Consider the following 57671-nt stretch of genomic DNA (forward strand, 5'->3'; position numbering starts at 1 on the left):
TTTCATCATGGCGCCCATATCACCAAAGTTATAAGCAATTAAGCTGAATCCAGATTGGCGATATTGAATCGCATCTTTTGCATCTTCAAAATTGTGTGCTTGAGCAGTTGAAGCCAATAAGGTACCGGCAACGAGAGTTAGGAGTAATTTTTTCATCGTATTCTCACAAATTAGCGTCGAAGTGTGACATTGCTCTGCTATTGTACACAAATTAACTCAATGTACTAGAAGCAAATTTGTCAGTTTTTGTCTAGATAAGAGGGATAAACGTAACAAGTTATTTGCCGGCAGAGTAAATCTGCTAAACTGCCGTTGTAATGCTTAAACAATACTTATGGGGCGATTATGCGAGCCAATTGGGACTTAGTATTAGAAAAAATTTTGAGCCATGGGAATTATGAAGAGCTGTCGGTATTGTTTCATTTATTGCTGACCGAGGAAGAGCGCAGCGCTATTGCCGGTCGGCTAAAAGTCTTCCAGCTATTGCTAAATGGAGAAATGAGCCAGAGACAAATTGCTGCCGAGTATCAGGTGAGTATTGCGACTATTACCCGTTGTTCTAACTATTTAAAGAATATGGCACCCAGCCATAGGGATAAAATCCAACAGCTTATCAGTTAATTATTTGGGCTCCATTGGACTAGATATTTGATTAAAACTGGGGAGTTGTCGGTATTTTATGTCGGCGGTGGATGGAGCGTCTAACGAGAATATAAAAACTATAACTGAGTAACATAATGGCCAACAAAGGATAAAGATTTTTAGGGAAAAATTTAAAAATAGCTAAGGCAGAAAAGAGATAAATAAAAGGCAATAAATCGTAAATTGTCTTAGGTAGATATCCAGATTTTCGGCGTTTTACAGGATCGGTTCGGCGATTTTGAGAACGTAAATTGTAAATTCTGGCGCCCAAAACAAACACAACAAGAGCAGCAATCAGCGCATAATCAGGTTCTAGCAGCATAAAGCTTAAACAGCCTAGTACCATATAGCCAAAGGGTAAAACTTCATATACTGGTTTTGCTAACATATGCACTCCGTTGCGTGATGTTTATATCGATTTGAAAATATTGTTTTTTTTAGCTGAAAATGCTGTTTGATTTTAAACTTCCCTATTTACCTGCTGATTATAATCATTTGGCGATAAAAAAAGCACCTCCTTATTTAAGGAAGTGCTTTTTTATCAGCTCCTCTGGGAGGGCTATTAGGCTTGTGAACCTACATTAGCCGCGGCAGCCGCAGCCACCGTTGCCATCACATCCCGCTTTAGGTGTGTCACAAGCTTCGTGATCATGGTCATGGTGGTGATGCCCATGGTCATCAGAACCCCCGCAGCAGCCACCAACATCATGACCTGAGCCACCACAGCATCCGCCGCCATGGTCATGTTCATGGCTGTGTCCATGACTGCCACATCCGCCGTGTGCATGAATATGTCCATGGGCAATTTCTTCAGCTGTCGCTTCACGTACATCGATGACTTCAATGTTAAAGCTGAGTGCTTGGCCTGCTAATGGATGGTTGCCATCAACAATCACAACATCATCTTTAACTTCGATGACTTGAACTGGACGCTGGCCCATTTCGGTTTCTGCAATAAAGCGCATACCTGGCACGATGTCTTCGATATCACCGAATGCTTCTAATGGTACTGCCTGGCGAAGGCCATCATGGTACGGACCATAGGCCTCTTCGGCACTGATCGTCACGTCCAGTTTTTCGCCCTTAATTTTACCTTCTAATGCGGCTTCTAATCCTGGGATTAGGTTTTCTGTACCATGCAGATACAACATTGGTTCGGCATCAAAAGAGTCTTCTAAAAGTCTGCCTTCTTGATCTGATAAACGGTAATGAATGGTTACCGCGCTGTGTTGGGTGATCTTCATATCGCCTCCGGTTCGGAATGTGCGCGCATAATAACGCGCTTTTAGGGTGCTGGCGATAATTTGAAGTTGCTTATGTTAGATATCGCACAGCTTTTTGTGAGTTCGATTTACTGAGATTAAGGACGATACAAAAGATGAATTGTGGTTTTTTATGAGTTGCCCTTTGTTATGTGCGGAAACAGACTGAAATGCTTTAATTTTCGAATGATGAAAAAATATCATTATAAATTATTTATTTTTTAATAGGTTAAATTGATTGTAATTGTCTGGCATTACGTTTACGTAAACAGTTTTATATTGATGAAAACGTATTTTTAGCCTATGAAAACTTGATATTTATTAATCTTGAATCACTAATTTACTCAAGTGAAAGATTTGTGCATAAATAATCCAGTTTGGGGGTTGACAAGGTTAGGTGAAAAAGGCAATTCTGTTTAACATCACATTGACATAGATAAGTCTAAACGTATGCATAGCCTTGGTTTCGTAGTAATTACCATTATTACAACCACCACTACAACCAGAGTGGGGGCGGGCTGATACACCCTAAAGAATTTTAACGACGAGCCCGCTTCCCACAAAGAAGCGGGCTTTTTTGTTTTTAGCTTATGTTTCTTAGTCGGGCGCGGTACAGGAGATCAAGATGAAAGTGATGAAATTTGGTGGTACCTCGCTTGCAAATTGGCAGCGATTTTCAATGGCGGCGGATATTGTTGCCAAGGCAGCGAAAGCTGAGCCGGTCGCGACAGTGCTCTCTGCGCCTGCAACAGTGACAAACGCTCTGCTAGAAATGGTCGATGTGGCGGTGAAAGGGGAAGATTATTCACCAGTCATTCAACACGTTGAGCGGGTGTTTACCTCGCTCTATCAGGATGCGGTTAGTTCTGGACTCTCTAGTAGCCAGAGCGAAGTGCTGTTCGCCGGACTAAGCGCGCAGCTTGCACGTTGGCAGGACAGATTACGCGGTATTACGCTGTTGCAGGAATGCCCAGACGGGGTGCGCGCCGAGATCGTGGTTGCGGGTGAGCGTTTGTCTGCTGCGTTGATGGAGCAAGTCATGCTGGCAAAAGGCATTACTTCGGCGCAGCTAGACCCACGTGAACTATTTTTAGGCCGTGGTCGTCCGCTAGAATCCGTGGTCGATATTGCCGTCAGCAAACCGCGATTCAAAAATCTTGCCCTCGATGAGAAGCGGGTTTGGGTGATGCCCGGCTTTACCGCCGCCGATGAAGACGGCAAGGTTGTGACCTTAGGCCGTAACGGTTCTGATTACTCTGCTGCCGTGCTGGCCGCTTGTTTAGATGCTTCAAGCTGCGAGATTTGGACCGACGTTGACGGCGTATACAATACCGATCCTCGGGTTGTTACCGATGCTAAGTTGTTGTCACAGCTCAGTTATCAAGAGGCGATGGAGCTGTCTTACTTTGGGGCTAAGGTGCTGCATCCTAAAACCATTGCACCTATCGCCCAGTTCCACATCCCCTGTTATATCAAAAACAGCTTTAATCCCGATGCGCCCGGCACTCTGGTATCGAATCAGGCCGATCAGAGCGGCTTGCAGGTGAAGGCCATTTCTAATTTGGATAATCAAACCATGTTTGATGTATCAGGCCCTGGTATGAAGGGCATGGTCGGTATGGCGAGCCGCACACTGGCGGCGATTTCCCGTAGCGGTGTTTCTGTGTCACTCATCACCCAGAGTTCTTGCGAATACAGCATCAGCTTTTGTGTGGCGACCAGTGAGTCCGCCAAGGTGAAATCGGCGCTAGAGCAAGAGTTTGAGTTAGAAATTAAAAGTGACTTGCTAGAACCGATTGCAATGCGCCATGACTTAGCAATCGTCTCCTTGATCGGTGATGGTATGCGTACCCATAAGGGTGTGGCGGCGCGGTTCTTCCAAGCCTTAGCGCAGGCGAGTGTGAATATCATCGCGATTGCCCAAGGCTCCTCCGAGCGCTCTATTTCAACGGTGATCGAACAACGTAAGACCAAACATGCTGTAGCCGCCTGTCATCAAGGCTTTTTCGATGTGCAGCAGTATTTAGATGTGTTTTTAGTGGGTTGCGGTAACGTTGGCGCAGGCTTACTGGAGCAGATCAAACAACAGGCGAGCGTGCTAAAAGAGCAGCACATTAGCATCCGTGTCTGCGGTATTGTCAATTCAAGCAAAATGTTACTCGATAGTGCGGGTATTGATTTAAACAATTGGCAAAACCTGCTTGCCGATAGCCAGCAGCCAAGCGATATACCTGCGCTATTGGCGTGGGTGAAAGAGCAACAGTTATTAAACCCTGTGCTGGTGGATTGTACTTCAAGCGATCAAGTATCGAACCAGTATTTAGAGGTGATGAACGCGGGCATGCACGTGGTGACGCCGAATAAAAAGGCTAACACTCGCGATTATGCCTATTACCAAGCTTTGCGTCAAACAGCATTAAAGCAACGTCGGCAGTTTCTGTATGAGACCAACGTGGGCGCAGGATTACCCGTTATCGATAACTTGAAAAAACTGTTATTCGCCGGTGATAAATTGCACAAGTTTAATGGCATTTTGTCAGGCTCCTTATCCTTTATCTTCGGTAAACTCGATGAGGGTATGTCACTTTCTGAGGCGACTAAACTGGCGCGGGAAAAATGCTTTACCGAGCCCGATCCCCGTGATGATTTAAGTGGTATGGATGTGGCGCGTAAAGTGCTGATTTTGGCCCGTGAAGTGGGTTTGAAACTTGAGCTAAGTGATATCGTTGTCGACTCAGTCTTGCCCGCAGGTTTTGATGATTCAGGCGATGTGGAAAGTTTTATGGCGCGTTTACCCGAGGCCGATGCTGCGATTGCGGCGCGAGTGGCGGAGGCGAAAGCGCAGGGTAAAGTGCTGCGTTATGTCGGGCAGATTGAAGAAGGCGCGTGCTATGTGCGTATCACCGAAGTCGATGCAACCGATCCGCTCTATAGCGTAAAAGGCGGTGAAAATGCCTTGGCATTCTACAGCCGTTATTATCAGCCGATTCCCTTTGTGTTGCGTGGATATGGTGCGGGCACAGAAGTGACTGCGGCAGGTGCCTTTGCCGATGTATTAAGAACCTTAAATTGGACTCGTGAGGTGAGTGTATGAGTTTGACCGTTTACGCTCCCGCCTCTATGGGTAATGTGGGTGTGGGTTTTGATTTATTGGGCGCAGCACTTGCGCCCATCGATGGCAGTTTACTGGGCGATAGAGTCACGATTGCGGCAGCGGATGCTGGGGTGAGCCTCACTCAAGTGGGAGCGTGGGCGCATAAGTTACCCAGCAATCCCGAGGAGAATATCGTCCATCAATGCGCGGTGTTTTTCTTAAAAGCCCTTGGGAAAGAAAACCAAGGCGTGGCATTAACCCTAGAAAAAAACTTGCCCGTCGGCAGTGGCTTAGGTTCGAGCGCCAGTTCTGTGGTTGCAGCGCTTTACGCGCTTAACGAGCATTTTGAGCGTCCATACGATAAGCAAGCGCTACTCGAACTCATGGGCGAGTTTGAGGGCAAGATCAGCGGTAGCGTGCATTACGACAACGTCGCGCCCTGTTATCTGGGCGGCATGCAGCTGATGCTCAATGTGCCCGGCGCTATCTGTGAGCCGATTCCCAGTTTTAAACAATGGTATTGGGTGGTGGCGTATCCTGGAATTTCACTCTCAACGGCCATGATGCGTAAACTCATGCCAGAACAATACGATAAGTCCGTGGCCATCGATTTTGGGCGTTATTTGAGTGCCTTTGTACACGCCTCTTATCAGCAAAACGCCAAGCTTGCGATTCAAGTCTTGAAGGATGTGCTGGCCGAACCTTACCGCGCGGCGGCGATACCGGGTTATGACAATGCTAGGGCGGCGCTCGCCGAATTAGGCATGTTAACTACTGGCATCTCGGGCAGCGGGCCAACGCTGTTTTCGGTGACAGACGTTCTTGCGACCGCTAACGCCGCCAAGGCGTGGTTGGAGGCTCATTATCTGACCGAAGCGGGGGGCTTTGCCCATGTGTGCCGTCTCGATGAGCAAGGTACGCGTCGAGTCGATTAATTTTCTTACTTTTAAAAGCATTAAGCCCAAGCCTTAAAAGCTTGGCACTGATAAGGTCGAGTGAGCATGGAACTATATAATTTAAAACACCCTTCGCAGAAAGTGAGCTTTAAGGAAGCGGTGCAATTAGGACTTGGTAAAGACAGAGGGCTGTTTTTTCCTACTCAAATCCCAGTGTTGCACGACATCGAGGCGCTGCTGGCGATGCCTTTTGTCGAGCGCAGTAAAAAAGTGCTCGGCGCTTGGCTTGCCTCAGAGCTTGGACAAGACGCGGTAGATAAACTGGTCGAGCGTGCCTTTAATTTCGATTTGCCCTTGGTGGCGGTCGATGACCAGCGCTCGTGCCTTGAGCTTTTCCATGGGCCAACTTTAGCATTCAAGGATTTTGGTGCGCGCTTTATGGCGCAATGCATCAATGCCTTTGCCCATGACTCGCGCTTAACCATTCTAACCGCGACCTCGGGTGACACTGGGGCGGCAGTGGCCGATGCTTTTTATGGTCTAGATAAAGTCAATGTTGTGGTGCTTTATCCTAAGGGCAAAATCAGTGAGCTACAGGAAAAAATGTTCACTACTTTAGGCAAGAACATCCACACAGTCGCGGTTGAGTCAGATTTCGATGCCTGCCAGCACTTAGTCAAACAGGCATTTGAAGATAGCGATGTGCGTGATGGTTTGCATTTAAACTCAGCTAACTCTATCAACATCAGTCGCTTACTGGCACAGATTTGTTATTACTTCGAAGCGGTTGCTCAGTCAAAACAGCGTCATGAGGCCGCTCCTGTGATTGCCGTGCCCAGTGGTAATTTTGGTAATCTCACCGCGGGTTTGTTTGCTAAAGCCATGGGGTTACCCGTTAAACGTTTTATTGCTGCTACTAATGCGAATGACACAGTGCCACGCTATTTAGAGAGTGGCGATTGGCAGCCTAATCCCACTCAAGCCACTATGTCCAATGCGATGGATGTGAGTGAGCCAAGCAACTGGCCGCGCGTTGAAGCTATTTGCGAGAAACTCGGTTGGCCATTGGCAGACTTAGTGGGGATTCGCCTGTCAGAGGTGCAAACCTCGGAGGCGTTAGCAGATCTTTATGCTAAAGGTTATGTATCTGAGCCGCATGCAGCGATTGCGGCTAAAGCGTTAACCATTAACTTAGTGCCTGATGAAGTAGGGATATTTTTAGGTACGGCCCATCCCGCTAAGTTTAAGGATGTGGTCGACAGGGAGCTTGCCCTTAACTTACCCCTTCCGCCTGAATTAAAAGTGGTAGAGCACAAAACAATATTATCGGCTGAATTAGCAGCTGATTTTGCCCAGCTAAAAAACCATTTATTTGCGGTATTAAACTAGGGTGTGTTGACGTTTCGTGATTAAATTTTGTTCGTTCTGGCAAGCTCATGCTCGCGAAGCGAGGAATGAAGTGTAGTTATTCTACTCAAATGACAAATGACAAATGACAAATGACAAGTGACAAGTGACAAGTGACAAGTGACAAGTGACAAAGAGCAAGTGCTTGCCAGACGAACCCTTTGGGGAGCACTTGGCTGAAGTTTCTGCTGCGTTATCGTCCGTTTATGTAGAATGCTACACAGCACTGACTTTGCCTTGCATAAACATCAGCCAAATTGCTGCAAAAATAACCCTGAAACGTCAACTCGCCCTAATCTTTTAAACGACGATAAACACTAACTAGATGAAATACAAAGGGAGTCGTTTGACTCCTTTTGTATAGATGTTTTTATTATTGTTCACGCTAGTTCGACCAATGGACTGTACTGAGCAACTTGATGGCATCAAGTTGGGATGCCGACTAAGCTTAGATCGAGTCATAAATAAGCCGTAGTAGCTTACATAGCATTAAGCCGTAAAAACTGAGTATTAAGCCGTAAAATCATCGAAGAATAACTCGCGACGGGGCAACGATAATGCCAAAGTGCATTTTTCAGTTTAGCCATATCTTGCTGTTATATATTTTTATTTTCCCCGCTTGGAGTGTTCCATCCGAAGCGAATGCTTCCGCTTGTTCGAATCCCATTAAAGTCGGTTATAACGATTGGCCTCCCTATGCCTGGCAAGATATGCAGGGGGATGCTCAAGGACTGGATGTTGAATTACTGCGTGCGTTTGCTGAGTTTTTGGGATGTGAGATTAACTTTATCAATGTCCCTGCGAAGCGTTCACATCAAATGCTGAAAAGTGGCTCACTAGATATAATGATGGGTGCTACAAAAACCGTCGAGCGTGAAGAATATTCATTTTTTTCAGATCCCTACCGTGATGAAGAAGTGCGCTTATTCGTATTAGATGAAAACAAAGACAATGTTAAGTTAGAACGATGGCAGGATATTTTTACTCAAAAGTTGCGGCTCTTAGTGCCAATCAGTGGTTGGTATGGTGCGGATTATGAGAACACACGAGAACGTTTAGCACTGGAAAACTTATTGATACTGAGTCCTGATGTCGACAAATCAGTGCAAATGCTCACTTATGACAGAGCGGATCTGATGATTGGGGATGCTATAGCGATGCCCTATATTGCAAGTCAACACCAAGGGATCAGGTTATCAGCACTTAAACCGATATTGGACCATAATCCGATACACTTAATGCTTAGTAAGCAGAGTATGTCTCCCCTACAGTTAGCGCAATTTAATCGTGCCATTAAGGCGTTAACAATCAATGGTGAAATTGCGCGAATTGTCTATAAGTGGCAGCAAATTTCGCTGGCACAGCAATCGAAAATCAGCAATCAACATGGTCCATTTTATCGCTTGTATGCTGGGTTATTAACGTTTGATATAGCAAGATAAGCGCTATTCTAATGAGTATGCAAAATGGTAAGTCTATGACACATTTGCTAAAACATCTCTTATTTTAAGTTACTGCTCTCTCTATCAATTTCTGCTAGCTTGTTGGGTTACTGGGTTAGACTTTGGGTCATTATTGGTGAATTTTGCCCACTTGAAAGTCCATTGGTAACAATAACAATAGGATAGAGATTACACATGAAACTTCGTCACTCCGTTGCCTGCTGCATGCTCGCCCTTGGCACTTTGTCTGCAGCGCAGGTATTTGCAGCACAATCGACTAGCAATCAAGGTTATTACCGCGCGCCAGCGTTGCATGACCAGACCTTAGTGTTTACCGCTGAAGGGGACCTGTGGACGCAAACCCTAGGCCAAAAGGCGGCGATGCGCTTGACTACCTTGCCAGCTGAAGAACTGGGCGCGGCAATGTCTGCCGATGGTAAATGGGTGGCCTATGTGGCCAATTACGAAGGTGCGAGTGAGGTCTATGTTATTCCTGTGACGGGCGGTGTTGCAAAACGAGTGAGTTTTGAAAATAGCCGAGTGCGAGTGCAAGGGTGGACCAGTAAAGGAGAGGTGCTTTATTCCACCGACACTGGCTTTGGCCCCGCGAATAATTGGATGCTGCGTCTTGTCAATCCCGAGAGCTTAACCACAACCGATCTGCCCTTAGCCGATGCGGTGGAAGGGGTGATCGATGCCAATAATCAGTATGTCTATTTTACCCGTTTCGGCCTGCAGGTGACGGGCGATAATGCAAAGGTATATCGCGGCGGCGCTAAGGGCGAATTATGGCGCTTTAAACTGGGTGGTAAAGACGAGGCACAATTACTTAGCAAGCAGCACCAAGGCTCGGTCCGCCAACCTATGCTATGGCAAGACAGACTCTATTTTATTAGCGATAGCGATGGTAACGACAATCTCTGGTCAATGGCGCTTGATGGCAGTGATGCTAAACAGTTGACTCAGTATAAAGATTGGCAAATGCGCGCTGCCCGCATGGATCAAGGTAAAGTGGTGTTCCAGCAGGGCGCAGATATTCATGTTTTTGATATCGCCTCCGCTAAAGACTCATTATTAGATATTGAATTAACCTCCGATTTTGCCCAACGTCGCGAACATTGGGTAAAAGATCCGATGGATTATGCTACCTCCGCTAATCTTGCCCTTGCTGGCGATAAAGTGGTGATTACCGCCCGCAGTCATGTGGCGATTGCTGGGACTGATGGCTCGCGGTTAGTGCAAGTCGCGCTTCCTGGCACTTATCGTGTACGCAATGCCATTCTGAGTCAGGACGGCAAGTCGGTTTACGCCATCAGCGATATGAGCGGCCAACAGGAAATTTGGCAATTTCCTGCCGATGGTAGCAGTGGTGCTAAACAGCTTACTAAAGATGGTCATACTTTTAGAATGTCGCTGAGTCAGTCAAGCGATGGTCGTTATCTTGCCCATGACGATAACGACGGTAATGTGTGGCTATTGGATTTAAAGAAAAATACAAACCAAAAAATCATCAGCAACGGTGAGGGACTCGGTCCATACGCTGATATTCGCTGGTCGGCTGACAGTCGTTTTATTGCGCTAACCAAAGCTGAAATCGGCAAGCAAAGACCACAAATCGTACTCTATTCGGTGGATGAGAATAAGGCCCAAGCACTCACCAGTGACAAGTATGAATCCTATTCACCGACTTTTAGTAGTGATGGCCAGTGGTTATATTTCCTCTCCAATCGCCAGTTTACTGCAACACCAAGCTCACCGTGGGGCGACCGCAATATGGGGCCAGTGTTTGATAAACGCAGCCAGATTTTTGCGATTGCCTTAGTAAAGAATGCCAAGTTCCCCTTCAGTAAACCAACGGAATTAGTGGCAAAGGCGGCAGAAAACGCTGACTCAAAAGATAAACCAACGCCTGTAAAAATTGATTGGGCGGGAATTAGCGAGCGTTTATGGCAAGTACCTGTTGATTCGGGTAATTACAGCCAGCTATCCGCCATTGATGGTCGTTTGTATGTACTCGACCAAGCGATTGGTGACGAAAGCCAACCTAATCTCATGACAGTTAAGTTCACTGAACAGCGCCCTAAAGTCGAAGTGTTTGCTGAAGATGTGGCTAACTACAGTGTCTCTGCTGATGGTCAAAAGTTGTTGCTGCGTAAACAAAGTGATGAAAAGTCGCTGATGATTGTTGATGTGGGCGAGAAACTCGGCGATACCGACAATGCCAAGGTACAGACTGACCAATGGCAATTAGCGATTTCGCCAAGCTTAGAATGGCAACAAATGTTTGAAGATGCGTGGTTAATGCATAGAGATTCCTTCTTCGATAAAAAAATGCGCGGTCTCGATTGGCAGGCAACCAAGGCTAAGTACCAACCATTACTCGCACGTTTAACGGATCGTAATGAGCTAAACGATATCTTTATGCAGATGATGGGCGAGTTAGATTCGTTGCACTCGCAGGTGCGTGGTGGTGATTTGCCGAAGGACCCTGACGCGGCGAAGGGCGCGAGTTTAGGCGCTCGATTACAGCAAACTAGCGATGGGGTGAAAATTGCCCACATTTATCGAAATGATCCTGAACTGCCGAGCCAAGCATCACCTTTGAGCCGTATCGAAGTCGATGCGAAAGAAGGCGATGTGCTACTCGCCATCAATGGCACGCCGGTGGGGAATGTGGCTGATGTGACCCGCTTATTGCGTAATCAACAGGATAAGCAAGTGTTACTGGAGCTTAAACGTGGTAGCCAAAGCCATAAAACCGTAGTGATGCCTGTGAGCACTCTGGTCGATGGCCAATTACGTTATTTAGATTGGGTCAACCATAATGCGGAGGTCGTGACCAAGGCGAGCCAGGGCAAGATGGGTTATCTGCACTTATATGCCATGGGCGGCGGCGATATTGAGAGCTTCGCCCGTGAGTTTTACACCAATTATGACAAAGACGGTCTGATTATCGACGTTCGCCGTAACCGTGGTGGCAATATTGATAGTTGGATTATCGAAAAACTGTTACGCCGCGCTTGGGCATTTTGGCAGCCAACCCATGGCACGCCTAATACCAATATGCAGCAAACTTTCCGTGGGCATTTAGTGGTGTTAACCGACGAGCTGACTTACTCAGATGGTGAAACCTTCTCGGCGGGGATCAAGGCGCTGGGGATTGCTCCGCTCATCGGTAAGCAAACGGCGGGCGCTGGCGTGTGGTTATCGGGTCGTAACTCACTCACAGATAAAGGGATGGCGCGGGTCGCCGAATATCCGCAATATGCGATGGATGGTCGCTGGGTACTCGAAGGTCATGGTGTAACACCGGATATCGAGGTGGATAACTTACCCTTTGCGACCTTTAACGGCCACGATGCACAGCTCGAAACCGCCATTAGCTATCTTAAGGATGAATTGATTAAGCAGCCTATTCCCGCATTGAAGGCGCAACCTATGCCAGCGAAAGGTATGGCGGAAGATATAAAGGCTAAGTAGTTGGCTTAACGTAAATTTTTAACCGAAATTTAAGCTAATTCAGCTAAGCTGAGTCTGTTCAATGTTAGGGCGTGGTCTTGTAGTTCCCAAGACCACGCCCATTTTTTTGCCTATAGATTTGGTGCTGGTTAACGGTTTATCGTTATTTTTGCGGCAGGTCTATCTGCATGAACTTGCCTATAACCATCAAAACTTTATTTGAATATCCGTTGCTAAGCTATTAGCGATAAAGCAGTTTACATGGGCTTTTTCGTGAATTTTCTCAAGTGTTTCCTGAGTGACTTCCACACCTTCAGCAAAAACGACCTTAGGATTTAAGATCATTTTAGTGACGGCAAGTTTACCAGCTTCATTTTTTCCTAGTTCCGCAGATGCTTCATCGACATAGGACACGACGGGGAGGCGTTTGAGGTGCGCAATGGCGAGGAAGGTCAGCATATGGCAGGAAGACAGCGCCGCGAGTAGGCTTTCCTCTGGATTGACAAAATGTGCATTGCCCTTGTATTCAGGGGCTGAGGATGCCTGAATCGTTTGACCGCTGCCAAAGGTAATACTGTGATCACGGCAAAATTCGCCTTCTTCTGCTGGCGAGGTTTGCCAATTCACTGTTAAGTTAAAGCCCATGTTTTTCTCCTTATTGCAGGACATCAGGGCACTATAGCTTAGCTAAAAAGACTTCTCCAGCATGGGGCGCACAGTTTAGTGCGCCATCTGTGAAACGGTTTAGATCCCACCACTTAACAGTAAGCTGCCAGTCAATACACTGCCAGTAACTATCCCTATGGGAAGGTGGCGTGGGCTATAGCTTAGGGTCAAAATCACTAACATGGCGGCTAGTGAGATGATCCCCATAAACAGAATACTGCCATAGGTCCAGCCTTGTCCGTGGGCGCAGGTGCTTAAGCTAATGATTAATAACAGCCAAGCAAACAGGGTTAACAGGCGGCTCTGCCATTGTGACGGTGGGCGTTTAAACACATCTTTAAAGTGGCCAAACTTAGCTAACGCAAACAGCGCAAGGGAGAGATAACTAAGCCCGAGAATGCCGAGCATAGGGATAAATTCTGGCATCATGACTTTGCTTCCTCCAAGGGCGATGAGGTAAGTTCGGTTGCATAAGTGGTCTCAACGGGTTTTCGCATAGGTTTTTTATCTGAAATAGTATTTTTTCGATTCGGTTTTTGCAGTGTTTTTGCCACCACTGAGAGTTTGGTGCTGGCAAATAGCATTACTACACCGATTAAAACCGCTAACACATCAAAACCAACCAAAGCCCACTGTTGAGACTGGATATTATCAATAAAGTGGCTTGGCGATGTGAGTGCATTGAGTATGGGCAGCGCACAATAGAGTGTGCCAATCAGCACCAGAGCTATTTGCCAATCGCGTCTGTTGCGCCCGAAAAATGCCCACACGCCCATAGCACCTAAAGCAATAAAGAAGCTATGTACTTCCCAAGCAGAACGCGTTGCAAAATCGGCGGGTAATATGCGATTGGCATAGAAAAACGCAGCTGCACCCAAGGGCAAGCCTAAGATAAACATGAAGTTTAATCCCTCAACTAAGCGCAGGCCACTGCTCGGTTTCTCGCCTTTATCGATTGCCTTTTGCTGTTTCTGGCGCAAACGAATTGCCCACATTAAGGTGCCAGTCGCTACCATGGCGCAGCCGAGTAAGCCGCAAAAGAAGAACAAAATACGCAGCAACGGCGCAGCAAAACGCGCGGTGTGCAGTGACATCATAGTGTCGTAGGTTGCCACCGTTCCTGATACTTCGTGTGGACTGGCGTATTTGAGTTCACCTGTCACGCCGTTAAACACGAGGAGTGTTGATTCATCGGTGACATCTTTGCCAGTATTTTGATAGAAGGTCACTTGGCTATTTTTATCTTGAGGATAGGAAACAATCACCTGCTTGATTGGCGCATTGCCCCATTCAGCCTTAACTTGGGGTAACAGTTGGCTTAAACGTACTTGCTCGGCATAAATGCCTGAGGCCTTCTCCGTTTGTCTTGCCGGATTGAGTTCTTTTAAAAAGGCTTGATTATCCTCAGGATAAGCTGTGCTTACCGTCCATGGGATATAGATCAGCATCAAGGTAATAAGGCCGGTATAGGTGATCATTAGATGATAAGGCAGCGCAATAACAGAACTGACATTATGGGCATCGAGCCAAGAGCGTGCGCCCTTGTTTTGACGAAAACTAAATAAATCCTTAAAGATACGCTTATGGATAACGATACCGCTGATAAGGGCAATCAGCATAAACATGGTGCAGACGCCCACAATGTAGCGCGCTGTAATGGCGGGCATATAGTGCAGGTCGAAATGTAAACGATAGAAGAAGTCACCCCCACGACTATCGCGGACGTCAGTGATGACGCCACTCCCATCAGCAAGTGCCGTATGTTGCTCGATTTTGCCACGACGTTGCCCTTTTTCAGGCGGCAGTTGCCAAGCAAAGCTAAGCATAGGGCTACGCTGGGTCGGAAAGTTTATTAACCAGCGTTGTGTTTCCGCTGGCGAATGACTCTCGATATAGTGTTGGCCCTTATCAAGCTGGCTTATCAATTGATTTGCTTGATAGTCTTGAAATGTACCGCGGTGAAGTTCTGGCTCAGCCCATAGGCTGATTTCATGGCGGAAATAACTCAGGCTGCCTGCAAAAAAGATCAGCAATAATACCCAGCAAACGAGTAAACCCGCCCAAGTGTGTAGCCAAGATAAGGTTCTAAAAAAGGTTTCTTTCATCTTACTGTCCACACACCTTAAGCAGAGTAAAACACAGGAGGCTAAATAACATCAGATCCCGCCACGCATGCCAGGTTTTACGTACGCAAAAGGCATAAATAATGGCGATAGCATAAAACAAGAATGCCAGCATATTGGCCGTTAATGTGCTCTCAAATCGAGACATTGGCAGTATTTGAGTCAGTAAACAGGCCAGCGTTGCCGCTGCAATATAGCCAGCCAATAACGCAGCACTCGCGCGAACAAATACCTGCAAACCAAATTGAGTTTGCTCTTGTTTTAGCCACCGAATGGCGGCTTGAAAATAACCCGATACAGGACGTACAGCTATCGCTGAGAGGGAGGAATTTGATGTTGGGATATGTGACATAAGTGCTACTTATTTCAGTCAATATTAAACGGTTAATCCAAATGCCAATTCAGCCATAGCTGAATACAGCGGGCATTCTAATGAGCTATCAGGCTATTGTTTTGATGATTATAACGCAGTTGATTTAAATGATAAACAATATCATTTGCATTTATTGAGGCGGTGCACAAAATATCCTTAACGCATTTTGAGTGCTAGCTCGCGTTATGCGTAACCCTGTGCAATATGTCACAAATGTTTGGTTTTATTGATGAGATTGATCTTACTTGTTTAGCATTTGGTTAAATTTTCTGCTTTCAGTGTGAACTTAATCAAAGTAGGTGTTCTGTCATTTTGGCAAAATCCCCTGCAACTTTCACTTGGAGTCATTTTGATATCCCTATGCAAACACATTCAAAAAAAGGTGAAAAACACCTATCTGAAAACGCAATCCTACTCTCTACGACCGATTTGAAAGGAAATATTAAGTACGTTAATCAAACCTTTTCGCAGATAAGTGAATATAGCGTTACTGAGTTGCAAGGGAGTCCTCACAATATCGTTCGTCACGAGGATATGCCTGCCGCTGCGTTTAAAATGCTTTGGGATAGAATTAAAAGCGGCAAACCTTGGATGGGCATAGTCAAAAACAAGACCAAAACTGGCGGTTACTATTGGGTCAATGCCTATGTTGCACCTGTATATGAAGATGGCAAAATTCATGAATATCAATCAGTACGTCGCCAGGCGACACCTGAGCAAATCAGAGCAGCTGAAGATGTTTATCAAGGCATTAATCAAGGTAAACAACCTAAAGCATTAAAAAAAGATAGATTAGGATTTCGGGGGAAAATTCTATCCTCCATGTTTTTAGCTATTGCGGCGACGGCGTTTTTGGCATGTTACTCCCCTTTATTAGCCGCACTTGTGGGGGCTTTAGTTGCTTGGGTATTGTGGTACAAGCTTATGCAACCATTACAAGCATTAGTTAGCGTTGCTACTCATATTATTGATGATCCCGTCGCGATGGGGATTTATACCGGTAGACAGGATGAAATCGGGAAAATTGATCTGGCTCTGCGGTTTTTAATTACTGAAATCGGTGGGGTTGTTGGCCGGATGGCGGATTCTGCAAGTGAAATACAAGAGCAGAGCGTCAATCTCAAACAAACCATCACTAATACCTGGGAGCATGCCGATAGTCAGAGCGTGCAAACCACTCAGGCGGCAACGGCTATGGAACAAATGAGTGCCAGTTTTGCTGAGGTAACAGATAATATCCATCGCACGGCATCTGAAATGGTCTCCAGCCATGAGGCTGCACAGCGCGGCCATTCACGGCTTGAAACTGTTATCGAAGCTATCCATCAACTGAGTGTACAGGTGAGCCATTTTTCAGATGTCGTCCAAACCATAGAGCAGGATAGCCAAGCGATTTATCAAGTGTTAGAAGTTATTCGCTCTATTGCCGACCAAACTAATCTACTGGCGCTTAATGCGGCAATTGAAGCGGCACGGGCTGGGGAGACTGGCCGGGGATTTGCTGTCGTTGCCGATGAGGTGCGGCAATTGTCTAGCCGAACCAGTCAGTCAACTTCACAAATTGAGCAAATTGTGAGTCGCTTTAAAGACAGCACGCAAAAAGCGACATCGACGATGACGGCCGGACAGGAGCAGGTTAAGCGCTCAGTCTCTTTAGCACAGGATGCCAGTGTGGCTTTTGGTGAGTTGTTATCCTCTATCGCTCGGATCAACTCTTTAAGTGATGACAATGCCGCAGCAATGACTCAACAGACATCTGTAGCGGCGGAAATTAGTCGTGCTATCCATGTGATCAGCGATTTGGCACAGCAGAGTTTAGAGCAGACTCAAGATGCGGCGGCAAGGGGCGAGCAGGTTTCGCGCTTATCGACAAAAACTCATCACCTATCGCAGCAATTCTGGCAACAAAGCGTGCAGCGTAAGTATTAGCACTTGGCATTCAACTGGTTGATTTATTTTTTTTGTCGGTTATAAATCAACCAGTTAATTTATTTTTTTTGTCGGTTATAAATCAACCAGTTAATTTATTTTAACGTTCCCGTATTGTGCTATTTCTTTGATGAGCCTCACATTTAGCTGCTGCTAATACCTGTTTCATTCGAAATATTTGTCTAGGGGGCTTGTGTTTTATTTGCCATGCCCCAAGCTCTAATAGTGAAGCGAAAAAAAAGTAAAGACACTAAAAGGGACAACCTATGAAAATTAATCTTTCTGGTCACCATGTCGATGTTACTGATTCTGTCAAAGAACACGTTAACGAAAAGTTTTCAAAAATCGCCACTCATTTCCCCACTCTCATTGGGCTCGATATCATTATTGCTAAGGAGCATGGCGAGTTTCAGGTTGAAATTCGAACAAATTACGAAGGCAGTCGCATCTCCGCCTCAGGTACGGATGAAATCATGTACCCCGCGATTGCTGCAGCAGCTAAAAAATTGGATGCTGCACTAAAACACCGTAAAGGTCAGTTAAAGGCCGATTTACATGAAAAGCCGACCTGCACAACGCCACCTATTGCCCATGAAATTATCCAAGAGATGGATTTACGCTAGTTTTTCGCGGCAGTGATTGCATTGAAAAGGGCCTTTAAGGCCCTTTTTCGTTGGTGGGCCCGTTCTAAATTAAGCCGATTTGTAAGCCTTTTAGTACTGCTTGAGTACGGTCTCGGCAATTGAGTTTAGCCAAAATGGTTGAAACGTGGTTTTTCACGGTTCCTTCGGCCAAAAATACTGCATCGGCGATTTCTTTATTGGAAAACCCTCCCGCCATATAGCGTAAAATCTCTTGCTCGCGAGCTGATAACAACGCTTGAGTTGCAATGTTGAGAGGTGCAGGAGATAGAGATGCATGAGATAGGTGCTGCATCTGTTCAAGTACTGAAGGTTCTATTAGATACTCACCTTTGGCAACCGTTTCAATGGCATGCAGTAACTTATCCAGAGACACATCCTTTAATAAGAAGCCATTTGCGCCGGCATGTAAGCTATTTAAAAACAATTCGCTGTCATCAAAGGTGGTTAACATTATTACTGGTAAGGGATTTTGTGCGGCGCGAAGCTGTTTTAGCAAACTAATACCATCGAGCACTGGCATGCGAATATCGCTTAATAGTAAATCTACGGCTTCAGTTTCCAGCAGCCTAAGTGCTTCTTGACCATTCTCGGCCTGCCAAGTCACCTTGATATGCTGAGAAATGGCAATCAGGCTCGCGATCCCCTGACGAACTAACTGTTGGTCTTCCACTAATCCCACCTTGATAGAGTGAGGTGCAGATGGGTTATCAGTTGTGATTGCCGATTGAAGTTTTTCCATAAGTAGCGACTTATTCCTTGTAACCCGTTTTGTTGGGATGTCTTTTACATTGTTGTATTTTGTGGCAGCCGGATAATAAGGCTACAACCTTGAGCATCTTCATTGGGCTGCAAACACACCTTTCCATTAAAGGCTGATAACCTTTCCTGCATGCTATTGAGCCCGATACCTGTTGAAGCGGTTTGGTTGATACCTTGACCATTATCGTTAAGTTGAATGATAAGTTCGGTTTGTTGCTGTTGCATCGACAGCGTGAACTGATTGGCCTTGCCATGGCGCACCCCATTACTGATCCCTTCCTGCAATACCAGTAATAAGGCTTGAGCCAGTTCAGTCGACTGTAGCGGCACTAATGATTTATACCGCAAGCTAACATTAGGTAAACGGCTTGCTATTGCATCAAGCGGAGGCTTTAAGTCGAGGCCAATATTAACCCGCTGCGCACGAACCACGGCGCGGATACTCTCTAATAATTCCTTGGCAAGTGATTTACTCTGATTGACTGTGGATTTGAGATCCGTAGGTGCTTGATGACTTAATAGCTCAAGTTGCAATGATAACGCAGTGAGTTGGTGGCCGAGAATATCGTGCAAATCCCGTGAGATCCTCAACCTTTCTTGCTGCTCGCTGGTTTGACTCAGCAAGGCTCTCGTGGCGATAAGTTGTTGATTAAGATGTTCCTGTATCCGGCGAGACTCGCGCTCGGACAATCTCGCTTGACTACTGCTGTATGCAAATAGCTGGAATCCCATATAAATAAGAACATTAAAGATAATACTGTTTGAGGTGTGTGAGTGCAGAATGAAGTAATAGCTAAGATTGGCTAACAGGATTTGTCCTATCGCAGCATTGCGGCTAAAGAACTCGGGTAACAGTGACGCCCACAGTACGAGCAAGATGGGTAACAAGGAATGTTCACTTAACAGCATTAAGCCGAGGGTACAGCAAACAAGTACTATGGTTAAAAACCTATTTATCTTGAGACTTTTACGAGAATGTTCGAAGATTGTCAGCAATAAAAACAATAATATAAACAATGCATAAAGTGCTATATGGCAACTTTTGTTGAGCGTGGGTAGCTTGGCTTGAATATCTTGATTAAATCCCAGCCAAGCGACAAGTGCCCAAGTGAGGGTACCCGCACCAATTAGCATCGTTTCTGCTTTGGTTAATCGATTTCCTTGCACCTATTTGCTTCCTTCAATCACAATTTATCATCCATTCTAAGGCAAGTATTCCATAAGAGACTATGTCTATCACGCAGGCAAAGTCTTAATCCGCTAAGTTATTTGAATTATTTATTTAATTCAGTTTGTAAAGTTTTATCTGATATGTGGTTTATTAACCACGCCTAATAACGCCAGCTATATAGTGATGTCATATATTTATTTTAAATCAATTTCTTAGTGAAATGGCTCCATGTGAGCAGCGTTTTTGATAAAACCAAGCTACGTTGTTTTTATTAAGCGGGAGTGGCGGTGTCGTTAGCCTATGAGGTAATGAGTTAGTGAAAGTAGGAATGTAACCTTGGCATTGCGATACCAATTGCCGGATGCGGTAACGCTTTGTTGCTCGCAGGTGTTAGTGGTCGGTGGGTATTGTATGGATATGGCGCCGCTTTCGGCAGTGGCAACTATTTTCCCTAATGATTATGGCTCATCGCGATGATGAGTCCCTCCATGAAGCGCGCTACGAGATCTCGCGCGTTTGGCCAAGTGTGCTGCGATTGAATTTCATGCATGATCGCAAATAAAAACGCAGCTCATTGGCTGCGTTTTTGTTAAGTAAGATTTTAATTAATCTTGAATTTCTGCATTGTGATAAACGTTTTGCACGTCGTCACAATCTTCTAAAGCGGCGATAAATTTATCGAATACTGCCACATCTTCACCGGACACTGGGGTCATGGTTTGAGGCACAAAAGTGATGTTCTCGACTTCAAAGTTGATGTTAGGCATTGCATCTGTCAGTGCCGTTTTAACTTTGAAAAACTCGGTGTGTGGTGCGATAACACTGATCATGCCATCTTCCACTTCAACGTCATTCACATCGACATCAGCCATCATCAGAATTTCAAGAATGGCATCTTCATCTTCACCAGGAAAAACGAATACGGCAGACTGGTCAAACATATGGCCTACTGTACCGGGTGTACCAAGTTTGGCATCGTTTTTTACGAAGGCTTGACGTACTTCAGTAAAAGTACGTTTTACGTTATCGGTTAAGCAGTCAACGATGACCATACAGTTACCTGGGCCGAAACCTTCATAACGGGCAGTATCATAATCTTCACCGCCACCACCTTTGGCTTTATCAATAGCACGTTCAATAACGTGTGCTGGTACTTGATCTTTCTTCGCGCGTTCGATTAAACGACGGAGTGATAAGTTGCCGTCCGGCTCGACACCACCTTGTTTGGCGACTACGTAAATTTCTTTACCGTAGCGTGAGTAAAGGCGGGTTTTCTGGCCAGCTGTTTTCGCCATGGATTCTTTACGGTTTTGATATGCTCTGCCCATCTTGATCTCGTTAGCTCAAAAAAATTGCGCCGATAGTAGCAGTTTTCTTGCCGTATGTGCAGTCACTCGAGTTGGAATTCTTGTCAATAAAGCGATAAGCACCACATTTTGTCAGCTAAAAATGGCCAGAGGATTTTAGGAAGGATTTATTGGGTAATTTGGCGAAATCTATACTAATGTCTAATGCCATAAGCGCGTTAGAGCGCTGAAGATAGACTATGGGTTTTAGGATGAATAGTTCAATTTAGTCAGAAGGATAGACTCACTACGCAGTGTTTGAATTTGTCTATTCTGCTTACTGCGGCCAATCAAATAGCAATGGATAGCAAGTGAATACTCACTTCTCTCACTTTGCATGTGCGTTTTCTTGGTGAGATACAAATATGGAATTACAACATAAAATCGTCATTGCACTGAGTTTAGTCTTAGTTGTGTTTGGCAGCCTTTTACTTAATGCCATCTCCTTATCCGGTTTGACACATGCCTTGGTTTTAGGCGGGATAGTTTGTGTGTGGGTATTATGGATTGTTAAGCGTTTTTTGAGTATCAAGGCGCCAAATCCTGATGAAAATGCTCTTAGGCTCAATCGGTTAAGCTCTCCTGAGCATGATATCAGCGTCCAAACCAGTAAGATTGCAATTGGTGCAGCTGAGGTCTCACATTTTATTGATTTATTGAATAAATCGATTGAGTCCAATGGTGAACATGCGAGTGCTATCGCGGTGGCTGCGGCGCAATTGAGTAACACAACTGCTTTGCTTGGTGATAATGCCAGCAGCATTTTAGTCCAAACCCAAGAGGCTGAGCGCTTGAGTGTGCAAGGCAGAACTCAAGCACAAAAGGGCGTATCTGCTATCGAATCATTAAATGCTGATATCAACACTGCCGCTCAGCAAGTGCAGGCCTTAAAGTCAAAAGCTGAACAAATTCAAAAAATCACCGAGGTCATTAATTCGGTTGCGGAACAAACAAACTTACTGGCATTAAATGCTGCTATTGAAGCGGCAAGAGCTGGAGAGCAAGGGCGAGGATTTGCTGTGGTAGCTGATGAGGTTCGAAGCCTTGCCGGAAAAACGGCTGGAGCGACCCAAGATATCGGTAAGATGCTGCTCGAAATTCGTGCTGAAACAGACAAAAGTTCAGCGTTAATGGAACGAGTGGTTTTGCAAACTGCTGATGTTGTCGGTGCGATGGGGGAGTTGGATGGTCACTTTACTGATATCTCAACCTCTGTAACTCGTTCTGCGCATGCCCTTGGAGATATGGAGGACTCCCTTAAGCAATACAATCATACCACCAATGAGATTAGCAACTCGGTAGCGCAGATCCGTGACTCGCTGACTGCAACAGGAAGACAAAGCATGACGGTTTCTGAGCAGGCGTTTACCCTGTCATTAACGACAGAGGGTATATTTAAAGCACTGTCTCATTGGGATACTCAAACCTTTGATCAACAAGTGCTATTAGTCGCTAATGAAGCGGCAAAAGCTTGCGGAGAGAAACTTGCGCAAGGATTAGCTAATGGTAGTTTTACGGAAGCAGAGTTGTTTAGTCCCAAATATCAGCCAATTGCCAATACTCAGCCGCAGAAATATACCACAGCATTTGACCGTTTCACCGATCAACATTTCCCCGCGATTCAAGAACCGATTTTAGCTAAGCATAGTGAGATCATTTATGCTGGAGCCGTTGATAAAAAAGGTTATTTCCCAACCCATAATAAACGCTTTAGCCAAGCATTAACGGGCAAAGTTGAGGTTGATATGGTGCATAATCGCACTAAACGCTTATTTAATGACCCAACGGGCAGCCGTTGTGGGACACATACGGATCCTGTTTTACTGCAAACCTATAAGCGAGATACCGGGGAGATTATGCATGACTTGTCAGTACCCATTTATGTTAATGGTAAACACTGGGGCGGTTTTCGAGTAGGGTTTAAAGCGAAGTAACAGTAGTTTAATATAGAATTAACGCTTTTATTTTGTAGATAAATATTCATCTGCCCTTGTTACTTAAGTGTGATCGATTGCGCGGATTTGATTAACAAAATAGAAATAGATTGGCATCTATTTGCCGAAGTGCTTAAATGATGTGATATTCATGGCGCGATGATGTCTTTATCTTTTGTACAAAGTTATATCGCTTTGAGTTTTTAATTTGTTGATTTTAAATGGTAAAACAAGTTTTGAGTTTTGTTTTCATAAGAGATGAATGGAGACTCTTGCCACTTTGATCGATAGCAGTAGATTCTGCTTAATGTGAGTTAAAAGTTATGCAAGCAACACAAGCGACTGTTACAGTTTTGTATTATGATGCGCCCGTTGGGTTAATTATGCACAATTCGGTGTTACAAGGTTTACCTGTTAGCGAGTCAGGTCGTGTGATGATTCCTGCAAGTTTTCGCAAAGGAAAATCCATTATTGCCGTATTAGAAGGTGAATGTAAGATTTTGAACTCACTCGGTGAGCGTGTTTTTGCACAGGCAAATATAGGTTAAGAAAAAATATACTGGCAAAACATCATATTGAAAGGACGATAAGTTGATTTATCGTCCTTTTGCTTTATGTGTTCGGTTAAATAAGCGTCAGGTTCGGCTGTTATCTGCAAACATCATCAAACAGTTTATTGGCTAATTGCTGCAATATCTCCGCCTGCGGATGGGTGTGGGCGAAGGTTCGTAAGCCATAGATTCCCATCATTAAATATTGTGCTCTCTGCTCGCTATTGAGCTGCCCTTGTAACATTCCTTGAGAAGCTGCAAGTTCAAATTGTACGGTGAGTGCGTTTTGCCATAGGTGGAGATTCTGACTGATAATATGTTGAATCTCATCGTCTTGCTCGGCGATTTCATTTAACGCTTTTGTCAGTAAACAGGCTTGCTGGCTATCGCAGCTGATACATTCGACGACGACATTATCTAAGTAAGTTTTTAAATTTTTAAGCACTGGCTGGTTGTTGGAGAAGATAAGCTTGAATTGCTCGTTTCTATCCTGTTGATATTGCTCGATAGCGGCAATGAGTAATCCACGTTTATTACTAAAAGCACAGTAAATGGATCCAGGGTGTAATCCGGTGGCTTGGGTGAGATCTTGCATGCTGGTCTTGGTATATCCCTTACGCATAAAGGCCGCCATTGCTCCCCTGAGTACTTGCGCCCTATCAAACTCTGCGTTTCGCATTACATTCTTACCTCTTACCGATACTTGCCGGAGATTCTAACTAATTTTGAACAAACATTCAAAAATGTTCTTGAATGATCATTCAAATAGTAATATCTTGAACGTACATTCAAGAATGGGGTTTAACCAATGACGATTGAAAATGCAGTGAACTCTGTAGGTAATCTATTCGACACCTATAAGCTTAATGACACTATAACCTTAAAAAACCGTATTTTGATGGCGCCATTAACGCGCTGCATGGCTGATGCCGACTTGGTTCCTACCGATGATATGGTGGCTTACTATGCACGCCGTGCTGAAGCCGGATTGATTATCTCCGAGGCCACGATTATTCGCCCTGATGCCCAAGGCTATCCAAACACTCCCGGTATTTTTACCCAAGGGCAAATTGCAGGCTGGCGCAAAGTGACTGATGCTGTGCATGCCAATGGCGGTAAGATTTTTGTGCAATTATGGCATACAGGCCGTGTTGCTCATCCACATTTCTTCGGTGGTGGTGATGTGCTGGCTCCTTCTGCCCAGAAAATTGAAGGCAGTGTGCCAAGAATGCGTGAATTGACCTATGTAACGCCAAAAGCTGCAACGGTTGAAGATATTCAGGGGCTGGTGCGTGATTATGCAAAAGCGGCTGAGAATGCGATTGAAGCCGGCTTTGATGGCGTTGAGATCCACGGTGCTAATGGTTACTTGATTGATGAATTCTTACACCATGATAGTAATCGTCGTACCGATGAATATGGTGGCACACCAGCCAATATGTCACGGTTTGCCTTAGAAGTGGTCGATGCAATTGCCACACGTATCGGTAAAGACAGAACGGGTTTACGTATTTCCCCTGGCGCCTATTTCAATATGGCAAGCGATAGCCGTGACCGTGCGGTTTTTGATTATTTACTTCCTGAGTTAGAAAAACGCGATCTGGCCTTTGTGCATATCGGTATTTTCGATGACAGTATGGAGTTTGATTACTTAGGCGGCTCTGCATCAAGTTATGTTCGTGCACACTATGGCAAAACGCTAGTGGGTGTGGGCAGCTATAGTGCACAGACGGCGAGCAAGGCCATTGCTGAGGATAAATTTGACTTAATTGCAATTGGTCGCCCCTTTATTGCTAACCCCGATTATGTTGCTAAAGTGCGTAAAGGCGAGGAGCTGGTGGCTTATAGTGACGAGATGTTAGCAACCTTGATTTAAGGTTTAGATTGCAACGCTGGTAAAAAAAGGGTTAGCTAAGCTAACCCTTTTTGCTTTTTGTATCTGTTGTTCAATCGAGACTATGAATTCGTTTTGCTGAGTGCTCTCAAAGCATTAAGTTTGTGTTGGGCAATGCCGAACACGCAATCCGATGCATAGTGCTCAGTGTGTTTACTCTCATCGGTTTGCACTATCGCAGCGGCTTTACCTAATAGTAAAGTCATCGCTTGAGTAACATGGTTAATCGCCCAAATATGGAATTCACCACGCTCAACCGCTTCCACAATATCTTGGCGTAGCATTAAGTTTGCAATATTCGACTCGGGAATAATCACTCCTTGACTCGAGGTTCTACCCTTGATTTGACACACATCGAAAAAGCCTTCAATTTTCTCATTAACCCCGCCGATAGGTTGGGCTTCGCCAAACTGATTCATTGAGCCAGTAATGGCAATATCTTGTCTTAAGGGTAACTCACTGATGGCGGAGATAATAGCGCAGCATTCGGCCATTGACGCACTATCACCATCGACACCGCTGTAGGATTGCTCGAAGGTGAGGTAAGTAGTGAGAGGAATTTGCGCGGTTTTACCTAACACAGAGGCTAAATAGGCGGTAAGGATTAAAACGCCCTTAGAATGTATTCGCCCACCCAGTTTGACCCTATGTTCGATGTCCAGCACTTCTCCTTTACCATACGCGGTCGTGGCGGTGATGCGATTAGGCAGACCAAATTGATGATCTGAAGTAGAAACAACAGATAACGCATTGATTTGACCAACGACTTTATCGTGAGTATTAATTAGTGTGGTGCCATTAACGAAGCTTTCCATGATGTTGTCATGCAGGCGGGAGACGCGTTTCTCTTGATTTTTAAGTGCCTGTTCAACATGTTGCTTTTCTATTTGTGCACTTGCTACGGCTTTTGCGCAAAAGTTAGATTCCCGTAATAGGTTGGCAATATTGGCAGAGTGCAGTGAGAGCTTCTGTTGATCCTGTGCCTCACGTGAGCTGTATTCAATGATGCGTGCAATGGCGCTACGGTCGCAGTGCAGCATGTTGTTATCGTGGACAATACTGGAAATAAATCGGGCATAATGGGCTTCGGAGTCGTCGGTTCTATCCATGACATCTTCAAAGTCGGCAGTTACCCTAAATAGTTCACTGAAATCAGGATCATAATGCTGTAATAGTTGGTAGGTTTCATGGTCACCGAACAGGATAATTTTAACATCTAACGGGATCGGTTCCGGTGCTAATGAAATGGTGCCTGACAATGAGACTTCCCGCTCTAATGAACTCAGATCCAACTTGCGTGAACGCAATGCTCGCTTTAACCCATCCCAAACATAGGGGCGTTCAAGCACTTTGATCGCGTCCATTAACAGCACGCCACCGTTTGCTTTATGTAAGCTTCCAGGCCGAATCAATGAGAAGTCGGTAAACACTGTGCCTCTGAAGGTGGCGTTTTCAACATAACCAAACAGGCTGTGGTAGCTTGGGCTTTCTTCGACCACGATGGGGAATTTCTGTTCGCCTTGGCATACAAGTACATTGACCTGGTAGCGGCGGGGCATTTTCTTTTCAAGTGAAGCGTAGGCAAGGGCGAGTTGTTCTTCACTTTCTTCAAGGAAAATATCTAAATTACTTAGGATATCTGCCTGCATTCCGGTTAAAAATGCTCTGACATCTGGTTGATGTTTGTACTTATCCTTCAATGGCTTAAAAAAGTGGATCAACACATCCTTGGCAACTTGTTCATCATGTTCCTGCTGAGTATCACTAAATTCTTCTTCCCATTCAGTGTTTTGGCGAATAATGCTCCTTAGTTTTACTTCTAGCCCATTGATATTACTTTCAAATTGACTACGCTCGGCTTCCGTGAGGGCGCTGAAGCTGGCTTCATCATGGGGTTCATCACCATTGAGGGCGATCATTTGATAATCTCCCTGCATGGTTAAGCTCAGACTAATATTTTTTTGTTTGGCCTCTTCGCTGAGCTCTGTGAGTGCGGCTTCTTGCTTTTGTATCAGTTGGCTTTTAAGTTTTTCAGCTCTGGCATAATACATTTCATTATCAAAGGCTAAGGGTAATGCTCTTACCAGTTTGAGCATGAGTTTCTCGATGGATTTCTTAAACTCTTGCCCCGTGCCAGCGGTGAGTTTTAGCACTTTAGGGCTGCGGGTATCGTCAAAGTTGACCACATAGCACCAGTCAAATAACGCGGGTTTTATGGGATCGTGGCGATTGAGATAGCGCAGCATCATGGTTCGTTTACCGAGACCATTTTGGCCGATCGCATAGATGTTATAGCCCTTTTCTTTTATCCCCATGGCAAATTCTACCGCCTGTTGGGCACGTTCTTGGCCAACAATATCATCGAGTGGCGTGAGTTGGGCTGTAGATTGGCACTCAGTATTAAGCTGTTTAAGTTCTGACTTTCGGTAAAGTTGCTGGCTCGTTAACGGGATGGCGGGTGTGGCTGTAGGCACGGTAGGCATAAAAATCCTTGTTTTTCTTTCTGATTATTTCCATTGTAGACAATAGGATAATGTTATTGTCAATGAAAAGACGGTAATTTCTACTTAAACAATCCTTATGCGAGGGGGCTATACCTTGGGATTCTGCCCTGTTTGTAGGCGTGAATTTTTGCTTGCAAAACGAAGATGAAGATGTTTGATTTTTATTCAAATGTTTTATTGCTAAGCTTTTACTGACGTACTCATTTTTGAGTAGCTTTGAGCCTAACCTTTATCGAGAGTGAGTCTATTGGCGATAATGGTGTTTAAATTTCGTTATCTGAAACAAACTAATCTGCTAATAACTCAAATAATTATGTATTAGTGAATGACGATGATTGAGTGTCTGCGGTAATATCTGTCAATTGAGGGTGGGATTGTACTGGTTTTGTACTTCAGCCTAGGCTCAGATCTTATTAAGACAGTGGGTGGGTATTGTTGTCGGTGTAGTGTTTTTTAGGGGGGGGCGCTTGTTGTCCTTATTTAACATGGAATTGTAGAGGCTATAGTTAGCAAGCTTATGATTGATTTTGCAATTTCACAAAAGCAGTTAACAGATTGGGCAAACGACTTACAGTTAGTCGCCAATATCACTCAGTCGCATGCGGTGATTTTAACTGCGAATGCAGCGGGTGAATATCGTCAGTTAATTCAGTCTGAACGGTGCCAACTTGTTGATATAGAAGCTCTGGTTCGGCATTTTAATCATAAAGCTCATTTAAACCTCTATCAACATGCGACACCTAAAGTTAATACCCCATCCACTCGCTCCGCTTCCCATTATCCCTTCAACGAATCAAGTACCTTTAGCCATCATCAGGTTAATATTCCGTTGGATGTACGTCATGCTGCTGCATTCAAGCAAGCCTTGATCCCTGATGTAAAATCAACGCCAAAATGGCGTGATACCGGACTTGGAAGCTTAATTTATTTGCCTATCATCTGGAATTCTGGAGCGCATTTCGGGGTATTTTGTTTATATCATCATACTCCTTTACAGTTAGATGATAAGGCACTGCAACTCGCTTCCCTAACGGTTAATAGCCTACAGCTTAATTTGAGTGAGTTGCACAGGGCCCAACGACTGCAAATGGCCGCCTTGCGCGGTGATGCGAAGTCGATGGATGTTATTGACTTGCAGACCTTTATCGATAGTTTTGAAGAGCATATTTGGGTCAAAAATACCGACGGTGTTTACACCATTTGCAACCAAAGTGTTGAAAATGCGTGGGAGCTACCCCGCAGTGACATTATTGGCAAGACGGACGAAGAGTTATTTGGCAAAGCGATTGCGGATATTTTTCTTAATGGTGACAAACTTGCTATTGATACTGGGGCGCCAATTATTGTTGCCGAATGTTTAGATGGTGAGAATCAAAATAAACACTTATGGCTAGAGACCCTTAAAATCCCCGCCTTAACGCCCGAGGGTGAACTGGCGGGCGTGATAGGCATGACCCGTAATATCTCTAAACATAAAGAAGTGGAAGAACAACTTACCCTCGCTACCAATGTCTTTAAACACTCCCTTGAAGGTGTAGTCGTGACTGATAGGCACGGTAATATTACCGATGTTAATGGTGCCTTTTACGAGATTACAGGTTACTCGCGAGAAGAGTTACTTGGGCAAAATCCACGCTTATTTAATTCCGGCCGTCACGATAAAGCTTTTTTTGAAACCATGTGGAATCATTTACTCGATGCTGGTAAGTGGAATGGTGAAATTTGGAATCGACGTAAAGATGGCACTATTTTTCCGCAAAATATCACTATTAGCGCCATCTACGATGAGGTTGGGGAGATCCGCTATTTTGTCGCAGTTTTCGCTGATATCTCCGCTCAAAAACAGAGTGAAGCGCAACTTGCTCATTTAGCTTATTTTGACCCACTGACTCATTTGCCGAATCGCATGAAGCTGATGATGCAGCTTAAGCAAGAACTCAGGCATGCGAAACGACTTAATGCCCAACTAGCGACAGTCTTTATTGATGTGGATTTGTTTAAACACATTAATGACAGTTTTGGTCATAGTATTGGCGATGAAATGCTGGTGGAACTGGCTAAACGTCTTCGCAGCCAATTACAGGAGCAAGATGTGTTGTCACGTATTGGTGGCGATGAGTTTGTGGCGCTGATTTCCGGCATTCAAGGCCATGAGGATGCTACAGCGGCAATTAACCAATTGCGCCAAGTATTTGATCTGCCTTTTGTGGTAAGCACCGGGGATCATTTACGCCTTACCGCCAGTATGGGGATTTCCCTTTACCCAAGTGATGGTAGTAATGCTGATACGCTGCTACGCAATGCCGATGCCGCCATGTATCGCGCTAAGAGTGAGGGGCGAAATAATTATGCCTTTTACACTGAATCATTGACCAAAGAATCGATCGAGCATTTAAAGTTGCAGAGTGCGCTTTATGGTGCACTTGAGCAAAATTCTCTGTATTTGATGTATCAACCCAAATTAAATTTGGTGACCCGCAAAACCGTTGGAGTTGAGGCGCTATTGCGTTGGAACGATCCGATTTTAGGACAAATTTCCCCAGGGATGTTTATTCCCGTCGCCGAGAAAATTGGCTTAATTTACGATATTGGTTTATGGGTGCTTGAAACGGCTTGCCAGCAAGGTGTGCGTTGGTTGGCTGACGGTAAACAGTTTGGCCGCATTGCGGTTAACGTCGCAGGACAGCAGTTGCAACGTGGTTCCTTTGTGGAGGACGTGAAACGTATCCTAACGCAAACAGGCTTACCTGCAACGTGCCTTGAGCTTGAAGTGACGGAAAGTGTGATGATGAATAATCCGGATGTCGCGATTCGTGATTTAAAATTGTTAGGTGATTTGGGCATTGAGCTCTCGGTCGATGATTTTGGTACGGGTTATTCATCACTGAATTATTTGAAAAAACTTCCAATTCATAAGCTTAAAATCGACCAGTCTTTCGTACGAGACATTCCCTTCGATACCAACAATACCGCGATAGCTAAAGCTGTGATTGCCCTTGGTCATGCCTTAAAATTAGATATTGTTGCGGAAGGGGTAGAAACCACCGAGCAAGCCGAGTTTTTAACTCAAAATTTTTGCGACCAAGCACAGGGATATCTCTTTAGCCGCCCACAATTACCAGCGGATGTTGAGGCCTTTTTTACTGAAGCGGAATTGTTTACCAAACCTAAGTAGTGGTGTGGCTGTGACCGATAAGCATGATATTAAAGGCGCGATCGTAAACTGGTCGCAGTCAGTCCGGTCTGCTAACATTGCGGCATGATTGTTTTTGGTGATGTTTCATGTCTTTTAGTGCGCTTTCCTTAAATACCCAATTAGTTAACACCTTAGCTGAACTTGGTTATCAACAACCCACGCCTATTCAAGTTGAAGCCATTCCCGCCATTTTAGCAAAACAGGATGTGATGGCGGGGGCTCAAACGGGGACGGGGAAAACCGCAGCCTTTGCATTACCCATTCTGCAACACTTAATCGCTGATAACGAAAACCTTAAGGCGCCAAAAGCAATCCGCGCCTTAGTTTTAGTGCCAACAAGGGAGTTGGCACTACAAGTTCAGCAAAGCTATGTAAAATATGCGAAAGGCACAGATATTCGTGTCGGCATAGCCTACGGCGGCGTCAGTATCGAGGCGCAGCAAGCGGTGTTTAACGCCGGGATCGATGTGTTGATTGCAACCCCAGGCCGCTTGCTTGATCATTTACGTCAAGGAGCACTCAATCTTAACCAATTGAACACACTGGTATTTGATGAAGCCGACCGGATGCTTGATATGGGATTTATGGATGAAATCAAAGCCGTGCTTAAGCAAGTGCCTGCTCACCGACAAACCCTGCTATTTTCCGCCACTTTGGATGATTCGATTTTTAGTTTCAGCAAAAACCTTCTGCGTAATCCCAAGCTGATTGAAGTGGCTAAACGTAATACGACCGCGGCCCAGATAGAGCAGCGAGTCTATGCCATTGATAGCGATCGTAAAACTGAGTTTGTCAGCCATGTAGTCCGTAGCAAAAATTGGCAGCAAGTGTTGATATTTAGTCGCACTAAACAGGGAGTCGATAAGCTGACCACTCAGCTCAATCAACTCGGGGTGGCAACGCAAGCTTTCCATGGCGACTTGTCCCAAGGTGCGCGGGAAAAGGTATTGCAGGAGTTTAAACAAGGACAAGTGCAAGTCTTAGTTGCCACCGATGTGGCTGCAAGAGGGCTTGATATTGCTGAACTACAGTATGTGATTAATTTCGAATTGCCGTTTATTGCTGAAGATTACATTCACCGTATCGGTCGTACTGGCCGCGCTGGCAGTGCTGGGGTGGCCATTACGCTTTTTAGCCAAGAGGATGCGCTACTGCTAGAAGAAGTTGAGACGCTGCTTGATAAACGTCTGCCACAACAATGGTATCCCGGCTTTGAACCTGATTTTAACAAAATGCTCCCCGAGCCAAGACGCAATAGCAAAGCTGCTCAAAAACAACGGGCTAAAAAACGCGCCTTAGGTGGTAAAAAGCGCTAATTAAGGCGACAAGGTTATTTAAGCTTTTATTCTGATAGCGAGCCGCCCTTTGATAGGGCGGATAATCATTTCACCAATGGCTTTGCATGATGATTAAGTTGGACTTGTTGTGCTCGCCATACCGCTCGCGTTATTAACTAAAATACACTTCAGCCTGGTTATTGCGTTGTCGCTCTTCATTTTTCTCAGTAGCTTCTTTAATTAGCTCCACTTTTTGAGCTTGGAGTAATTCAATTTTTTTTGCTTTTTCCTCTTCGGATAAGCTGTCATCACCGGCTATTTTTGCTATCTCCGCATCTAGCTGTTTAAGCTTATCCCTATCAATGCCTGTGCGTTTATCGAGAATCGCCTGCATTGCGTCTTCTAATCTATTATGCGGCTTTTCAGTCTCTGCCGTACCGGCAATATGTTGCACATTAGCGGTGTAATGTTGTTTGGCATTAGGCGCAAGCTGACTATAGGTATCACTCGTTTCAGCATCTCGAGTCACGCCGCCAGATAGGGTGACTGTATCTTGCGGGGCTGTCATTTGAGCTCTCGGATTTTCCGCAGGGCTTGATACACCTTGCGTTTGCTGAGTTGGCAACGATTTTACTTGGTTCAACGCGATGGCCGCATAGCTATTGGGATTGATGACAGTCATTTCCTTATTTTTCCTCGTTGATTTTCACTTTCAGATGCCGCGCCAATGGGGCAAATAAATTAAGCAATATCAAGGCCAAACTCTGGCGACTTTCGTTGGATTTTTAGTAGAAAAATATTTTTATAAAAAATTGTACAAAAACTTGATCCTTGTACAAGAGTGGTCCGTAATAATATCTAAATTGATACAAGGAATCTCATTATGTACAAGTTTAATCCGCAACGTATTCAAATAGGGATCAGTGCCTGCTTATTGGGGGAAAAGGTGCGTTTTGATGGTGGTCATAAAAATTCCTCCTATTGTAATCAAGAAATTGCCCCATTTTTTGATTATGTTCCTATCTGCCCAGAAATGGCGATTGGCCTAGGCGCACCTCGTAAAAGTATTCGTTTAGTACGCGATGGTGAACAAATACGGGTACAGAGCGCGGATGGAAGTTTAGATGTCACCGAAAAACTCAATGATTTCAGTGAGCGCAAAGTAGAAGAGTTAGATTTTTTAGGCGGTTATCTACTAAGTGCTAAATCCCCAACCTGCGGGATGGAACGTGTGACAGAGTACAAGATTGGCACCAATAACGGCTCTAAATCCGGTATTGGCGTATTTGCCCGCAAATTGATGGAACGTTATCCCCATTTACCGGTTGAAGAAGAAGGGCGTTTGCACGATATGGTGCTGCGGGAAAACTTTTTTACTCGGGTCTACGCCTATCACGACTGGCATACAATGCGTCACGAGGGGCTGACTAAGCATAAGTTAGTGAAGTTTCACTCCCGTTATAAGTACTTATTAATGGCCCACAGTCCTAAATGGTATCGCGAGCTTGGACCGATTGTGGCCAATATTGAGGATATTGAAGCGACCGCTGACCGTTATTTCACAGGCTTTATGACCGCCTTAAAAATCAATGCGACCCGTAGAAATCATACCAGCACCTTGCAGCATATTCAGGGCTATTTTAAAAAGCACTTAACCAAGGAGCAAAAACAAGAACTGTCTGAAATGATTATGAAATATCGTCAAGGACTCTTGCCTCTGTTAGTGCCTATCACCTTGATTAACCATTACTTAAGACAATTCCCAACGCCATATATTGAAGATCAAGTGTACTTAAATCCCCATCCGGAGGAGTTAAAGCTGCGTTATGCCTACTAGGTTTTTGCTGATATGTGCGTTTGATAAAAATGGCTTAGCAGATACAAACCACGATTGGCGAAATGGTTTAGCACAACATGCTTAGGCCAACCAATCAGATTCATGAGTTAAGAGACAAAAATGGAAGATCATAATTTAGAGCTTGCAGCTGATAATCCCAGCAGTAGCGAATTGCTGCCGATCGGTGAGGTGTCGCGGCTTACTGGCGTTAATGCGGTGACATTAAGGGCATGGCAGCGGCGTTTTGGGCTTGTTATCCCTGAGCGTACTCCCAAGGGGCACAGGCTGTATACTGCCGAAAATATTCAACAAATCCATGAGATTAATGCATGGTTAGCAAAAGGCGTTGCCATCAGTAAGGTAAAGCCATTATTGATTAGTTCGGCTAAAGCGATAGATGTCGCGAGTGTGCAATCTCAATCGTCTGATTTTTGGCATGAGCAGATATTGGCGTTAAATACTGCATTTTTTGAGTTAGATCAGCTCAAGTTTCACCAAATCTTAGATGAAGCCTTGGGCTTATATCCATTTCAATTGGTTAAACAAAAACTGCTACAAGCTTGGTTTGCACAATTAATGCCTTTATTGGAGCCGCGTTTAGATGTGGAGCTGCTACTTGCTTGGTTAGACAGTGAGTTAGCTAGCCGTATCGGTGGGCGTTTAAGCGTAGCGGGGCTAGCAAGTTCGCCCCAGATTGCGTTAGTGCGTTTGCCTTATGTTACATCGCAAAAAAATACAGAGCCTACGCTTGCGCCCAGTTCAAGCCTTACTAACCGTTTGTATTGCCTTGCACTATTACTGGAACTTGCCGATTTAAGAGTCTCAGTGGTCAACTTAGGCGTGCAACATATCAGCAGTCTTGGGCTAATCAATAACAGGCTTAAGGTTGATGCGTTAGTGTTATTGCCAGAGGCGAATCACTCACTATCAAAGCAGACAGAGCTGCAAATGTTGCTGGAAACTAAGTCACTCGCTTGCTATCTCGTTGGCCCTTTCGCGCCGACACTAACCACTTTATCGGACTATATGGCCCCTAGCGTTACTGAGATCATTCTGCAAATAACGGCCGCAAAGCAGCAACATAAAAAACAGTATCGTAGACAGAAAAACCAGGCTAACGCCGCACTGATTGAAGGAGGGAGCGCTGATGAGCATTAATCAATGCGGTTTGGAGAAACAGGCGTTAATGTGGTTTCGCCAAGATCTGCGCCTTACTGATAATCAAGCGTTTACGGCCGCCTGTGATTGGGTAAGGCAACATCATGCCACCAAGCTTAAAGCGATTTACATTGCCACCCCAAGCCAATGGCGTCGGCATGATATCGCGCCAATTCAACTCGACTTTATTCAGCGGCATGTGAACCTACTGGCCCAAGGACTGGCGAGTTTAGGGGTTGAATTTGAACTCATTCAACTTGATAGCTTTAAAGATATTCCCGCATTTTTAACGGGTTATTGTGAAGAGCATACTATTGGACGGGTTTTTGCAGGACGAGAACCTGAGATCAATGAGCAAAAGCGCGATCAAGCTTGTATTGAAGCGGGGATTCCTTTGGTGCTTAGTGATGAACATTGCTTATTACCACCGGGAACGGTGCTTAATTTAAGCGGTGACATGTATCGGGTGTTTACTCCTTTTAGCCGCAAGTGGCGAGAGGTTGCCGCAAAGCAGCCTATTGTGCCGCTGGGTGTGCCAGCACCGCTTGGTCCTATCTTATCGGAGCCTAAGCCATTATTTTTTAAAAATATCGGCTTTGCTGATTCTCCGACTAACAAGAGCACTACGCCATCAGAAACAGGTTTAAATCAAACCATATCAACCCCGCTTATCTCGAGTGAACAGTGGGCGGCAGGTGAGGGGCAAGCCAAGCGGCTGCTTAATCAGTTTATTCAGCAAAAAGTGCAAGACTATAAGCAAGATAGAGATTTCCCCGCCATTGATGGCACCAGTGTTATCTCCCCTTATCTGGCGATTGGTGTGCTCAGCCCAAGGCAATGTGTCGCGGCGCTTTTACAACGTTTCCCTGAGGTAATGGTTGATGACACTAGCCCCGGGCGTACATGGCTAAATGAGCTGATTTGGCGGGAGTTCTACCGTCATTTGCTGGTGGCTTTTCCTGATTTATCCAAGGGACACAATTTTAATCGCCAAGCCGATCATGTGCCGTGGCGCAACAATCGCGATGAGTTTTTAGCTTGGTGCGAGGGCAAAACCGGCTATCCGATAGTGGATGCGGCTATGCGGCAACTTAATCAAACGGGCTGGATGCATAATCGTTTACGCATGGTGGTGGCGAGCTTTTTAACCAAACATCTGCTCATTGATTGGCGTTGGGGCGAGCGGTATTTCCGCCAGCATCTTATCGACGGCGATCTGGCGGCTAACAACGGCGGTTGGCAGTGGTCGGCAGGATGCGGTTGTGATGCGCAGCCGTATTTTCGGATTTTTAATCCTATGAGCCAGAGCGAAAAGTTTGATCCAGATGGCCGCTTTATTCGTAAGTACTTACCAGAACTCGCATCTTGGGGCGTTAAGCGATTGCATCAACCGAATCAGCAAAAAATGCCTTCGTTGTTTGAAGCACCGTTATTTGCATCGCAAGCGGATTATCCCTATGCGATTGTTGAGCACAATGCGGCAAGAGCAAGAGCGCTGACGGTACTGGGTGTGCTGAAAAAGGCTTAGACCACAAGTTCAACCTTAATACTTATCCCTTAGGGAGTGTCTGGATGATAAACCAAGCGAAGATTGAGCATAGCGGATTAGTAGATGATTTTATCAGCCTCTATCAAGCGTTAAATAAGGATAATCTGCATCTACTTGCAGAGGTCTATGATGACAATATTTGTTTTATCGATCCTATGCATCAAGTGAATGGCCTAAACGCGTTGACACAGTATTTTGCAAAGCTTTATCAAAATATCGGCTATATTCATTTTGAAATCAAAGAAGTATTACAGGATGACACCCAAGCATCGCTGTTTTGGCAAATGCAATATCGTCATCCTAAGCTCAATAAAGGAGAGATAGTTCGGGTTGATGGGATGAGCCAGCTTAAGTTCCATCAGCGCATTTATTTTCATCGGGACTATTTCGACCTAGGGCAAATGCTGTATGAACATTTGCCTTGTATGGGCGGACTTATTCGCTTGCTTAAAGATAGGGCGGCTAAGTAATGACCTCTTTGCTCACCAAAAAAATCAATACAGTGCTGATAACTGGGGCAAGTTCAGGTATCGGTTTGCAGTTAGCAAAGGATTATCTGGCCTTGGGTTGGCATGTGATTGCCTGTGGCCGTGACGCCTCAAAACTTGATTTGTTGGCGCAGAAGGAATTGATAGGCGCCACTTGCTTGAGTTTTGATATTAGCGATCGTGTTCAAGTCCAGCAGGCTGCTACTGAGCTAGGCGATATGCTCTCGAGCAGTGAATGTCTATTGGATATTGTGATCCTCAACGCCGGTAGTTGTGAGTATATCGACGATGCAAAACATTTTGATGATCAGCTCTTTGAGCGAGTCATTCACACTAACTTGATTGCAATGGGCTACTGTTTAGGGGCATTTTTGCCTCTAATGCCAAAAGGATCGAAATTAGCCTTGATGAGTTCCAGCGCGATTTATTTACCCTTTCCCCGTGCCGAGGCTTACGGCGCATCTAAAGCGGGCGTTAAGTACTTGGCTGCGAGTCTGTCACTCGATGTTGCGCAAGATGATATTCGTGTCAGCGTGATTTGCCCTGGATTTGTAGCAACCCCCTTAACCGCCAAAAATGACTTTGCCATGCCAATGCAAATTGATGTGCATGAAGCTTCGTTGGCGATTCGTGTTGGTATCGAACGCGGCGACGCAGAGATCCATTTTCCAAAACGATTTACTTATTTGTTGAAATTGATGTCATTTTTACCAGCATTTGTATGGCAAAAAATGATCCAAAGAGATAGCCAAGCAAAAGCGCTAAAGGACACCGGAAGATGAAAAATATTGCCATTGTAGGTACTGGGATTTCAGGGCTGACCTGCGCTCATCTATTGAGCCAGTCACACAAAGTGACTGTATTTGAGGCTAATGATTATATCGGTGGCCACACTGCCACTGTGGATGTGGATTATCAAGGTAAAACCTATGCGATAGATACTGGGTTTATCGTATTTAACGATAGAACTTATCCCCGTTTTGAGCGGTTATTAGCCCGCCTTAATGTCAGTATTTTGCCGACAGAGATGAGTTTTAGCGTGCACAATGCGCTCACTGGGCTTGAATACAATGGCCATCATTTTGCGAGTTTGTTTGCCCAAAAGCGTAACCTCCTGAATCCGCGCTTTTGGGCCTTTTTAAATGAAATTGTTCAATTTAATAAAAGCTGTAAAGCCATTTATCAGCTGGACCAATATCCTGATGCTAATTTAGGGGATTTCCTCGACAGAGAGCGCTTTTCAGCTTTTTTTGCGGAGCATTATATTTTGCCAATGGGCGCGGCGATTTGGTCATCGAGCATTGAAGATATGCGGGCTTTTTCGCTGCGCTTTTTTATCCGTTTCTTCGAGCATCATGGACTGTTAAATGTAACAGACAGACCACAATGGTATGTGCTGAAGGGCGGTTCACGCAGTTATATTCCTGATTTAATTGCACCATTTAAAGATAATCTCCATTTAAACAGCCCAGTTAGTGCCATCGAGCGCCATGATGATTGCGTCAAGCTTCAGGTTAATGGCGAGTGGCATGTGTTCGATGAAGTGATTCTAGCTTGCCATAGCGATCAAGCGCTTGGGATGCTAACCGATGCAACCTCCGCTGAAAAAGCTATTTTGGGCGACTTACAGTATCAAAATAATGAAGTGGTGCTGCACACGGATACCCGCATTTTACCTAAGCGTAAAGCGGCTTGGGCAAGTTGGAATTATCGCTTAGATGGCGATAAAAAACGCCCCGCCTCTGTGACTTACAATATGAATATTCTGCAGCGCCTACCTAGCGACGCGCCAACCTTTTGCGTAACGCTTAATCAGAGTGAGCTCATTGATGAGTCGAAAATTTTGCGGCGTTTCAACTATGCTCATCCAGTCTTTAACGAACGTAGTTTACAGGCACAGGCAAGGCGGGAGGAGATTTCTGGCAAAAAACGCACCCATTTTGCAGGGGCCTATTGGCACAATGGTTTCCATGAAGATGGTGTACGTAGTGCGTTAGATGTTTGCGACCATTTTGGGATCAGCCTATGAGTGAGCTCAATAGTGGTATTTACTACGGCACTGTGACGCATAGTCGCTTTACCCCAATAAAACATCACTTTAGCTACCAAATGGCGTTGCTGGCGATTGATTTGGATGAAGTTGATTCTATCAGTCGTATGGGGCGGATATTTGCTAGTCAGCGCCGCGCCTTGCTGAGATTTAATCCTGCGGACTATCTCACTACGTTTACCTCAAAGGACAATCTTAACCGCAAACTCGATATAGAGGAGCCGAGTGCTTCAGCCCTCAAGAGCCGAGTGTTGAAGCAAGTGGCAGAATTGGGCGGTGAAGAGCGATGTAATCGAGTGCTATTTGTTGGGCAAATTCGGCATTTTGGCGTGTATTTTAGCCCGGTAAATTTCTATTTTTGTTATCAAAATCAACAGCCTTTATACATGCTTGCCGAAGTGAGTAACACCCCGTGGGATCAGCGCCACTGCTATTTAGTGGATTTATCGGCTCCTGAAACAACGGATAAAGTGTTCCATGTTTCGCCTTTTATGAATCTTGATATGCGCTACCAGTGGCATGTTGCCCCACCCAGTGAACGCTTAAATATTGGTATAGAAAATCTGCCGAATCATTCAGGCAAGCGTTTATTTAATGCAACGCTTTCGATGACTCGCCAAGACATTAATGCCACATCACTTAGGACGCTGTTGTTTCGCTTCCCTTTTATGACGTTGAAAATTTTCGGTGGGATTTACTGGCAGGCGTTAAAGCTGTTCTACAAACGAGTGCCTTTTGTGCCACATCCTGCTCAAATGGAGAAATAATATGGAAAACACTGCATCGCAATCTTCAGTTGTTACGGCAAAATTGCCTGACAGTCTTGCCCGTAAGCTACTGCTTAAGGCATTAGAAAATCTCCCTAACGGATGTTTAACCTTAGTCGAGGGTGATAAAAGCTATCGTTTTGGTGAGCACCACAGTGAGCTACATGCAACGCTAGTCGTGAAGCATCCGAGCTTTTATCGTCAAGTGATGTTTTCAGGCTCCATCGGTGCAGGTGAGGGGTATATTCAAGGCCATTGGACCAGCCCTGACTTAACCAAAGTCGTGCAACTTTTTGCTCGAAATTTGCCGTTGCTTGACCAGATTGAAGCTAAATTTAGTTGGCTTACTGGCTCGATTAATCGCTTTAAGCACTTGCTTAATCGTAATTCTCAACAGGGCTCTAAGCGTAATATTCTTGCCCATTACGATTTGGGCAATGCGTTGTATGAGCAGTTTTTAGACCGTGAAATGCTGTATTCCAGTGCCTTGTATCCCCATAGCGAGGCAAGCCTTGCTGATGCGCAGCTACACAAGCTCAAAACCATTTGCGAACGGCTCGATTTAAAGCCGGGGCAAACCCTATTAGAAATCGGTACTGGTTGGGGCGCTTTGGCGATTTACGCAGCTAAACATTATGGCGTGCACGTTACGACCACTACCATCTCCGATGCCCAATATGCCTATGCTAAAGCGCGGGTCGAACGTGAAGGGCTAAGTGACAGTGTGACTTTGCTGACCGAGGATTATCGAAATCTTAGCGGTCAATACGATAGATTGGTGTCTATCGAGATGATTGAAGCCGTAGGTCATGAATATTTGCCTGGATTCTTTAAAAAGCTGGAATCATTGCTCAAACCCGAAGGGCGGATGTTATTACAGGCAATCACTATTTCAGATCAGCGTTACGATAGTTATCGTAAAAGCGTTGATTTTATTCAGCGATATATTTTCCCTGGTGGCTGTTTGCCTTCGGTTCACCAAATGGTTGGCCATTTGGCGAAGCGCACCGATATGCAGGTCTGGTCGATTGATGACATGGGCTTAGATTACGCCAAAACCTTAAAGGATTGGCACGACAACTTTGATCGTTCCGTTGCCAAAATCCAAGCCCTTGGTTATGGAGAAGATTTTATTCGCATGTGGAAGTTTTACCTCAGTTACTGCGAAGGCGGATTTTTAGAGCGCACCACAAGCACTGTGCATTTAGTGGCTGTACGTCCCGGGTATCGTTTACCTAATACGATTAACCGTAGTTAACGTCGCGCTGAGATGCTCCCTATGGTCAGATACATTCAAAATATGTCTAAGCTTCAAGGGGTTATTATCTACAACGCCTTGAGCTTTCAGTGTGTTTGGTGGAGTAGCATCTTATGGGGTAATCGAGTGTTGTTACTCAATATCTCATTGTTATTGATTCATTTTTTACTGTTGGCTTTGGTTGAAAACCGACAAGCTGTGTTTCGGGACTTCAGTACCATGATTAAGGTGGGGTTGCTGGGTATTGCGATTGATACCTTGCTCACTTTGTTCGGGATATTTGAGTTTACCGTTTTACCTTGGTGGCTTGCTTGTCTATGGCTGCATTTTGCCTTGAGCCTGCACCATAGCCTCATTTTTATGCGTGCTTTACCTATTATTTTGCAGGTTATATTGGGTGGTGTATTTGGCAGTCTTAGCTACATTGCGGGCGCGCAATTTAATGCGGTGACGCTTCCTTTTGGCGAAAGTATTTCCATGCTTATCCTTGCTGTTGTTTGGGCTATCTTATTGCCGCTGTTTATCAAAATATCCCGTAGTTATAGGCCGGTTAGGCGTTATGGGCTTGAACATCGTCGCTTGTGCGATCGTTAATTTTCAAGTGGAGGAATCGGATGTCTATGCTATCGACTAAAACCTATCTTAGCGTCATCTTTGGGTTGTTACTCCCTTTTGCTGGATATGCAAATTCAACCTCTACGGTCGATAACTCGATGACCCAGGATCTTGTTGAGGTTGGGCGCGGCGAAATGGATTGGCTGTGGTTCAACTTATATAAAGCTCGTCTGATGACGCCAACCGGTCAGTATCAGCAGGGGGAGTATCCGCAACTGTTAGATATTGAATATTATCGTGATATTGATGCTGCAGATTTACTGGAAGCCACAGCCGACCAATGGCGACATTTAGGTTATGCCGATAGTGATATTGGTCGCTGGCTTAATTTACTAAAAGGTATTTGGCCTGATGTCACGCCAGGTGATCATTTAAGTTTTAAGATTATCGATGCAAACCAGAGTCAATTTTATTTTAATCAACAACCCCTCGGGCTTATCCAAGAACCACAATTTGCACAGGCTTTTTTAGCGATTTGGTTATCGACTAAAACCAGTCGTCCAAGTTTGCGAGCGCAATTACTAGGAGAAAAATCATGCGATTGTTAACGCTAAATTGGACTAAAAATGTCATCTTAAGTTTATTGATGCTCAGCCTGTTATCTAGTTGTTCCTCGGTTGAAGTAGCTGATTATCAAGGTACAAATCCACCATTAGTATTGGAAAAATTCTTTAATGGCCCGCTTAAGGCATCGGGCATCGTTGAGGATTTTAGTGGCAAAGTGATCCGTAAATTCAATGTCACTATGGAGGCGAGTTGGAAAGGGAACGAAGGTGTTATCGATGAATGGTTTGTCTATGATGACGGTGAAACCCAAACCCGTATCTGGCGTATAACCTCCCTAGGTGATGGACAATATACCGGCACGGCAGGCGATATTATTGGTACTGCAGTAGGTGAGGCGAGGGGAAGCGCGCTGCGCTGGCGCTACGATATGTTATTGCCTGTTGATGGTGATGAATACCAAGTGCATTTTGATGATTGGATGTTTTTAGTTAATGACAATACCATCATCAATAAAAGCGACATTATTAAGTGGGGGGTTACCGTTGCTAAGGTGACTTTAGTGATCCAAAAGCTAGATTAAGCGACTTGCTGCCATGGTTAACGGTATGGCTTGGCTAATAATCGCTCTCTGACTGCTCTAGACTGGCTCAAAGCAATCTATCGTGAATCATATAATGAAAAAGTATTGGATGTTACTGGCTGTGTTAGCAAGTATTTCATTAACAGCTTGTTCTAACATTGATTTTCGTTTCGAAGACACTTCAGAGAAACAAGCAGATCCTCATCAATCGAGTGGCGATCCTATGATGCAAGATAATGAGCGCCGTGTTCGTGATGCGCGCGAAGATGGAAAGCTAGAGCCAAAGGATCCGATTAAATTCTAAGATTGATCAATCTCAATAGAGTTTGAGTGGATTGTGCAGCCCTTACTTTGACATAAGGGCTGATGATTCGGAAAATTAACCCGCTTGACGACTATTATCCACTGTCTTCTTATCGTAATACTCAAAGGGAAATTGATTACGGATCCTTTGTTGTAGATTGTCATTTACATTGGCAGATATATGTAGTCGGACGTCGGTATTTTTCTCGGCTCTGATAGTACAAGTGAGTTTATCTGCTTTAGCAAGATGTCGACATTCCTTCTCGAAACGCTCGGGGATTTTGCCTTTGTGGTGAGTCATACGGCCGTCTTTAAAGTGCATTTCGAAAATAGTCGATCCCTTCTTACCACCAAATATCAGCTTATAAACCAGAAACAAACCAATTGCGATAAAAATAAGTTTAAAAATCGTAGCTGTCATGATGTCTCCTATCTTATGTTTATAGAATAAAGATACTCTGGAGTAGCAATGTTTAACAGTGCGCTAACACGCAATTTTAATTTGGCAACGTTAGGTTTATGACCTAGTGTTAATCAATTAAGGAAATATCATCCCCTTCGTTAAGGAAAACGCTATGTACCTATCAAATGCAGACCGTTGGTCGTTACTGTGTAAAATGCAAATTGAAGTGATCGACAAATTATCTTCGCACTTTCCTGAGCGAAAAGAGCCGCTAAGCGAGTTAACTCATGGTTGGCGACACTTGCAGCATCAAGTCCAAACGGGGGATAGGCCGATAGTGCATGAGCTGATAAAGTAAATTGCTAAAATCACAGATACAAAAAAGCCACTCAAAGAGTGGCTTTTTTGTTTTTTATGGTGCCGGCACCAAGAGTCGAACTCGGGACCTACTGATTACAAGTCAGTTGCTCTACCAACTGAGCTATGCCGGCTTAACTTTTACTGCTGAATAATGGTGCCCGAACCCGGAATCGAACCAGGGACACGAGGATTTTCAATCCTCTGCTCTACCGACTGAGCTATTCGGGCAACTAAACTAAGCGTTAGTTGTCTACTTCAAATCGTGAGTTTAACACCCCATTCGTTCGAAGTGCGCGTATCATATAGTGCACGCTTTCAGTGTGCAAGCCCTTTTAATTCGACTGGCCAAGTATTAAACAAAATGCGCAATATTTATTGCTTTACTTGAATGTGCAAAGCTTACTTAGCCTAACTATCAATGGCTTAATACAATTAAATAGTGGGAGGCGCGAATAACACCTTAGTCTCTGCCTCCGAACTTTGAAAATTGGCAAAGTTAAGTGTAAAGCCGTAAATCAATATTTGTTTGAAGGTTTCAGGAGCATCAGGAGCAAAAGTCGAGCTTGGAAACCGCTGCAATTATCGAGAGTAGGTTGGCTGTGACTTAGAGTGGAGTTATATGATTTGATTGAAATCCCAGATACAAAAAAGCCACTCAATGAGTGGCTTTTTTGTTTTTTATGGTGCCGGCACCAAGAGTCGAACTCGGGACCTACTGATTACAAGTCAGTTGCTCTACCAACTGAGCTATGCCGGCTTATACTGCTGAATAATGGTGCCCGAACCCGGAATCGAACCAGGGACACGAGGATTTTCAATCCTCTGCTCTACCGACTGAGCTATTCGGGCAACTAAACTAAGCGTTAGTTGACTACTTAAAACTGACAACTCAATGCTGTCTCGTTCGAAGTGCGGCTATATTAGCGAGGGTATTTAGCCGCTGCAAGTGCTTTTTCCTGATAAATGATGTGTTCGACTGTTTAATGTGCACTTTGGCTGTTTTTTATCTATAAACCTATCAAAATCGGTTCAGTTTAATATCACTAAGTTGTATTTCCACTCGAATATATTGCCTTTACTAACCTTGCTATCAGCTTCAAAACGTTAAAATGGCAAACATTCTAAATTTTAGAAAGATATGAGCTATTTTTACTGATTTTAGTTTTTAATTTTCGTTCTATGATAATGACTATTATTTAATTATGTGGCAGAAGTATAAAGGTTCGGAGTGGCAGTATGTTTAGAAATACTAAGTTAAGTTATGGACTTATTGCTATTGCAAGCCATTGGTTGAGCGCTGTAGCCGTGATTGGATTATTTGCCATGGGGGTTTGGATGGTTGAGTTGACCTACTACAGCCCATGGTACAAAACGGCGCCACATTGGCATAAAAGCGTCGGGATTTTGCTGCTGGCTGTAACGTTATTTCGTTTAGTTTGGCGTTTGATTAATCCAAAGCCTGCACCAGAGCAAAATCATCAGCCATGGGAAAAGGTTACTGCCCAGATTGCCCATGGCGCGATTTACCTCTTATTACTGCTGATTATGGCCGCAGGCATTTTGATTTCAACGGCAGAGGGGCGAGGAATTATGGTGTTTGACTGGTTTGAGTTACCTGGTCTGACGCCGCTGATTGAAAATCAGGCTGATATAGCGGGGGATATTCATCAATATGCCGCCTATAGCTTGATTGCTTTGGTTGTACTGCATGCCTTAGGTGCTCTAAAGCACCATTTTATCGATAAAGATTCAACATTACTCAAGATGATTAAATTTAACCGAGGATAATATAATGAAAAAACAACTATTAGCGGCTTTGATTGGCGGGTCTTTACTGGCACCTATGGCTGCATCTGCCGCCGATTATGTGATTGATCGTGAAGGTGCCCATGCCTCTATTACCTTTAAAGTGAGTCACTTAGGTTATAGCTATGTAGTTGGCCGTTTTAATGATTTCAGCGGTGATTTCAGCTACGATGCTAAAAATCCAGCGGCAGCCAAAGTGAATGTAAAAGTGAACACCTTAAGTGTGGATTCAAACCATGCTGAGCGTGATAAACACATCCGTAGCGCTGACTTTTTAAATGCTGCTAAATTTGCCGAAGCGACTTTCGTTTCGACTTCGGTTGAAGATAAAGGCAATGGCGATATGGTTATCAAGGGTAACTTCACGCTAAACGGTGTGACTAAACCACTTGCGATTCAAGCGCATGCTGTGGGTGAAGGTCAAGATCCTTGGGGCGGATATCGTGCCGGCTTTACCGGTACTACCACCTTTGCGATGAAAGATTATGGCATCAAGATGGACTTAGGTCCGGCATCTGCCAATGTTGAATTAGATTTAGTGGTAGAAGGTGTGCGTAAGTAAGCACGCCATTTCTCCTGTAACAAAAAAGCGCTCTTAGGCGCTTTTTTGCTATTTATGGATAGGCACTTAGGCTTATTCTTGATCTTTTTCAGGCACAAAGCCTTCAATTTCAACGTCTTTACCTTCGAACAGGAAGGATGTCATTTGCTCTTCTAAAAACTTACGATCATCAACATTCATCATGTTGAGTTTCTTTTCGTTAATCAGCATGGTCTGTTTTTTCTGCCATAGGCCCCAAGCTTCTTTACTGATGTTATCAAAAATGCGTTTACCTAAATCACCTGGATACAGTTGAAAGTCTAGGCCGTCGGCTTCTTTATTTAAATATACGCAATTGACTGTACGCGCCATGATTATTCCTTACTGCTTACTGACTGTAGCGGTTATGAGTGACTCCAAATTGGCTAGCACACGCTCGGTTGCGGCGGCGAGCCCCACTTTGGAAGGTTGATTTATGTTATACCAGAGAGACTGATTTTGTTCCATGACTGCGCCCACGATCTGTTTACCCGCGGTTTGCTTGTTGTAGCCATTCGCGTGACTATCTAAATTCAGTAGCATGGGCTGAATATCTAAATGGAAATGGCTAAAGGTATGCCTAAAACCAATTAATGGTTCGAGTTGAGCGGCTTTATAACCTTGGGCTTCAAGCTCTGCATTGAGTGCGGCTTGAGTATTAAACTCGGGGAAGCACCAGAGTCCGCCCCAAATGCCAGCAGGAGGGCGCTTAGCCAAGAATACTTGATTATCTTTGAGCAAAACCAACATCCAAGCAGATTTCTCTGGGATAGTTTTCTTCGGTTTTTTACCTGGGAAATCGGTTTGCCTACCCATAAGTTGGGCCTTGCAATCGATAGCCACAGGGCAAGCGGCGCAATTTGGTTTGCTGCGAGTACAAATACTGGCACCAATATCCATCATGGCTTGGTTATATTTTTGAATATCCTGCTCTGGCGTTAACTGTTCAGTTAATTGCCAGAGTTGCTCCTCCACTGGTTTTTGTCCAGGCCAGCCCGCAATCGCGCCATGTCTTGCTAGGACGCGCTTAACATTGCCATCGAGGATCGGATGCTGCTGCCCAAGTGATAGGGATAGCACAGCACCCGCTGTCGAGCGGCCAATACCTGGCAGTGCTAGCACTTTCTCAAAATTCGTCGGGAATTGTCCTTGATATTCATCGCGGATCATCTTAGCGGCTTTATGCAGATTGCGAGCTCTGGCGTAATAACCAAGGCCAGTCCAATGGTGCAATACTTCATCATCCGGGGCGTTAGCGAGGGCTAATACATCGGGGAAACGCGTCATAAAACGCTGGTAATAGGGAATAACAGTCGCCACCTGAGTTTGTTGCAGCATAATCTCTGAAACCCATACACTATATGGGGTTTTATCTTGCTGCCAAGGGAGGGTTTTACGACCGTGGGTGTCGTACCAATTAACGATACGTGTTGCAAAGGAGGCTGTAGATTTCATCGGCGCAGTGTAGCGGGAGATAGGGCGGCAAACAAGTCACTCTCACAGGAAAAACAGTGCTAGATTCGCTCCGGCGAAGAATCTTGTTATACTTCGCCTCCATTAGTGCTTGCACTGTAAGTTGAACTTTGGATAATGCCCTTCTTTTTAGAGGGTGTTGTCCACGAGACGAGGCAAAAATGAGCGAAGTCACTACCGCTGAATTTAATGAAGAAGGCAAGTATCTGCGTAAGATCAGAAGCTTTGTCCTAAGAGAAGGGCGTTTGACTAAAGGTCAAGCGCAAGCCATTGAGACTCAGTGGCCAACAATGGGCTTAGATTACAGCCCAACACCATTGGATTTAGCCGAAGTTTTTGGCCGCGAAGCTGACACTGTACTGGAGATTGGTTTCGGTATGGGCGCTTCTTTAGTGCAAATGGCGCAAGAAGCACCAGAGCTGAACTTTATCGGTATTGAAGTCCATAAGCCTGGTGTTGGCTCATGCTTAAGTGATGCCGCTGTCGCGGGCGTGACCAATCTTCGTGTGTATCACCATGATGCGATGGAAGTATTAGAACATGCGATTGCCGATGGCAGCCTGACGCGTGTGCAGTTGTTCTTCCCCGATCCTTGGCATAAAAAGCGCCACCACAAACGCCGTATCGTACAAGCTGAATTTGCCGAATTGATCCGCCGTAAACTGAAGATTGGCGGCGTATTCCATATGGCAACCGACTGGGAAAACTACAGCGAACATATGCTGGAAGTGATGAATGTGGCGAGCGGTTACAAGAATCAATCTGCCGATGGTACTGTTGTACCGCGTCCGGATCATCGGCCACTCACGAAATTTGAAGCCCGCGGTCATCGCCTTGGCCATGGCGTATGGGATCTGATGTTCGAGCGTATCGCTTAATATCGTTATCTTTTTATTGGTTTTTTAACACAACGGGGAAAATCACTATGGCAACGAATCGTAGCCGTCGTTTACGTAAGAAAATGCGCGTCGATGAATTCCAAGAGTTAGGTTTTGACATCACTTGGACGTTCGATGCATCAGTCTCTGAAGCTGAAATTGATGCAACTGTCGATAAGTTTATTGATGAGGTGATTGAAGCCCGTAAGCTAGGCTTCCATGGCGGTGGTCATATCGAATGGGAAGGTATTATTGCGACCCAAACTATCGGCAAGTGCACCGAGGAAGATATCGCTGCTGTTAAGGCATTCTGGGCGGGTCAAAAAGTGACTCAACTCGAAGTTAGCGAACTGTACGATATCTGGTGGAGTTAATGCCAGAACAGGCGTTATTAGAGGAAGTGGTCGACAAAGTTCGACCCTTGCTCGGCCAAGGAAAGGTTGCTAATTATATCCCTGCGCTCGCCAATGTTGATGCTGGCAAATTGGGCATAGCCGTGACCACTATTGACGGTGAAACCATAGGCGCAGGCGATTACCTTGAGCCATTTTCAATTCAAAGTATTTCTAAAGTTTTCAGCTTAACCTTAGCGCTAACTTTATATGAAGAAACAGAAATTTGGAGCCGCGTCGGCAAAGAACCCTCGGGACACTCCTTCAATTCATTAGTCCAAGTCGAACTCGAGCGGGGTAAACCTCGCAATCCCTTTATTAATGCTGGCGCATTAGTCATCGCTGACTTATTACAGAGCCGTTTAGGGGCACCTAAGCATCGGATGTTGGAATTGGTCAGGGCGCTGAGTCAAAACGATAAAGTTTGTTTCGATAAGCAAGTGGCTGATTCTGAATATCAGCACAGTGCTCGTAATGCGGCCATCGCCTATCTGATGAAATCCTTCGGCAATTTTCAAGGTGATGTCGATACAGTGCTGCGCACTTATTTTCATTACTGCGCCTTAAAAATGAACTGCGCCGATCTATCGCGGGCGATGCTGTATTTAGCTAATCGCGGTAAAACCATAGATGGCACTAAGCTTATTTCGCAAGTGCAGACTCGGCAGTTAAATGCCCTGTTAGCAACCTCGGGCTTGTACGATGGCGCTGGTGAGTTTGCCTATCGTGTCGGTATGCCTGGCAAAAGTGGTGTCGGTGGCGGCATTATTGCGGTGATCCCTAGGGAGCTCTCGGTCTGCGTTTGGTCACCCGAATTAGATAACCAAGGTAACTCCCTCGCGGGGACGGCGATGCTTGAGCATCTCAGCCAGCGTCTCGGACGTTCAATCTTCTGATTTAACTCTTTGATTAGCACTGCTAGGCTAAATATTAGTGAAATTCACTAATCTGCTATCGGTGCTAATTTTTATAACTCCATACTAATCATATTATTACAAAGTTGGCACATCTTCTGCTAATTGTCTTTTAGCATGTTAGCTTAGTCGAATTACTCAGATTAAAGGATGAACCACAATGAAAATAAATACGCTATTAACTGGAGTGGCATTATCGGGCGTTATTTTAGGTGCTTCTGGCTTGCAATCAGCACAAGCGAAAACCGAGCCGCAAATTGATGAGCGCTGTGAGGTTTCCCTTAATTATGATGTGAGAGTCGAACCTAAAAAATTAGTGATGAGTGAGAAGGGCGCCGAGAAGTATCGTATCGAGGTTGACAAGTTATACGTTGAAGGCAAGCAGGTAACTTTAACTGATAAGCAGAAGAAGCTAGTTAGCCAATATGCCGATGAGGTGTCAACTCAGGTACCTGAGGTGATTGAATTAGTCAATGAAGCGGTTGCACTAGCCTCTCAAGCTGTGAGTATGGCGTTAACGCCACTGATGGGCGATGCCGCTGGCGCTAAGTTTGATGAGATGATGGCGGGCGTGCAGAAGCGTGTCGATGCCGTAGCCTACAAGCAGGGCGATAGTTTTTACCTTGGTGCGACCGAAGAGTCGATGCAAAACACTTTTAACGACGAATTTGAACAGGAAATGGAGCAAATCGTGCAAAACTCCATTGGCACTCTGATGATGAACATCGGTGGCCAAATTCTTGCCGGCGATGGTGAGTCCTTCGATGCTAAGATGGAGGCATTTTCACAAAAAATGGATAGATTAGGCGATGATATTGAGCAGCAAATTGAATCCCAATCCAAGGGGATTGAAGCGAAAGCCGACCGTTTATGTGACCGTTTTGAAAACCTGCTAGTGCTTGAAAATCAACTGCGTAAAGAAGTGCCTGAGTTAGCACCCTATGTATTGACGCAAAACACTCACCACGAATTGCGTGAGTAGATATCGCAGAAGATATCTAAGGGAGTAAACTGGTTTTTACGCTAGAACGTTTGCCTAGCTGGCAAAATGAATAAAGCAGTATAAATGATCAATGCCTCAGCACCTTTGTGTTTGGGGCTTTTTATTGGGGAATTGTTACCAAGCACCTTGATATTAATCCCAATGCTTGCGGCTATTTAGTGTGGAATGTTACATTCTTCAGACTAATGTTTGGTATACTCTTAAAATATAATGAAAAGCTGGCAACTCAGTCAGATAAAACACTCTACTTTAGCTGACTTTTTCGGTTTAAATCTCTACAACGAACCCATTTGCTGTGAGATATTAAGGCGTTATGGAATGCTGCATTCCTGCGTTATTCCGAAAGTTTAAATCACTGTCGAAACTGCTTAAGGCGACTTTCCATGTTAGAACTGTTAGAACCTATTGCGATTTTTACTCATGTGGCCAGAGCCGGAAGTTTCAGTGCGGCCGCAAGAAGGCTTGGGATCTCTAAATCTAAGGTTAGTACGCAGGTAGCCGATCTCGAGCATAGACTCGGTGTTCAACTGATCCAGCGTACTACTCGCAGCTTAAGTTTGACTGAAGCTGGGCATTTGTTATATCTGCAAGGTGAAGAGTTACTCCGCGATGCTGAGCAGGCGATTGCTAGCGTGCATAATTTAAACGATGCGACCCGCGGCGTGTTAAAGGTGGGTATTTCTCAGTCCTTTGGCGCTATGCATATCATTCCCGCACTGCCATCCTTTATGGCAAAACACCCTGAGCTCGAACTGCAAGTCAGTTTGCTTGATCATAAGGTGGATGTGGTCAGTGAAGGTTTAGACTTACTGTTAACGATGTCTGAGCAGCTTCCCCTTGGTATGGTGGCGCGACCTTTGATGAAGTGTCAGTTCCTACTCGTTGCCTCACCCGATTATATTGCTAAGCATGGCGAACCTTCGCGTCCAGAGCAATTAGTCGACCATAACTGCTTGGTGTATCAAGGTGAGTGGCATGAGCACAGCATGTGGCAGTTTAAAAAGGGCGATGATTACTGTGAGATAGGTGTCTCTGGTAACTTTAGAGTGGATAACGCTCCGGCTTTAAAATCAGCTGCGATCAGTGGCTTAGGGGTTGTATATCTTGCTAGTTACTTGATGGAAGATGAGATCGCTAAAGGTACCTTGGTGCCACTATTGAGAGATTGGCAATTGACTCATCATTTGCCGCTACAGGCGGTCTACCCACGTCGTAAGCATTTAGCGCCTAAGGTGAGTGCTTTCATTGAGTTTATTAAAGACCATATTGGTAATCCGCCTTATTGGGATATCCCTTATGCTGAATTTTTCAGTGAGCGTCAGTAATTTTGGAAACATTGTTCTTAAAATTCGTCCAATGCGTTTTGGACGCGTTTGTCGATATTTTAAGTTAATTGAAATCAGTGGTTTATATGTTTTTGGCCTTGCATTTTAGTTTGGTTTTTTAGCATTTTCTAAAACAAGTTTTTGAAGCTTGTATTGAAGTCTGTTCTTAAATGAATACAATGATTGCCAGATGATTCGGAATGACCTGAGTCCTATGCTTTTATTGGAAATGACCCCTTTCGATATGAGTGTACAGGTCTGCAATATTGCGGTTTCGAATCACCGCCAGCAGAAGTTTGCGAACTAAAACAATGTTGGCTTTTAAACCATCATCCTAGTTTTTGGTTTACCTCAGCTTATTAGGCTGAGGTAATTTTTTTTCTGATGGTTTAATCGTGGGAAATGAGTTTTGTCTCTCTGTACCCTAAAGTCACACCGAGTGTTAAGTATTGAGCTTAATTCATCAAATATAGTGATCCACAGTGAGATAGGGTTTTATGACCAAGCTGGTGATAAATCCAATAAAAAAGCCACTTGATAGTGGCTTTTTTATTGGCTGCGATTTAATCACTTCATTCGCAACGGTGTTCAAGGGAGACTAGCGTGAGCCTCCCAAGGTTTGAAGCTTAGGTTTTGTTAACACTGGCAATCCATTGATCGACTTGCTCTTCCAGCACATCCAAAGGCAGCGCGCCATTTGCCAAGACTAAAGTATGGAAATCCCGGATATCAAACTTATCACCCAGTTGTTTTTCCGCCTTGTGTCTCAGTTCGAGTAACTTAATCATCCCAACTTTATAGGCTGTGGCTTGCGATGGCATAACGATATGACGCTCCACCATTTTCTTCGCATCGGATTTTGCGTTAGGGGTATTATCGACATAATAAGCAATCCCTTGTTCGCGGGTCCATTGCTTGGCGTGGATCCCGGTATCTACCACTAAACGGCAAGCTCGCCATAACTCCATCGCCAGTCGACCAAAATCGGAGTATGGATCGGCATATAAGCCCATTTCTTTCGGGAAAGACTCACTGTAGAGCCCCCAACCTTCGATATAGGCGGTATAGCCACCGAACTTACGGAACTTAGGAATATCCTTCAGCTCCTGCGAAATGGCGATTTGCATATGGTGGCCTGGGATCCCTTCGTGGTAAGCCAGTGCTTCCATTTGGTATTTGGGCATGGCCTTCATATCGTAGAGATTAGCGTAGTAGCTGCCAGGGCGAGAGCCATCGGGCGCCGGTTGTTCATAAAAGGCTTTACCCGCAGATTTCTCCCTAAAGGCTTCAACCTGTTTGACTATCATGGCTGCCTTTGGCTTGACCTTAAAGACTTCATCCAAGCGTGAGCGCATATTATCGATAAGCTTGGTAGCATCGGCTAAATATGCCGCCTTGCCTTCGGCGGTATTTGGATAATAGAACTGTGGATCATCGCGCATAAAGGTGAAGAATTCTTGCAAGGTGCCGTTAAAATTCACCTTTTTCATAATGGCGCGCATTTCATTATGGATGCGTTCCACTTCGGCAAGACCAAGTTGATGGATTTCATCCGCCGTCATGTGGGTAGTCGTCGTGCGTGCAAGGGCATTGTTATAAAACGCCTCGCCGTCGGGGAGTTTCCAAACCCCATCGCGGGTATCGGCCTTAGCTTCTAAGGTTTTGATATAGGCGATAAGCGTCTTGTATGCAGGCTCAACTTGCGAGACTAGTGCTTTTTCTACATCGGCAATCAGTTGGGCTTTTTCTGCCTCGGAGATGCTGAGTGCATTCACTTTTTTGCGAAAATCCGCCAACAGGGCACTGTCTTCGCCTTTATCGAAGGGGGCGCCTTTAATGAGGTTTTGGCTGTCAGAAATCACGTAACCGAACACAAATTTAGGGGCAATAATGCCTTTATCTGCACGAATCTCTAGCGCTTGTTGCAGTTGGCTTAGGCGTTTTGGCACGCCATTTAAGCGGCTGATATAGGCCTTAGCATCGCTGACATCGGTGATCTGGTGTTGATTAATTAGGAAGGAGGCGATCATCGAGTGGCCACCATGCATCTGATTTACTGGGTAGTTATGGTAACGCCACTGATAGTCTTTGATATCGTTATTCAGGTTTTGAGTGAGTAACGTCAGGCTTAGGCGAGTTTGTGGGTCAAGCTTACTCGCATCCAGTTGATTCAATTCGGCCAGTTGTTTCTTAGTGCGCGCCAATTCACGGGCATCCGCCTCATCGCCAATGTCGTCCCACTTATCATAGTCCTGCTTAATGCCCATATAGGTTTGCGCAATTGGGCTTGCCATGATGTTTTCCATGAAGATGGTTTCAAACAAGGCGTTGGCTTTTTCTGACTCGCTTTGGGCGGCAATACTTTTACTGGTTACATTATGTGAGTCATTTAAGCTGGGCACTGCATAGGAGGGCAGTGCAAGCAGGGCGGAGAGGGTAAATGCGACTAAGCTGATGTTCGTTTTTATTGGCATGATCAGGCTTCCTTAACAATGTTCAGGCAATTCTAAAGAAGCAGGGGAAAAATGTATGAATATAAATGTTAGAAAATGTGTTAGCCATAAAAGATCCTTCATCGAAGAAACTAGGCTAACACATTATTTATACGGGAAATTTAATCAGTGAATTAACAAAATTGCGTTAGTAAATCGTTCACAAACATATGACCTTTACTGGTTAATTGCCAATGTTCAGCCGATTCGGTGAGTAAACCCCGTTGTTTGGCCTTTTCCATCCCATCCTTTAAGGTGTCTCGGTGTAAACCGGTTCTGTCTTCAAACTCTTGTTTAGGGATTGGCGTCATTAGGCGCAGACGATTCATCAAGTATTCGAGGGCGCGATCTTCTTGAGCGACTTCAGTTTGTTCGAAGGTATAGTTGCTGGCCGCTAAATAACCTTTAGGGTGTTTAATTTTGACCGTACGAATGATGCGATTTTCTTCAGGTAAGGTCACTTTGCCATGGGCACCGCAGCCTATACCTAAATAATCGCCGAACTGCCAATAGTTAAGGTTATGCCGGCACTGATAGCCAGGTTTGGCATAGGCCGAGATTTCATACTGCTCATAACCGAGTGCCGCTAACTTTTGTTGCCCTTGTTCGTAGATCTGCCAGAGATCTTCATCGTCGGGCAGTTGCGGTGGCTTGGAGTGAAACAGGGTATTGGGCTCAATCGTCAATTGATACCAAGACAAATGCGGAGGATTGAGTGCGGCTGCGGTATCGATATCTGCCATGGCTTCGGTGAAACTTTGATTCGGAAGTCCATGCATCAAATCCAAATTAAAACTTAAATAACCCGCTTGGCTGGCTTTTTGGGCGGCGGTTTGGGCTTCGTTTTGATCGTGAATTCGCCCCAGCAGATTAAGCTTATCCTTGGAGAAGCTTTGTACCCCAATCGATAACCGAGTGACCCCAGCGGCGCGGTAGGCACTAAAGTCATCGTGCTCTAGGGTACCAGGGTTGGCCTCCATGGTGATTTCAATATCGTCACTAAAGGGAATTAGCGAGTTGGCGCCATCCAATATCCGTTTGATTTGATTGGCATCAAATAGAGACGGTGTTCCACCACCAATAAAAATGGTGTGCAGCTTACGGCCCTGTACTAAGTGCAAGTCTTGGTGTAAGTCCGCTAGCAGCGCATCCACATAGGCCTTTTGGGGTAATTCGCCATTTTGCCCATGGGAGTTAAAGTCGCAGTAAGGGCATTTTTGTACACACCAAGGGATATGGATGTACAAGCTCAATGGCGGCAGGGTTAACTGAGATGACACATTAACTGACATTATTGGGCGTTCCCGTCGGTAAATACGCCTTTTTCCTGCATGGCAGCAATCAGTTGTACTAACGCTTTACCACGGTGACTCAAGGCATTTTTCTCGTCACTGCTCATTTGGGCGGCGCTGCAATCATGGTGTTCTGGAATAAAAATCGGATCGTAACCATGGCCGTTGTCACCCCGTTGCACGAAATCGATTTGGCCTTCCCACGCGGCTTGGCAAATGATTGGCGTTGGGTCTTTCGCATGGCGCATATAGACTAAAACGCATTGGAATCTGGCCGTACGCGGCGCAGGATTATCCTTTAATGTGTCTAATAGTTTTAACACATTGTCTTGATCCTTGGCATTTTCCCCCGCATAGCGCGCAGAGTAGATGCCCGGTGCACCTTGGAGTAAATCGACTTCTAATCCCGAGTCATCGGCAATGGCGGCAAGTCCAGTAATTTGTGCCGCATGTCTGGCTTTGATAATGGCGTTTTCGACAAAGGTGGTGCCCGTTTCGGCCACTTCGCTAACGTTAAATTGGCTTTGTGGCAGCACTTTTACGCCGTAGGCGGCGAGCATTTGATCGAATTCGGCAAGTTTACCTTTATTGCCACTGGCGAGGACGATTTGTTGCATGGGGTACCTATTTCATTGAGCGATGTTTACGGCGGCAATGATACCCAAGCTTGGCGGTAAAGGACAGAAAAAGGCAGGACGATAATTGGTATCGTCCTGCCTGTGAGGCTGAAATTATTCGACGTAGAACTTTTGTTTAAACTGTAGGTTAGTATTCAGCTGGTTCCTATACTTGATGGCGATGTTGAAATTAATATCTTGATCGTCGCGGTATGGGACTTCAGCAATATAGTAAATGGCCTTACCTTCACGGATTTCTCTAAATTTTAAATCGATACGCGCATCGAGTAAGTTATTGGCAACACCGGTGATTTCAACAGGCACGGCGGGTGAGCCTTCTTCACTCGTATCTAATACCGCGATGTTGATAATACCTTTGTAGCTACTACGCTCAATGCCATAGGTTTTAGCAATACTGGGGGTCAGAAAGGTACTTCCTAACGCGATATAATGAA

At 44.9% G+C, this 57671-nt stretch carries 53 protein-coding genes and 4 tRNA genes (2 of these 57 cut by a window edge); 33 read left to right on the forward strand and 24 right to left on the reverse strand.

Features of this window, described 5'->3' with window-relative positions; translation table 11 throughout:
• A protein-coding gene (locus tag MMG82_RS07090; protein ID WP_037420929.1) for a cytochrome c crosses the window boundary here: on the reverse strand, positions 1 to 156 show its start. Its footprint begins 294 nt before the window's first position; the window shows 156 of its 450 coding nt (coding positions 1-156); it begins with the start codon at positions 154 to 156; its stop codon lies off the left edge, out of view.
• 189 nt (positions 157 to 345) lie between these two features.
• Here MMG82_RS07090 and trpR point away from each other — a divergent pair, with 189 nt between their 5' ends.
• A complete protein-coding gene (gene trpR / locus MMG82_RS07095; RefSeq protein WP_011073277.1) occupies positions 346 to 621 on the forward strand; it encodes a trp operon repressor in 276 nt (91 codons plus the stop codon).
• A 31-nt stretch (positions 622 to 652) separates the two neighbouring features.
• Here the strand turns inward: trpR and MMG82_RS07100 are convergent, their stop codons facing one another.
• Both MMG82_RS07100 and slyD read right to left on the reverse strand, forming a co-directional pair.
• Positions 653 to 1030, reverse strand: a complete 378-nt coding sequence (locus tag MMG82_RS07100) for a hypothetical protein (RefSeq protein ID WP_037420926.1) — start codon at positions 1028 to 1030, stop codon at positions 653 to 655.
• Positions 1031 to 1223: 193 nt separating this feature from the next.
• Positions 1224 to 1886 carry a peptidylprolyl isomerase gene (gene slyD, locus MMG82_RS07105; protein WP_047534808.1) on the reverse strand — a complete coding sequence of 221 codons (663 nt, stop codon included), beginning with the start codon at positions 1884 to 1886 and terminating at the stop codon, positions 1224 to 1226.
• 643 nt (positions 1887 to 2529) lie between these two features.
• Here slyD and thrA point away from each other — a divergent pair.
• From thrA to MMG82_RS07130, 5 genes are all read left to right on the forward strand, one after another.
• Complete coding sequence (thrA, locus tag MMG82_RS07110; protein WP_047534811.1) at positions 2530 to 4998, forward strand: bifunctional aspartate kinase/homoserine dehydrogenase I; 2469 nt, start codon at positions 2530 to 2532, stop codon at positions 4996 to 4998.
• The gene (gene thrB, locus MMG82_RS07115; RefSeq protein ID WP_047534814.1) at positions 4995 to 5933 is read left to right on the forward strand and encodes a homoserine kinase; all 939 of its coding nucleotides are present in this window, start codon (positions 4995 to 4997) and stop codon (positions 5931 to 5933) included. Before thrA ends, thrB begins: the two co-directional genes overlap by 4 nt.
• A gap of 66 nt (positions 5934 to 5999) precedes the next feature.
• On the forward strand, positions 6000 to 7283 hold the full coding sequence (gene thrC, locus MMG82_RS07120; protein ID WP_047534817.1) for a threonine synthase: 1284 nt from the start codon (positions 6000 to 6002) through the stop codon (positions 7281 to 7283).
• Positions 7284 to 7858: 575 nt separating this feature from the next.
• A complete protein-coding gene (locus MMG82_RS07125; protein ID WP_047534818.1) occupies positions 7859 to 8743 on the forward strand; it encodes a transporter substrate-binding domain-containing protein in 885 nt (294 codons plus the stop codon).
• A gap of 195 nt (positions 8744 to 8938) precedes the next feature.
• Positions 8939 to 12223, forward strand: coding sequence for a S41 family peptidase (locus tag MMG82_RS07130; RefSeq protein WP_047534821.1), 3285 nt, complete (start codon positions 8939 to 8941; stop codon positions 12221 to 12223).
• Positions 12224 to 12409: 186 nt separating this feature from the next.
• On the opposite strand, the gene MMG82_RS07135 is transcribed toward MMG82_RS07130, so the two are convergent.
• The 4 genes from MMG82_RS07135 to MMG82_RS07150 all read right to left on the reverse strand — a co-directional run bounded on the left by MMG82_RS07135 (position 12410) and on the right by MMG82_RS07150 (position 15343).
• A complete protein-coding gene (locus tag MMG82_RS07135; protein ID WP_037428778.1) occupies positions 12410 to 12847 on the reverse strand; it encodes an OsmC family protein in 438 nt (145 codons plus the stop codon).
• A gap of 99 nt (positions 12848 to 12946) precedes the next feature.
• Complete coding sequence (locus MMG82_RS07140) at positions 12947 to 13297, reverse strand: DUF3325 domain-containing protein (protein ID WP_037428781.1); 351 nt, start codon at positions 13295 to 13297, stop codon at positions 12947 to 12949.
• Positions 13294 to 14973 (reverse strand): PepSY-associated TM helix domain-containing protein, encoded by a 1680-nt coding sequence (locus tag MMG82_RS07145; protein WP_241406671.1) that lies wholly within the window; start codon positions 14971 to 14973, stop codon positions 13294 to 13296. The genes MMG82_RS07140 and MMG82_RS07145 overlap by 4 nt, the downstream gene beginning before the upstream one ends.
• Position 14974: 1 nt before the next feature.
• Positions 14975 to 15343: a DUF3649 domain-containing protein gene (locus tag MMG82_RS07150; protein WP_047534827.1), complete on the reverse strand. Its 369-nt coding sequence runs from the start codon at positions 15341 to 15343 to the stop codon at positions 14975 to 14977.
• A 381-nt stretch (positions 15344 to 15724) separates the two neighbouring features.
• Here MMG82_RS07150 and MMG82_RS07155 point away from each other — a divergent pair, with 381 nt between their 5' ends.
• Positions 15725 to 17293, forward strand: a complete 1569-nt coding sequence (locus MMG82_RS07155) for a PAS domain-containing methyl-accepting chemotaxis protein (protein WP_037420899.1) — start codon at positions 15725 to 15727, stop codon at positions 17291 to 17293.
• A gap of 266 nt (positions 17294 to 17559) precedes the next feature.
• Complete coding sequence (gene raiA, locus MMG82_RS07160; protein ID WP_023266557.1) at positions 17560 to 17916, forward strand: ribosome-associated translation inhibitor RaiA; 357 nt, start codon at positions 17560 to 17562, stop codon at positions 17914 to 17916.
• Between the two features lie 64 nt (positions 17917 to 17980).
• On the opposite strand, the gene MMG82_RS07165 is transcribed toward raiA, so the two are convergent.
• From MMG82_RS07165 to MMG82_RS07175, 3 genes are all read right to left on the reverse strand, one after another.
• Positions 17981 to 18676 carry a response regulator transcription factor gene (locus tag MMG82_RS07165; RefSeq protein WP_050991362.1) on the reverse strand — a complete coding sequence of 232 codons (696 nt, stop codon included), beginning with the start codon at positions 18674 to 18676 and terminating at the stop codon, positions 17981 to 17983.
• 44 nt (positions 18677 to 18720) lie between these two features.
• Positions 18721 to 19863: a histidine kinase gene (locus tag MMG82_RS07170; protein WP_156143153.1), complete on the reverse strand. Its 1143-nt coding sequence runs from the start codon at positions 19861 to 19863 to the stop codon at positions 18721 to 18723.
• Between the two features lie 609 nt (positions 19864 to 20472).
• A complete protein-coding gene (locus MMG82_RS07175) occupies positions 20473 to 21195 on the reverse strand; it encodes a YebC/PmpR family DNA-binding transcriptional regulator (protein WP_037420892.1) in 723 nt (240 codons plus the stop codon).
• A gap of 383 nt (positions 21196 to 21578) precedes the next feature.
• On the opposite strand from MMG82_RS07175, the gene MMG82_RS07180 reads away from it, so the two are divergent.
• Both MMG82_RS07180 and MMG82_RS07185 read left to right on the forward strand, forming a co-directional pair.
• Complete coding sequence (locus MMG82_RS07180) at positions 21579 to 23147, forward strand: methyl-accepting chemotaxis protein (protein ID WP_047534835.1); 1569 nt, start codon at positions 21579 to 21581, stop codon at positions 23145 to 23147.
• Between the two features lie 323 nt (positions 23148 to 23470).
• A complete protein-coding gene (locus tag MMG82_RS07185; RefSeq protein ID WP_037420886.1) occupies positions 23471 to 23695 on the forward strand; it encodes a TIGR02922 family protein in 225 nt (74 codons plus the stop codon).
• A 100-nt stretch (positions 23696 to 23795) separates the two neighbouring features.
• Here the strand turns inward: MMG82_RS07185 and MMG82_RS07190 are convergent, their stop codons facing one another.
• Entirely contained in the window at positions 23796 to 24377 is a 582-nt protein-coding gene (locus tag MMG82_RS07190) for a TetR/AcrR family transcriptional regulator (protein WP_047534838.1), read from the reverse strand.
• A 129-nt stretch (positions 24378 to 24506) separates the two neighbouring features.
• Here MMG82_RS07190 and MMG82_RS07195 point away from each other — a divergent pair, with 129 nt between their 5' ends.
• The gene (locus tag MMG82_RS07195; protein WP_047534840.1) at positions 24507 to 25574 is read left to right on the forward strand and encodes an alkene reductase; all 1068 of its coding nucleotides are present in this window, start codon (positions 24507 to 24509) and stop codon (positions 25572 to 25574) included.
• 80 nt (positions 25575 to 25654) lie between these two features.
• Here the strand turns inward: MMG82_RS07195 and MMG82_RS07200 are convergent, their stop codons facing one another.
• Positions 25655 to 28075, reverse strand: a complete 2421-nt coding sequence (locus MMG82_RS07200) for an ATP-binding protein (RefSeq protein WP_047534842.1) — start codon at positions 28073 to 28075, stop codon at positions 25655 to 25657.
• A 538-nt stretch (positions 28076 to 28613) separates the two neighbouring features.
• On the opposite strand from MMG82_RS07200, the gene MMG82_RS07205 reads away from it, so the two are divergent.
• Both MMG82_RS07205 and MMG82_RS07210 read left to right on the forward strand, forming a co-directional pair.
• Positions 28614 to 31271: a bifunctional diguanylate cyclase/phosphodiesterase gene (locus MMG82_RS07205; protein WP_241406672.1), complete on the forward strand. Its 2658-nt coding sequence runs from the start codon at positions 28614 to 28616 to the stop codon at positions 31269 to 31271.
• A 107-nt stretch (positions 31272 to 31378) separates the two neighbouring features.
• Positions 31379 to 32608, forward strand: a complete 1230-nt coding sequence (locus tag MMG82_RS07210; protein ID WP_241406673.1) for a DEAD/DEAH box helicase — start codon at positions 31379 to 31381, stop codon at positions 32606 to 32608.
• Between the two features lie 133 nt (positions 32609 to 32741).
• Here MMG82_RS07210 and MMG82_RS07215 read toward each other — a convergent pair whose 3' ends face one another.
• Positions 32742 to 33251, reverse strand: coding sequence for a hypothetical protein (locus MMG82_RS07215; protein ID WP_240293135.1), 510 nt, complete (start codon positions 33249 to 33251; stop codon positions 32742 to 32744).
• Positions 33252 to 33452: 201 nt separating this feature from the next.
• Between MMG82_RS07215 and MMG82_RS07220 the strand changes: the two genes are divergently transcribed.
• The 12 genes from MMG82_RS07220 (at position 33453) to MMG82_RS07275 (ending at position 43682) form a co-directional block, all read left to right on the forward strand.
• Positions 33453 to 34406 (forward strand): DUF523 and DUF1722 domain-containing protein, encoded by a 954-nt coding sequence (locus tag MMG82_RS07220; RefSeq protein ID WP_241406674.1) that lies wholly within the window; start codon positions 33453 to 33455, stop codon positions 34404 to 34406.
• A gap of 120 nt (positions 34407 to 34526) precedes the next feature.
• Complete coding sequence (locus MMG82_RS07225) at positions 34527 to 35564, forward strand: MerR family transcriptional regulator (RefSeq protein WP_047534851.1); 1038 nt, start codon at positions 34527 to 34529, stop codon at positions 35562 to 35564.
• Positions 35554 to 37092: a deoxyribodipyrimidine photo-lyase gene (gene phrB, locus MMG82_RS07230; protein WP_241406675.1), complete on the forward strand. Its 1539-nt coding sequence runs from the start codon at positions 35554 to 35556 to the stop codon at positions 37090 to 37092. The genes MMG82_RS07225 and phrB overlap by 11 nt, the downstream gene beginning before the upstream one ends.
• A 44-nt stretch (positions 37093 to 37136) precedes the next feature.
• Complete coding sequence (locus tag MMG82_RS07235; protein WP_037428819.1) at positions 37137 to 37583, forward strand: nuclear transport factor 2 family protein; 447 nt, start codon at positions 37137 to 37139, stop codon at positions 37581 to 37583.
• Entirely contained in the window at positions 37583 to 38383 is an 801-nt protein-coding gene (locus MMG82_RS07240) for an SDR family NAD(P)-dependent oxidoreductase (protein ID WP_047534859.1), read from the forward strand. The genes MMG82_RS07235 and MMG82_RS07240 overlap by 1 nt, the downstream gene beginning before the upstream one ends.
• A complete protein-coding gene (locus tag MMG82_RS07245; RefSeq protein WP_241406676.1) occupies positions 38380 to 39630 on the forward strand; it encodes an FAD-dependent oxidoreductase in 1251 nt (416 codons plus the stop codon). Before MMG82_RS07240 ends, MMG82_RS07245 begins: the two co-directional genes overlap by 4 nt.
• Positions 39627 to 40418 (forward strand): DUF1365 domain-containing protein, encoded by a 792-nt coding sequence (locus tag MMG82_RS07250; protein WP_047534867.1) that lies wholly within the window; start codon positions 39627 to 39629, stop codon positions 40416 to 40418. Before MMG82_RS07245 ends, MMG82_RS07250 begins: the two co-directional genes overlap by 4 nt.
• Position 40419: 1 nt before the next feature.
• Entirely contained in the window at positions 40420 to 41676 is a 1257-nt protein-coding gene (locus MMG82_RS07255) for a cyclopropane-fatty-acyl-phospholipid synthase family protein (protein WP_047534869.1), read from the forward strand.
• Between the two features lie 42 nt (positions 41677 to 41718).
• Positions 41719 to 42270: a DUF2878 domain-containing protein gene (locus MMG82_RS07260; RefSeq protein WP_277622168.1), complete on the forward strand. Its 552-nt coding sequence runs from the start codon at positions 41719 to 41721 to the stop codon at positions 42268 to 42270.
• 20 nt (positions 42271 to 42290) lie between these two features.
• Positions 42291 to 42839: a chalcone isomerase family protein gene (locus MMG82_RS07265; RefSeq protein ID WP_047534871.1), complete on the forward strand. Its 549-nt coding sequence runs from the start codon at positions 42291 to 42293 to the stop codon at positions 42837 to 42839.
• A complete protein-coding gene (locus MMG82_RS07270) occupies positions 42827 to 43378 on the forward strand; it encodes a DUF3833 domain-containing protein (RefSeq protein ID WP_047534873.1) in 552 nt (183 codons plus the stop codon). Before MMG82_RS07265 ends, MMG82_RS07270 begins: the two co-directional genes overlap by 13 nt.
• Before the next feature lie 91 nt (positions 43379 to 43469).
• Positions 43470 to 43682 (forward strand): hypothetical protein, encoded by a 213-nt coding sequence (locus tag MMG82_RS07275; RefSeq protein WP_047540153.1) that lies wholly within the window; start codon positions 43470 to 43472, stop codon positions 43680 to 43682.
• A 75-nt stretch (positions 43683 to 43757) separates the two neighbouring features.
• Here the strand turns inward: MMG82_RS07275 and MMG82_RS07280 are convergent, their stop codons facing one another.
• Complete coding sequence (locus MMG82_RS07280) at positions 43758 to 44102, reverse strand: DUF3634 family protein (RefSeq protein WP_037420843.1); 345 nt, start codon at positions 44100 to 44102, stop codon at positions 43758 to 43760.
• Positions 44103 to 44256: 154 nt separating this feature from the next.
• Here MMG82_RS07280 and MMG82_RS07285 point away from each other — a divergent pair, with 154 nt between their 5' ends.
• Complete coding sequence (locus MMG82_RS07285) at positions 44257 to 44442, forward strand: hypothetical protein (protein ID WP_037420841.1); 186 nt, start codon at positions 44257 to 44259, stop codon at positions 44440 to 44442.
• Positions 44443 to 44499: 57 nt separating this feature from the next.
• Here MMG82_RS07285 and MMG82_RS07290 read toward each other — a convergent pair.
• The 4 genes from MMG82_RS07290 to MMG82_RS07305 all read right to left on the reverse strand — a co-directional run bounded on the left by MMG82_RS07290 (position 44500) and on the right by MMG82_RS07305 (position 45293).
• Positions 44500 to 44575 (reverse strand) — tRNA-Thr (locus tag MMG82_RS07290).
• 21 nt (positions 44576 to 44596) lie between these two features.
• A tRNA-Phe gene (locus MMG82_RS07295) sits at positions 44597 to 44672 on the reverse strand.
• A 453-nt stretch (positions 44673 to 45125) separates the two neighbouring features.
• Positions 45126 to 45201, reverse strand: a tRNA-Thr gene (locus tag MMG82_RS07300).
• 16 nt (positions 45202 to 45217) lie between these two features.
• Positions 45218 to 45293 (reverse strand) — tRNA-Phe (locus tag MMG82_RS07305).
• A 387-nt stretch (positions 45294 to 45680) separates the two neighbouring features.
• Here MMG82_RS07305 and MMG82_RS07310 point away from each other — a divergent pair.
• Positions 45681 to 46232, forward strand: a complete 552-nt coding sequence (locus tag MMG82_RS07310; protein ID WP_047533772.1) for a cytochrome b — start codon at positions 45681 to 45683, stop codon at positions 46230 to 46232.
• A 4-nt stretch (positions 46233 to 46236) separates the two neighbouring features.
• On the forward strand, positions 46237 to 46812 hold the full coding sequence (locus MMG82_RS07315; RefSeq protein ID WP_055647815.1) for a YceI family protein: 576 nt from the start codon (positions 46237 to 46239) through the stop codon (positions 46810 to 46812).
• Positions 46813 to 46884: 72 nt separating this feature from the next.
• Here the strand turns inward: MMG82_RS07315 and MMG82_RS07320 are convergent, their stop codons facing one another.
• A complete protein-coding gene (locus MMG82_RS07320) occupies positions 46885 to 47163 on the reverse strand; it encodes an oxidative damage protection protein (RefSeq protein ID WP_037420816.1) in 279 nt (92 codons plus the stop codon).
• Between the two features lie 9 nt (positions 47164 to 47172).
• Positions 47173 to 48285: an A/G-specific adenine glycosylase gene (gene mutY, locus MMG82_RS07325; RefSeq protein ID WP_055647816.1), complete on the reverse strand. Its 1113-nt coding sequence runs from the start codon at positions 48283 to 48285 to the stop codon at positions 47173 to 47175.
• Between the two features lie 179 nt (positions 48286 to 48464).
• On the opposite strand from mutY, the gene trmB reads away from it, so the two are divergent.
• The 5 genes from trmB (at position 48465) to MMG82_RS07350 (ending at position 52815) form a co-directional block, all read left to right on the forward strand.
• Positions 48465 to 49181, forward strand: coding sequence for a tRNA (guanosine(46)-N7)-methyltransferase TrmB (gene trmB, locus MMG82_RS07330; protein WP_055647817.1), 717 nt, complete (start codon positions 48465 to 48467; stop codon positions 49179 to 49181).
• 47 nt (positions 49182 to 49228) lie between these two features.
• A complete protein-coding gene (locus MMG82_RS07335) occupies positions 49229 to 49555 on the forward strand; it encodes a YggL family protein (protein ID WP_037420808.1) in 327 nt (108 codons plus the stop codon).
• Positions 49555 to 50469: a glutaminase B gene (gene glsB / locus MMG82_RS07340; protein WP_241406678.1), complete on the forward strand. Its 915-nt coding sequence runs from the start codon at positions 49555 to 49557 to the stop codon at positions 50467 to 50469. The genes MMG82_RS07335 and glsB overlap by 1 nt, the downstream gene beginning before the upstream one ends.
• A 178-nt stretch (positions 50470 to 50647) precedes the next feature.
• The gene (locus tag MMG82_RS07345) at positions 50648 to 51469 is read left to right on the forward strand and encodes a YggN family protein (protein WP_037420805.1); all 822 of its coding nucleotides are present in this window, start codon (positions 50648 to 50650) and stop codon (positions 51467 to 51469) included.
• Positions 51470 to 51873: 404 nt separating this feature from the next.
• Positions 51874 to 52815, forward strand: coding sequence for a LysR family transcriptional regulator (locus MMG82_RS07350; RefSeq protein ID WP_241406679.1), 942 nt, complete (start codon positions 51874 to 51876; stop codon positions 52813 to 52815).
• A 626-nt stretch (positions 52816 to 53441) separates the two neighbouring features.
• On the opposite strand, the gene MMG82_RS07355 is transcribed toward MMG82_RS07350, so the two are convergent.
• From MMG82_RS07355 to MMG82_RS07370, 4 genes are all read right to left on the reverse strand, one after another.
• Positions 53442 to 55289 (reverse strand): DUF885 domain-containing protein, encoded by a 1848-nt coding sequence (locus MMG82_RS07355; protein ID WP_241406680.1) that lies wholly within the window; start codon positions 55287 to 55289, stop codon positions 53442 to 53444.
• A gap of 152 nt (positions 55290 to 55441) precedes the next feature.
• Complete coding sequence (hemW, locus tag MMG82_RS07360) at positions 55442 to 56599, reverse strand: radical SAM family heme chaperone HemW (RefSeq protein ID WP_172591411.1); 1158 nt, start codon at positions 56597 to 56599, stop codon at positions 55442 to 55444.
• Positions 56599 to 57216 carry an RdgB/HAM1 family non-canonical purine NTP pyrophosphatase gene (rdgB, locus tag MMG82_RS07365; RefSeq protein WP_037420793.1) on the reverse strand — a complete coding sequence of 206 codons (618 nt, stop codon included), beginning with the start codon at positions 57214 to 57216 and terminating at the stop codon, positions 56599 to 56601. The genes hemW and rdgB overlap by 1 nt, the downstream gene beginning before the upstream one ends.
• A 114-nt stretch (positions 57217 to 57330) precedes the next feature.
• Positions 57331 to 57671 carry the 3' portion of a DUF4426 domain-containing protein gene (locus MMG82_RS07370; protein ID WP_241406681.1) on the reverse strand. Its footprint extends 94 nt past the window's final position, so 341 of the gene's 435 nt are visible here — the last part of the coding sequence; its start codon lies off the right edge, out of view; it ends in the stop codon at positions 57331 to 57333.

It is taken from the genome of Shewanella sp. MM_2022_3, from assembly GCF_022557375.1.
Lineage (GTDB): Bacteria > Pseudomonadota > Gammaproteobacteria > Enterobacterales > Shewanellaceae > Shewanella > Shewanella xiamenensis.

Bases quoted from the DNA above. Each gene is read 5' to 3' on its own strand.
- MMG82_RS07265 (WP_047534871.1), top strand. From the start codon at position 42,291: ATGTCTATGCTATCGACTAAAACCTATCTTAGCGTCATCTTTGGGTTG.
- MMG82_RS07175 (WP_037420892.1), bottom strand. From the start codon at position 21,195: ATGGGCAGAGCATATCAAAACCGTAAAGAATCCATGGCGAAAACAGCT.
- trmB (WP_055647817.1), top strand. From the start codon at position 48,465: ATGAGCGAAGTCACTACCGCTGAATTTAATGAAGAAGGCAAGTATCTG.
- MMG82_RS07245 (WP_241406676.1), top strand. From the start codon at position 38,380: ATGAAAAATATTGCCATTGTAGGTACTGGGATTTCAGGGCTGACCTGC.
- MMG82_RS07310 (WP_047533772.1), top strand. From the start codon at position 45,681: ATGTTTAGAAATACTAAGTTAAGTTATGGACTTATTGCTATTGCAAGC.
- MMG82_RS07165 (WP_050991362.1), bottom strand. From the start codon at position 18,676: ATGGAAAAACTTCAATCGGCAATCACAACTGATAACCCATCTGCACCT.
- MMG82_RS07215 (WP_240293135.1), bottom strand. From the start codon at position 33,251: ATGACTGTCATCAATCCCAATAGCTATGCGGCCATCGCGTTGAACCAA.
- MMG82_RS07155 (WP_037420899.1), top strand. From the start codon at position 15,725: ATGCAAACACATTCAAAAAAAGGTGAAAAACACCTATCTGAAAACGCA.
- MMG82_RS07195 (WP_047534840.1), top strand. From the start codon at position 24,507: ATGACGATTGAAAATGCAGTGAACTCTGTAGGTAATCTATTCGACACC.
- MMG82_RS07205 (WP_241406672.1), top strand. From the start codon at position 28,614: ATGATTGATTTTGCAATTTCACAAAAGCAGTTAACAGATTGGGCAAAC.
- mutY (WP_055647816.1), bottom strand. From the start codon at position 48,285: ATGAAATCTACAGCCTCCTTTGCAACACGTATCGTTAATTGGTACGAC.
- MMG82_RS07255 (WP_047534869.1), top strand. From the start codon at position 40,420: ATGGAAAACACTGCATCGCAATCTTCAGTTGTTACGGCAAAATTGCCT.
- MMG82_RS07210 (WP_241406673.1), top strand. From the start codon at position 31,379: ATGTCTTTTAGTGCGCTTTCCTTAAATACCCAATTAGTTAACACCTTA.
- glsB (WP_241406678.1), top strand. From the start codon at position 49,555: ATGCCAGAACAGGCGTTATTAGAGGAAGTGGTCGACAAAGTTCGACCC.
- MMG82_RS07100 (WP_037420926.1), bottom strand. From the start codon at position 1,030: ATGTTAGCAAAACCAGTATATGAAGTTTTACCCTTTGGCTATATGGTA.
- MMG82_RS07190 (WP_047534838.1), bottom strand. From the start codon at position 24,377: ATGCGAAACGCAGAGTTTGATAGGGCGCAAGTACTCAGGGGAGCAATG.
- MMG82_RS07285 (WP_037420841.1), top strand. From the start codon at position 44,257: ATGTACCTATCAAATGCAGACCGTTGGTCGTTACTGTGTAAAATGCAA.
- MMG82_RS07150 (WP_047534827.1), bottom strand. From the start codon at position 15,343: ATGTCACATATCCCAACATCAAATTCCTCCCTCTCAGCGATAGCTGTA.
- MMG82_RS07355 (WP_241406680.1), bottom strand. From the start codon at position 55,289: ATGCCAATAAAAACGAACATCAGCTTAGTCGCATTTACCCTCTCCGCC.
- MMG82_RS07180 (WP_047534835.1), top strand. From the start codon at position 21,579: ATGGAATTACAACATAAAATCGTCATTGCACTGAGTTTAGTCTTAGTT.
- MMG82_RS07260 (WP_277622168.1), top strand. From the start codon at position 41,719: ATGTCTAAGCTTCAAGGGGTTATTATCTACAACGCCTTGAGCTTTCAG.
- MMG82_RS07320 (WP_037420816.1), bottom strand. From the start codon at position 47,163: ATGGCGCGTACAGTCAATTGCGTATATTTAAATAAAGAAGCCGACGGC.
- hemW (WP_172591411.1), bottom strand. From the start codon at position 56,599: ATGTCAGTTAATGTGTCATCTCAGTTAACCCTGCCGCCATTGAGCTTG.
- MMG82_RS07125 (WP_047534818.1), top strand. From the start codon at position 7,859: ATGCCAAAGTGCATTTTTCAGTTTAGCCATATCTTGCTGTTATATATT.
- MMG82_RS07145 (WP_241406671.1), bottom strand. From the start codon at position 14,973: ATGAAAGAAACCTTTTTTAGAACCTTATCTTGGCTACACACTTGGGCG.
- MMG82_RS07135 (WP_037428778.1), bottom strand. From the start codon at position 12,847: ATGGGCTTTAACTTAACAGTGAATTGGCAAACCTCGCCAGCAGAAGAA.
- MMG82_RS07350 (WP_241406679.1), top strand. From the start codon at position 51,874: ATGTTAGAACTGTTAGAACCTATTGCGATTTTTACTCATGTGGCCAGA.
- MMG82_RS07130 (WP_047534821.1), top strand. From the start codon at position 8,939: ATGAAACTTCGTCACTCCGTTGCCTGCTGCATGCTCGCCCTTGGCACT.
- thrB (WP_047534814.1), top strand. From the start codon at position 4,995: ATGAGTTTGACCGTTTACGCTCCCGCCTCTATGGGTAATGTGGGTGTG.
- MMG82_RS07185 (WP_037420886.1), top strand. From the start codon at position 23,471: ATGCAAGCAACACAAGCGACTGTTACAGTTTTGTATTATGATGCGCCC.
- MMG82_RS07250 (WP_047534867.1), top strand. From the start codon at position 39,627: ATGAGTGAGCTCAATAGTGGTATTTACTACGGCACTGTGACGCATAGT.
- MMG82_RS07270 (WP_047534873.1), top strand. From the start codon at position 42,827: ATGCGATTGTTAACGCTAAATTGGACTAAAAATGTCATCTTAAGTTTA.
- MMG82_RS07200 (WP_047534842.1), bottom strand. From the start codon at position 28,075: ATGCCTACCGTGCCTACAGCCACACCCGCCATCCCGTTAACGAGCCAG.
- MMG82_RS07280 (WP_037420843.1), bottom strand. From the start codon at position 44,102: ATGACAGCTACGATTTTTAAACTTATTTTTATCGCAATTGGTTTGTTT.
- MMG82_RS07235 (WP_037428819.1), top strand. From the start codon at position 37,137: ATGATAAACCAAGCGAAGATTGAGCATAGCGGATTAGTAGATGATTTT.
- MMG82_RS07220 (WP_241406674.1), top strand. From the start codon at position 33,453: ATGTACAAGTTTAATCCGCAACGTATTCAAATAGGGATCAGTGCCTGC.
- thrC (WP_047534817.1), top strand. From the start codon at position 6,000: ATGGAACTATATAATTTAAAACACCCTTCGCAGAAAGTGAGCTTTAAG.
- MMG82_RS07240 (WP_047534859.1), top strand. From the start codon at position 37,583: ATGACCTCTTTGCTCACCAAAAAAATCAATACAGTGCTGATAACTGGG.
- rdgB (WP_037420793.1), bottom strand. From the start codon at position 57,216: ATGCAACAAATCGTCCTCGCCAGTGGCAATAAAGGTAAACTTGCCGAA.
- MMG82_RS07335 (WP_037420808.1), top strand. From the start codon at position 49,229: ATGGCAACGAATCGTAGCCGTCGTTTACGTAAGAAAATGCGCGTCGAT.
- MMG82_RS07345 (WP_037420805.1), top strand. From the start codon at position 50,648: ATGAAAATAAATACGCTATTAACTGGAGTGGCATTATCGGGCGTTATT.
- slyD (WP_047534808.1), bottom strand. From the start codon at position 1,886: ATGAAGATCACCCAACACAGCGCGGTAACCATTCATTACCGTTTATCA.
- trpR (WP_011073277.1), top strand. From the start codon at position 346: ATGCGAGCCAATTGGGACTTAGTATTAGAAAAAATTTTGAGCCATGGG.
- raiA (WP_023266557.1), top strand. From the start codon at position 17,560: ATGAAAATTAATCTTTCTGGTCACCATGTCGATGTTACTGATTCTGTC.
- MMG82_RS07140 (WP_037428781.1), bottom strand. From the start codon at position 13,297: ATGATGCCAGAATTTATCCCTATGCTCGGCATTCTCGGGCTTAGTTAT.
- phrB (WP_241406675.1), top strand. From the start codon at position 35,554: ATGAGCATTAATCAATGCGGTTTGGAGAAACAGGCGTTAATGTGGTTT.
- thrA (WP_047534811.1), top strand. From the start codon at position 2,530: ATGAAAGTGATGAAATTTGGTGGTACCTCGCTTGCAAATTGGCAGCGA.
- MMG82_RS07315 (WP_055647815.1), top strand. From the start codon at position 46,237: ATGAAAAAACAACTATTAGCGGCTTTGATTGGCGGGTCTTTACTGGCA.
- MMG82_RS07225 (WP_047534851.1), top strand. From the start codon at position 34,527: ATGGAAGATCATAATTTAGAGCTTGCAGCTGATAATCCCAGCAGTAGC.